Raw genomic sequence first — 56,664 nt, forward strand, 5'->3', positions numbered from 1 at the left:
AGCACTTCGATGAAGAGGTGGCGGAATGGACGGGACTCGAACCCGCGACCCCCTGCGTGACAGGCAGGTATTCTAACCAACTGAACTACCACTCCACGTATCAATCACATCTCAGCATTGCCGTTGGCATCTGCTCCGTGAATGAGGTGCGCATTTTAAGCTCTTTGCAGAAGTTGTCAATCACTTATTACAAAAAAATTTCTTTTTATTTCAGCAGCGTACAAAGATTAACCAAGGCAGGACAACAACTTGCACCTGTACGCGGCTTAAGCCACAGTTCTATTCATGCCAACCGATTTGCAGACAGACATCATGATGGATACTCCACAAGCGCTGGATCAGTTGATCCAGCGCTTCACAGACCTTTTTGAGCAGCGCTCTTACCCTTCCACACCCTACGACCCCGACTGGCCCAGCCTTTGCTATCACCATGAGGCCAAGCTCGGCGAGGAGGTTCCCTGGCAGCCGGTCTTCAGTCAAAGGCGCTCTGACATGTTTCAGCGCCTGGGAAATGCCCTGGATGTCACCATCCACCCGGCTATTGCCGCCTATTATACCCGTTACTGGTCTGACCCCTTGCCCTGCCGAATGCAGGATGGACGCCTGATCAGTCTTTTGTTTGCCTGGAACGAACAGGATATGGAGCGCCTGCGCGCCAACCTGATCGGCCATGCCATGAGCAAACAGAAACAGAAACGGCCGTTAACACTGTTTTTCGCAACACTGGAACCGGATACCGACTACATGATCAGCCTCGACAATCAGGATGGCAGCATCTGGCTGGAACGGCCCGGACGCAAGCCGGAACAGCAACTGGCCCAGGATATGGCAGCCTTCCTGAAGACTCTGGAGCCCGTACGGTTTTCGTCTTAACCGACATCACTCCAGCTCATCACGCTACCTGTTGCATTTCCTGCTCCAATAGTGCGCACCAGGTAGCGATTCGCTCATCCGTCAAGTCGCGCTGGCAATCCTCATCCAGCGCCAGGCCCACAAAATGCCGCCGATCTGCCGTTAGCGCCTTGGATGCATCAAACTCATACCCATCAACCGGCCAGTACCCCATCGGGATTGCCCCCGCGTTCACGGCCTTATCATGCAACATGCCCATTGCATCCAAAAACCACTCTGCATATCCATACTGATCGCCCAAACCGACCAGGGCGACACGCTTGCCTGACAGATCCAAATGATCCAAGGCATCCCAAACGTCCAACCAGTCATCCTGAACTTCGCCATAGTCCCAAGTCGGGATCGCAAAAATCAGACGATCATACCCCAGCATCACATCCAGCCCCGTGCTCTGGACATCAAACACTTCGCCCTCACCCAACTGCTGCTGAATTTTCACGGCTATATCTTGCGTATTCCCTGTTGTAGAACCAAAAAAAATCGCCAACATCCGCCCATCCTCACAAAGTCATAATTACGCTCATCAGGTGTCATGCACCCACCACTGCAAAGTCATCCGAACAACCTTCATAACGAGACACTTGCTTTACAGAGCATAATATTTAATGATTGTGAGAATCAATATCATTAAGATTAGTGAGTATGAATGTCTATCCATCATTCGCTGTACAGTCTTGAAAGCCGCGTGCGCAATGGAACCGCACCCGACTCTCCCGCTCACTTGCAGACCTACCTGGAAGTCAGTCAGGAAAGCGCCAGCAGCCTGCCTCTCACAGCACGGCGCTACCTATACATTCACGTTTTCAACGTTCTGACTGCTGCGGTGGCTGACCATCGTGTTGCACGCCAATGGCGTCAACTGTGCCTCGACCACGCCTGCTTTCCCCTTCACAGGCTACGTCCACTGTGTAAAACACCGCAGCAGCAACACGAACTGTTATTGATGAAATACCACCTGGCCCATATCGGTCCTCACATGAACTGACCACCCTTCCATAAGGAGACAAGCATGCCGAACACCCGTATTGAACAGGATAGTCTGGGTGAATTGGAAGTACCCGAAAATGCGCTTTACGGCGCTCAGACCCAGAGAGCAATCAACAACTTCCCGATCAGTGGGCAAGCCATGCCGGAAGCGTTCATTCGCTCACTGCTGTTGATCAAAAAAGCGGCCGCACAGGCCAATGCCAACCTGGGCTGCCTGACTCAATCTGTTGCCAATGCCATTAGTGACGCCTGCGACAGTCTGCTCGACAGCAATACGTTACAGCTGCATTTCCCCGTAGACGTGTACCAAACAGGCTCGGGCACCAGCTCCAACATGAATGCCAACGAGGTGATTGCGACTCTGGCCAGCCGCGCTTTGGGTGATCATGTTAACCCCAACGACCATGTCAATTTTGGCCAAAGCAGCAATGACGTAATTCCGACCGCCATTCACGTCAGCGCGGTGCTCCAGCTGGAAGAAGCGCTGTTTCCGGCACTTAATCATTTGATCGAGGCCCTGGAAACCAAGGCCCTTGAGGTTGGCCATCACTGTAAAACCGGACGTACGCACTTGATGGATGCCATGCCCGTCACCCTGAAACAAGTACTGGATGGCTGGCGTGACCAGCTTGAACAGGATCTGGAGCGCCTGCGTCACGCCAAAACTCAACTCGGCCAACTGCCGCTGGGCGGTACGGCGGTAGGCACAGGTATCAACACCCACCCGGACTTTGCCGACGCCTTTAGTCTGCAGTTGAACAGTCTGACCGGACAGGGTTTCACGCGCGCCAGTAATTTTTTCTCGCGCATTGGTGCCCAAGACAATGCCGTTGCGCTTTCCGGGCAACTACGTACTACCGCCGTCAGCATCATGAAAATTGCGAACGACCTGCGCTGGATGAACTCCGGCCCCTTGGCCGGCCTGGGCGAAATCACGCTGGAAGCTCTTCAGCCCGGCTCTTCTATCATGCCGGGCAAAGTCAACCCGGTCATCCCTGAAGCCGCTGCCATGGTGAGCGCGAAAGTTATCGGCAATGACACCACCATCACCCTGGGCGGCCAGTCCGGCAATTTTGAACTCAACGTAATGCTTCCGGTCATCGCCGACAGCCTGCTCGACAGCATCAAATTGCTTGCCAATGTCAGCACCCTGCTGGCCGACAGAGCCATTGCAACCTTCACCATCAACGCCGAACAGCTGGAAAAACCTTTGGCTATTAACCCCATCCTGGTAACAGCGCTCAACCCCGTCATCGGTTATACCAAAGCCGCCGAAATTGCCAAAGCAGCCTACCGTGAACAGCGCCCGATCATCGATGTTGCCAGCGAACATACAGACCTGCCACGAGAAGAACTCAAGGCGCTGCTGGACCCGGCGAAATTGACTCGAGGCGGTTTTTAACATCTTGCTCGACAGGCTGCACACTCACTGCTGCCCGACCTGAACCATCGGCTCCGTCTGGTTGATTGGCATCACCGACTCAGCGCCCTCACCCGAAGCACACTTCGGGTGAACCTCCCCCCACAGACACTCCAGAACGGCACGGATTGGCGCGACAGCGCTGTCCACAAACGACATTCAGCGCCTTATTTCATGGTGATGACGCAACCGCCCGTCACGACACGTTCTGAATAGCACCGGCCAAGGCCGCTCAGCCGATACTGTGCGCCAGCAGGCGGCTGATCTGGCATAGCGACTGACCGGATTGCTGTCGCCACGTATTGAAAGCCGACTGCACCTGCTTGAGATCTCGCTGCGCAGTCGGCGCTTTGTCGATGATAGCCTGCGCTTTCAGCGCAACCACCACATCATCGGTCAGAATAAAGGTGTCCTTACCCAGCATGCGCAGAAAATAGGCACCCGAGTTGCCGCCCAACTGCCTGCCTCGCTTTTTCAGTAGCGTCCACAACCCGATAATATCGTCCTCAGGCCACTCCGCTATCATCTTCGCAACGCTGCCATATTCTTGTGCAAGCGCTATCATCAGCATGGCGTTGTCACGGGTCGCCTTGATTTTGCCGAAATGGCGAATGATCCGGTCATTGTGCATCAGACTTTCCAGCATTTCGTCACTCATTTCCTGAACGGCAGCCGGATTGAAATAATAAAACGCCTTTTCAAATTCAGGCCACTTGGCATCAACCAGCGAATGCTTGAGCCCCGCTCTGAATACCCTGCGCGTCAACACCGAGAATATTTCACTGTCAGAATAGCCCTGCAACGTTTCCCGCGCCGCTGCCGGCTTACCCTGCATAGCATCAAGACTCATGCCAGGGTGCAAGCTCAATGCCTGCTCGCAAAGACCTGACCAGTTCTTCATGGGACGTTTACCTCTCTCAATATGATGCGTACCGACACATACGCACATTTCTCAGTTGCCGGTCGACAGTAGCGCTGCCATTGTCACGGCTACTGCCGTACGCGTATCATTAGGCACCTAAATTTTGCTGTCCAGTCGATGCCACGCCCGGCCAGTCAAGTACGCCCGTCCGTCGCGCCTGGAGCTCAGGAACGAGAAGATGTCTGTTATTCGCAAATCAAACAAGCTGATCAACGTCTGCTACGATATCCGTGGCCCCGTGTTGCAGGAAGCCAAGCGCCTCGAAGAAGAAGGCCACCGCATCCTGAAACTGAATATTGGCAACCCTGCTCCCTGGGGTTTCGATGCCCCGGAAGAAATTGTACAGGATGTCATCCTGAATCTGCCCAGCGCACAGGGCTATTGCGATTCCAAGGGACTGTTTTCGGCACGCAAGGCCGTTATGCAAGAGTGCCAGCGCAATAATATTCGCAATGTCGGCATCGAAGACATTTATATCGGCAACGGTGTATCCGAACTGATCGTCATGGCCATGCAAGGCTTGCTTAACGACAACGACGAAATGCTGATCCCGGCTCCCGACTACCCACTATGGACCGCCGCCGTCAGTCTGGCGGGCGGCAACCCGGTTCACTACGTCTGCGATGAGCAGCAGGACTGGTTCCCGGACATCGACGATATCCGCAGCAAAATCACGCCCAACACGCGCGGCATCGTGATCATCAACCCGAACAACCCCACCGGCGCACTCTACCCCGAGTCACTGCTGCTGGAAATTCTGGAAGTGGCACGCGAACACAAGCTGATCGTATTTGCTGACGAAATCTACGACAAGATTCTGTATGACGGCGCCGAACATACATCGCTAGCCTCACTGGCCGACGACGTACTCTGCATCACCTTCAACGGCCTGTCCAAGGCCTACCGTGCAGCCGGTTTCCGCTCTGGCTGGATGATCATCAGCGGGCCCAAACACAAGGCCCGCGATTTGATCGAAGGCTACGAAATGCTGTCCAACATGCGCCTGTGTTCAAACGTACCGTCACAGCACGCCATCCAGACCGCTTTGGGCGGTTATCAGAGCATCAACGAACTGATCATCCCCGGTGGCCGCCTGTATGATCAGCGTACCCTGGCCTGGGAGATGCTGAACGCTATTCCCGGCGTATCCTGCGTGAAGCCCAAGGGGGCCATGTACCTGTTCCCGAAACTGGACCCGGAACGCTACCCGATTCGCAATGATGAAAAATTCGCCCTCGACCTGCTGCAGCAGCAAAAGGTTCTGATTGTGCAGGGCAGTGGCTTCAACCATCCGGATACTCAGCATTTCCGTCTGGTTTTCCTGCCATCCAAAGAACTGCTGGCAGAGTCTATCGAACGTATCGCCACCTTCCTGCGCACCTACGAGCAGTAACCGCTGCAGCCAGCTGACAGCTGCCCGACACATGGCAGTTGTCAGCAAAACGTCACAGCACTGACATATACTTCCGCCTGTCCTTCCCCTGACCGAGACTTATCATGTTTATTAAGATCAAGAAAAATTGCGGCATCCAGATGGAACACAACGGCCTTGAAAAGCGCCGCCTGGTGCCTGTCACCTCCAACTTTCTGTTGAACCTTGACCAGGTTGCCGAAATTTCCTTCTATACCATCAAAGAGCGCAAAACCCGCTTCGATCTGGAAGGGCATGAGTTTGAGTTGCCGCTACAGACACGCGTAATTCACCTGCAGATGAGCTATCTTTACGCCACCTACAAGGAAACCATCAACGGCAACAAGGGACGCCTGGTTGAACGCCAGTATTACAAACTCTACTTTTCACCGGAAAATGTGGACACCTACGAAGAACTGCGCAACCTGATCGCACAGCAGGTCGGTAATATCTGATCGAGCCCGATTCAAAGCAGCACAGACAGGGCCAGGCCGGGCTCTTGAGCAAAACCGCCCGCACTCGGCCCATCCGCCTCAAGCAAGACGCTCTTCTCGCTGATACACCGTCACCTTCAACCCTTGCTGCTCACCCGGCTCGGGAAAATCTTCACCTGCACCAAAGCCTTCAAGGCGTACAAAGCCCGGCAGATTCTCGCCCATCAACCCTTCCAGAAAATCACGCGTTTCCTTTGGATCGTTATGGCACAAGACTACTCGACTCCCGGGACTGGTCAGTTCAGGCAGACGACGCAGCACCTTGAGATAATCATTAACCGCCACAAAGCTGCCCGGCTGAAAGCTCGGCGGGTCTATAATCACCAAATCATACGGCCCGGGCTTGCGCACTCGGCTCCATGACTTGAGCACGTTAACCGCCAGATAGCGCACATCTGCCTCATCCTGATCATTCAACCGATGATTCTGACGGCCCTGTGACAACGAGCGAGAGCTCATATCCACATTAACGACCCGGCGTGCCCCTCCGGCTATCGCCGCCACCGAAAAAGCACAGGTATAGGCAAACAGGTTCAATACATTCAGACCCTCGGCATGCTCACGTACCCACTGCCGCCCTGGACGCATATCCAGAAACAGGCCCGAGTTCTGCACGGCCAGTGCATTGACCCGATAACGCAGTCCCGACTCGACCACCTCATGTGCCTGAGCAACATCACCCCGCAGCACGGCCACTTCGGCATCGCCACCCTGACCACGGGGTTGCCAGACGATGCCCTCAACTTCAGGCTGCTGTCCCAGCCAGTCGACCAGTGCATCAACATCACCGGGTGTGGCGGGCTTATAGGCACGCACAATCGCCACCGGTGGCAACCAGTCAATGACCAGCCACTCGTATCCCGGCACCATTCCTCCGCGCCCATGAAACAGCCGTCGGCATTCTCCATTCGCGGCACTCAGCTGCTGTGCCATCCAGTCGATGATCGCCTGCATTTACATGTCCTTCACAAAAAGGGCGCAGTATACCTATAGGGATAAAATGCGGCCAAGTACGTTGAAACTTTACTCAAGTGCCCATATCTAACTAGCAAATCCAACTTAAGGAACGATGTCCTCCATGATGCGAATCATCCTTTTTCTGGCCACTAACCTGGCTGTCATACTGGTTGCCAGCGCAACGCTAAGTCTGCTGGGCGTTGATCACTACCTCAGCGGCTCGGGCCTTAATCTGACGTCGCTGCTGATATTCTGTGCCGTTTTCGGCTTTGCCGGCTCCATCGTGTCACTGCTGCTGTCCAAAACCATGGCCAAGATGTCAACCGGCACCCAGCTGATCGAGCAGCCCCGCAGCGAGGAAGAACGCTGGCTGATGGATACCGTAGCCGACTTATCCCAGAAAGCCGGTATCAAAATGCCGCAGGTGGGTATTTTCCCGGCCCAGCAGGCCAATGCCTTTGCGACCGGCTGGAATAAAAATGATGCGCTGGTTGCCGTCAGTGCGGGGCTGCTGCAGCGCTTCCGCCCTGAAGAAATCCGTGCGGTTCTGGCCCACGAAATCGGCCATGTAGCCAACGGTGACATGGTCACCCTGGCCCTGATTCAGGGTGTCGTCAACACCTTTGTCATGTTCTTTGCCCGTATCGTCGGCTACGCCGTGGACTCATTCCTGCGCCGCGACGATGACTCCGGCAGCGTGGGCATCGGCTTTTACATCACGACCTTTGTGTTCGAGATCATCTTCGGTGTGATTGCATCCATGATTGTGGCCTGGTTCTCCCGTCTTCGCGAATACCGCGCTGACGAAGCCGGTGCCAACCTGTCCAGCCCTCATGCCATGGCGGGCGCCCTGTCACGCCTGAAAGCGGAATCCGGCATCCCGGACCAGATGCCGGCGCAAATGACTGCGTTCGGTATCAGCAGCCATATGAAGCAGGGTTTCATGGCGCTGTTTGCCAGCCACCCGCCCCTGGATGACCGTATTGAAGCCTTGAAGCGACTCCGCTGATTCAGGCATTCCAGGAAAAAGGCACCTCTGGTGCCTTTTTTCGGTTTCCGTGCCGTGCTTCAAGCCGCTTTCCTTACGTCTCCTCAAACGCTCCCAGGCTATTGAGCTGCTGCTCATACACAAAGCCCGCCAGCACCAGCCGGGTTTCTTCCTCAAGATCCACAAATTCGACACCGTGCGTAAATGTGCTCAGCAGGCCGGTTTCACTCTGATGAAGATTACGCACGACGGCCGGCAGTAACAGCAGATGATCCATGCCCGCAACACTGACTCGCGCCGTTACGAACAAGCGCTCTCCGGACCCCGCCACGGGCCGAGCACTTTCCAGTTGCGCGCCCTGCAGACTGATATCCCGGCAAATGGCCGTCTGTGACTCGGCCGCCAGCAACCCGCCCAGCTCATCCCGCTCAACACGTACACTCAGTACCACCGGCACTCGCGTATGTGCGCGCACACGCTGTATCTCGACATGCTCCGGATATTCCAAGTGCCAGTACGCGAAGGGGCGTATCTGCACCTGCAGCACACGGGTCTCGAAGGAACAAAGACTATTGCCTATCATCAGGCGCGCCATGAAACGCATCCCCTCATGCCCGCTTGTACCCGGTTGCCGCAGCAGGCTCACCAACACGCTTTGAGACTCCTTGTACCCCAGCAGTTGCGCCGTCAGGCGCTGACCGGGCGTACGGGGCTGCAACTGTATTCGCTCCCCGATAGCAGGCGCAGCCTCCGCCAACGTCCTGCCCACCTCATCTTTTTGCGGCACTGGTCTGTGCATCATGGTTCATTTTCCGTCATGCTAAACCCCATGGCCCGCAACCGAGTCCCTGCTGCGGCTCCAGCCATTTCGACCCGCAAAGTGCCATACTCCCTGCGCTCCGGATATTCACGCCGCAAACGGTCGAATGCCAAGCGGCGTGCGTTTTCCGGCAGTTTCAGCATCTGCCGAAAAGCCCGATCATCCCGGTACGGGTCATAAACAAGACGGGCGGGGGTCAACAGGTCGTGTTCATCCGACATTTCCAGCGCCCTGACCTGTGCCGGTGGCAAGACCTCTTCCAACACCGTTTCAACAGGCAATCCCAAGTGATCACACAAAGCACAGTACAACATCCAGGTGCCACGAATCTTGCCGTCCAGGGAATACCCTGCAATATGCGGCGTTGCTATGGCACAGCGCGCCGCCAGCTGAGGATCGACCTCCGGCTCGTGTTCCCACACATCCAGCACCAAGGTCAAATCTGCACGCATCCGCGCGATATCCAGTAACGCCCGGTTATCAATTACCGGGCCTCGCCCTGCATTGAGCACTATTGCGTTGGGCTTCAATTGGTTCAGGTTATGCCGGCCAAGCAGATGATACGTTGGCCACGGACCGTCCTGGATCAATGGGGTGTGCAATGCAACGATGTCAGCATCAGCCAACACTCGGTCCAGTGACACGAAGCCCCCCCCTTCGGCCTGCTGCCGCGGCGGATCACACAGCAATACCTGAATACCTAACGCCTGCAAACGTTGCTGCAAACGCCCCCCGACATTTCCCACGCCAACAATACCCACCACTTTGTCGTAGAGGCTGAAGCGCTGCTCAAAGGCCAGCTGCAACAAACTCCCGAGCACATACTCCACCACTGAATCCGCGTTGCAGCCCGGTGCGCTGCTAAAGCCTACGCCCTGCTGTCGCAGCCAGGCCTGATCAATATGATCCATCCCGATCGTGGCAGTCCCGACAAAACGCACAGCAGAATCAGACAACAGTTTCGCATCCACCCGGGTGACCGAGCGTACCAGCAGTACATCGGCATCCTCCAGGTCTTCCGCACCCATTGTACGCCCGGCACAGGTGCGCAATGTTCCGAAGCGTTGAAAAAGCGGCTCCAAAGCGGGAATATTCTCATCAGCCACAATGGTCAAACGGGGGTATGCTGTCACGTGAGTCATCCTTTATTCATGCTCAGGGCTTTACAAATGGCGGGGATTCAGGCTCAATCACGCGCCACATTATAGAGACATACTCCCTCCGGGTCATTGAACGGTAACGCTTCCTTGGTTGTGCGCTGGCAAAAACATAACGACTACTTGGTCGTACGGATTTACCGTGACCTGGTAGGCGACTGGGTGCTCACCCAATGCTGGGGCAGCCATCAGGGCTCCAGCGCTTACACTCACACGCTGGTGGGCTCCTACAGCAACGCCTTGGAAATGTTACGCGAGATTGGCCGCGAGCAGCGTCAGCGCGGTTTCCGACGCAAGCAGGGACGAGAAGAACAGCTCGGTTTTGACTTCAGCTGAGTTTTTTGTCCCTTCCGCTTGGCTCCTCCCCTGCGGCCCTTTATAGTCACTACCCCCGAGCAATGGTTGCTGTTGTATGGTGCCACCGGTTCGCCTGGTGCCGAGCGCTGGCAGCGGCCCGTATATGTGGAGTGAGCATGAGCAAATTCGATTTTTCCCCAATGCCCGACGTCAACGGCTATTTTGGTGAGTATGGCGGCCAGATTATTCCCCCCGAACTGAAAACCGTCATGGACGAAATCAACACGGCCTACGAAGAGATCCGTCAGAAACCTGAATTTCAGCAGGAACTGGCTGATCTGTTTGCCAACTATGTCGGTCGTCCCAGCCCGATTTTCTTTGCCCGACGCTTGAGCGAACAGCTCGGTGGCGCACGTATCTTTCTTAAACGTGAAGATCTGAATCACACCGGCGCTCACAAGATCAACCATTGCCTGGGCGAAGCGTTGTTGGCCAAATACATGGGTAAAACCAAGGTTATTGCAGAAACCGGTGCTGGCCAGCACGGCGTTGCGCTGGCGACGGCCTGCGCTCTGGTCGGTATCCCCTGCGAGATACACATGGGCCAGGTGGATATTGAGAAAGAGCACCCTAACGTCGTCAAGATGAAGATTCTGGGTTGTACGCTGGTACCGGTCACACGCGGCACCGCGACCCTGAAAGATGCGGTCGACAGCGCGTTTGAAGAATATCTGAAAGACCCGAACAACTTTATCTATGCCATTGGGTCTGTCGTAGGTCCTCACCCCTTCCCGAAAATGGTACGGGACTTCCAGAGCATCATCGGCACCGAATCGCGCCAGCAATTTCAGCAAGGCGAAGGCAAGCTGCCGGATTATGTCACCGCTTGCGTGGGCGGCGGCTCTAACGCCATTGGCATGTTCACCGCCTTCCTGAACGATGACGACGTCAATCTGGTTGGTGTCGAGCCCGCTGGCCATGGCCTCGAAACGGACAAGCATTCAGCCACCATGACGCTGGGTAAACCGAGCGAAATTCACGGCATGAAATGTTACGTATTGGAACAAGAAGACGGCACCCCGATGCCCGTACACTCTATTGCATCCGGCCTGGACTACCCGGGCGTCGGCCCGCAGCACAGTTACCTTAAGGACCTGGGGCGCGTACAATACGAAACCGCTTCTGATGACGAATGCCTGAATGCCTTCATGACACTGTCACGCGTGGAAGGCATCATCCCTGCGCTGGAAAGCTCCCACGCCGTTGCCTGGGCAATGCGTAAGGCACCGACACTGAGTGCCGAGCAGTGCATTCTGGTTAACCTGTCCGGACGCGGCGACAAAGACGCCGATTACGTGGCGCAGAAGCTGGGGCTGTAATTTAGAACGCTATAGAAAGGATTAGATATATAAAAACAACGAGTTACAAAATTCATCATTTCTAATCCTTTCTGCCATATTGCTAAAATTTTCACACTTTTCACACGTACATCGCACGCACATCACTCCGAGCTTGCTACCGAAGAGTCGCAATCCCCTGCTTAATCGCTTCGACATTGACATTCAGTCTTTTCAGCAAGCGGTTGAAGTTCCCCGGATCAACGCCCAGCTCTCGGGCGGCAGCCGTCCGATTACAGGCATTACGGTGCAACACACGTGATATCAGCTCAACCTGAAAACGATCGGTCGCCTCCCTCAGACTCGCGTTATCGACGTATTGCGGTACGCTCAACACCACCTCACTATCCATTTCCGATGTTCCCGGCACCCCGCGCTTGCTCGGCAGCGCCAGCAGCTCCGCATCCAGCGTGAGAACGCGTACTGACGACTTTCTGGACGCCGACAGACGCAGTACCGCCCGACTCATCAAATGCTCAAGCTCTCGCACATTGCCCGGCCAGTTGTATGCCATGAGTGCGGCACAGGCATTTCTGGAAAGCCTCAATGAGCCAAGCCCCAATTTGCGGCGATTAAGCTCAAGAAAATGCCCGGCCAGGAGCAACACGTCTCGCCCACGTTCACGCAGGGGCGGAACCGTCACGGGATAAACGCTGAGTCGATGATAGAGATCAGCACGAAAGCGCCCCGCCAGTATTTCATGCTTGAGGTTACGATTTGTGGCAGCGATGACACGCACATCCGCTCGATGCGTATGATCACTGCCTAACCGCTGCATCTCACCGGTTTGCAGGGCCCGAAGCAATTTCGGCTGCATCGCCAGAGGCAACTCACCGATTTCATCCAGAAAAAGCGTACCGCCATCCGCCAGCTCAAACTTCCCTCTGCGCGCACTCGTCGCGCCGGAGAAAGCTCCTTTGGTATGGCCGAAGAGTTCACTCTCCATCAGGCTTTCCGGCAAGGCCGCACAATTGACATAGACCAGAGGGGCTTCAACCCGTGCCGACCTCATGTGCAGGTGACGCGCCACCAATTCCTTGCCGACACCGGTTTCCCCTCCGATCAACACCGACAGGTCTGACCCCGCCACCAGATCCAGCTCATCGATCAATGACCTGATGCAGGGACTGTCTCCCATTAGCTCGCTACGCCCCACATCCTGCAACAGTACCCTGGCAACCTCATGCTCCTTATTGACCCGAAGCTCCAGCGACTGAATCAGTACGGCAACTTTTATTGATGCCTCGGCCAAACGTATAAACGCCCTCAGCTCAACCGGATCGATCTGATCAAAGGCTTTCGGGACCAGAGCATCAAGCGTCAGAACGCCCCAGGGCTGGTCATCGATATAGAGAGCAATGCCCATGCAATCATGTACATGAAGCGCCGTATCAAGCGAAGCAATCAGGCCGTCATAAGGATCCGGCAGGTCTGAGTCAGCCGCAAAACGCACTGGCTCACGACTGAGCAGGATACGCGCCAGCCGTGGGTGGTCATCAACCCTGAAGGCTCTGCCCAACGTATCATCTGACAAGCCACAAGCCGCCAAAGGGTGCAACGTTGAATCACGTAAACGAAGAAGAGCAACGGCATCACAGGGAAAATGCCGTTGTATCGATTCCAGCAGGCGCTGATAGCGCTCACCAGCCGGAATTGGACGAGACAGATCAGATACGACCGATATCATCGAGTCGGCAATGCCAAAGGAAGTCATTTAAACAATACCAATGTGGTTTATACAAACATTATCCATTGTCATTAAGACACAACAAGAGAAAACATGTAAACGATATCAATCTTATAGGGGTTGGCACGATTTGCGCATGCCCTTTCAATAAATACTCTCGGCTTTTAGCCGCCAAACTAGGAGAACACCATGCTCTCAAGCCAATCCCGTGCGCTTATCGACGCAACCCTGCCTGCCGTAAAAGACAATGCACGTGCAATTACCGAAGTTTTCTACCCACTCATGTTCAAACGTTACCCCCAGGTCAAGGCCTACTTCAATCAGGCCCACCAGGCTCAAGGTACACAAAGACAAGCCCTGGCAAACGCCGTGGTTGCCTACGCCAGCAACCTGGACAGGCTGGAGTTGCTGGGTGATGCCGTATCATTGATCGTGCAGAAACATGCGTCACTGAACATCCAGCCTGAGCACTACCCTATCGTCGGCGAGTGCCTGCTGGCGGCAATCAAGGAAGTGTTTGGGGAGACGGCAACCGATGAGGTCCTGAATGCCTGGGGTGAGGCGTACCAGCAGCTGGCTGACATACTCATCACCGCAGAAGAAGGCCTCTACCGTGAGAATGAACAGAAACTCGGTGGCTGGCGCGGCGAACGTGAATTTCACTTGATCGCCAAAGAGCGCGAAAGTGACCTCATCACCTCTTTTTACTTTGTGCCAACTGACGGTAGACCGCTGGCGAAGTTCAAGCCGGGACAGTTCATCACAATCATCCTTGAAGTTGATGGCACAATCACACGCCGCAACTATTCGCTGTCTGACAGCCCTGATCAGCCACACTACCGAATCAGTGTCAAACGCGAACCGAACGGCCTGGTTTCCAATCACCTCCATGACACACTGAATATTGGAGACCGGGTCAAGCTGACGGCGCCCTGCGGGGACTTTGTGTTGCAAGACAGTGCGCGCCCTCTGGTCCTGCTCTCGGGAGGCGTTGGCCTGACTCCGACCATCAGCATGCTGCGCCCGGCACTGGAATCCGGACGCGAAGTGCACTTTGTACATGGTGCCTTGAACAGCGCGACACACGCCTTCAAGGATACGGTTGACCGGCTCGGCTCAGAATACGAAAACCTGCATATTCGCTATTGCTACAGCGAGCCAATGCCCGGGGACGAAGCGATCCCGGCCGGCTTTATCGACCGCGCACGCCTGGAGTCCTTTCTGCCACTGAGCCAACAACCCGATGTCTACTTTCTGGGGCCAAAAGCGTTTATGCAGAACTGCTATCGCGATCTCAAGGCGTTGAATGTGCCGGTAGAGCACATCCGTTTTGAATTCTTCGGCCCTCTGGAGGCACTGGAGAGTCCGGCCGCATAACATCCCGGCACTATGCCAAGACAAGCCCCCGCAGAGGGGCTTGTCGGAGTGGGCCGGTTGGCGACACGATCAACGCACGGTCGGGCAGCCTCAAGCAGAGAGCAAGCTGTCGCCGCCCTTAATAGCGCAAGAGAAAGTCAGCCCTTATCTGAAGCAACCGCACCACTCAATTCATGAATAGCAGATGGTTTCATCTTCCATAATGGCACGCTGCAGCGCCTGTTGAGCACGATCCATCAGCTCCAACGGCTCATATCCATCATCCGGGCTGATAGCCACACCGATATTAACCATCAATGCGGGCTGATCTGCCATCTGGTTTTCATTCAGTACAACCGAGAGCTTATCCACCACTGCCGCAATCGCTTCCGGGCAATCAACTTGCTCCAGCACCAGCAAATAGGCCCCTGAATCCAGCCGAGCCAGCGTATCACCCTGTCTGATCTTGTGCTGCAATGCATTGGCAACACGCTCCAGAGATGCGCCATAACTGTCTGTGGCTGCAACCGGCCCCGTGCCACTGATTTGCAACGCAAGAAACACGACATATTCCTCGGCACGCACGGAGCGCTGCAATGCATGCTCGATGCGTGCCAGAGTTTGCGGTGCCGTGACAGGCAACAGTTCTTCGCCATGACTCATGAAGTGCAAGGGATTCTGCAACCGATGCATGGGTGTCATGTCACGACCAATGATCAGTAATGACTCAATGCACCCTTCTGCATCCTGCCCGGAAACGGCGCTCAAGCGCAACAGACGTGCGCCTTTATCGCTTGCCACCCAAACCTCAACGGTCTGTTGCGGCTCGGCCACCATCAACTCTCGCAACTCCGGCAAGGGATAGGCCTTACCCGACAAGGCTTCGCGTGTTTTGCCCAACAGTTCGGCAAAAGCTCGATTGCACCAGGTGCAGGTACCATCCAGGCTCAATACCATGACCAGCTCGTCAAGCCCATCCATCAATTGCATCAGATGTTGGTTGGATACCGCATTTTTCCATTCCGCCTGCATTGTGCTGTTCTCACTCATCGGTCCTGATCTCTTCCATTGCCTTTTGCCGAACCCTCACGATATCGAATCCGGCCACCACACGCCAGCAAACTCGACTCCTTCCCGCCTCTGGTGCGACAATCTGTCACTTCCACCCTGAAACAACTCCCCATAGACTGAGACGACCATGACAACGCCCAGCCAGTCCAGCCAGGCGCCCGGAACAGCCGGACACCTGATCAAGTTTGCAACCCTCGGCCTGCTGCTGGTCGCCATGCTGACCGGTGCCCGCTGGTACCAACAGCAGTGGGCACCTCAAACCGGCGTCATTCATCATGATTGCGACCTGCAGCGAGGCATCTGTCAGATAGAGCTTAACAACGGCAGATTACAGCTGGAAGCCGGCCCCTTGCCGATGCGCTCTTTGAGTCCACTACGCCTGACCTTGAGAGCGGATGGCATAGAGGCCACAAGCATTCTGGCCGACCTGCAGGGCAAGGACATGTACATGGGAGTCAACCAGTTCGAACTAACGCCCTCTGCCGAGAGCCTATGGCACGGACAAACCGAGCTGGCCGTATGCACGACCGGCAGCATGCAATGGCAGCTGACCTTGACCATTGCGACACCCGACACAACACAGCAGCATGTATTCGAGTTTGAGGCACGATAATGAACACTCAATTGAAAACCCTCAAAATCCTGCTTCTACTAACCGCGTTTCTACTGGCAGGGCTGGCCCTGGCCTTTATGCTACGCCCCCAACCGATCGACACAAGAATCGCCATGGGAGACACGCAACTGGGCGGTGACTTCACACTGACCTCGTTGCACGGCCCGGTCTCTCTGTCCGATTTCCGCGGCCAGGTGAGCGTTATTTACATCGGTTACGCGTCCTGTCCCGACGTCTGCCCAACGGCCTTGGCCGTGCTCACCCAATCACTCAAGCAACTACCGGCTGAACAGCGCGAACAGGTACAGGGGATTTTCATCAGCGTTGACCCTGACCGGGACACGCCGCAAAAACTGGCCGATTATACCGCGTTCTTTTCGCCCCGCATTCTGGGCGTAACCGGCAGCCGCCAGCAGATCGATCAGGTAGTCCGCCAGTACGGCGCTTTCTATCGCAAAGTCACCCTGGAAGACTCTGCCATGGGGTATGCTGTCGACCACTCATCACGCCTGTATCTGGTTAACCAGGAAGGTCAACTGGTCAAAACTCTCTTGCATAACAGCTCACCTCAAGAGCTGACCGACAGCTTGCAGGCACTTCTCATCAATCACGGATAGTCATATGAAAAAAACGCTCTCGCTTATCGCCACCGGCCTGCTGTTCAGCAGCGTAATCCTGGCCGCCGAAGTAGATGTCAATGCACCTTATGTCCGAGCAACCGCGCCCGGCCAGCCCAACAGTGCCGCCTTCATGCAGCTGGGCAACAAGGGCGACGTCACTCGACTGGTCGGCGCCAGCAGCCCCGCCGCTCAAGTCGTGGAACTACATACGCATACCCATGACCAGGGCGTAATGCGCATGCGCAAGATTGACTTCATTGAACTGCCGTCCCGAAGCCAGGTAGAGCTGGCTCCCGGCGGCCTGCATATCATGCTGATCGGCCTTGAGGCTCCCCTGCAGGCCGGCAGCCACATCGATTTGACATTGAAATTTGACGATGGCTCTTCCGAACAGCTAAGCGTTCCTGTACAAATGGTAATGCCGGCAGGCATGCAGCACGGCCAGCCGGCACCCCAGGGCAAGCACTAAAACGCCCGCTCCTTCAGCTTCAACACATTTTGCAGCCACGAAGACGACCGTCGAAGTGGCTGTATATTTTCAGACACGCTTCTTTTTCCGGCAGAACGCCCAGCCCCTGACTGTTGTAGCGTTCCACATACAGCAACGTCCGCAAGCCCGCATCTACCTGGTCAACGGCCACCTGATAGGACTTGAAACCGACACGATAGAGTCCTTCATATCGCGGATAGCACAGTTTCCCTTGTTCAACGCGCACGGCATCCCCTGCCAGTACCGGCTGCAACAGGGCCGGGACCATCAGCGGATCCTCGTTATGCAAGGCAAGAAAAAAATCGGCCTGTCCGGGTGTGTCGAACACCCCCAGCACCCACACACCTTCCTCCGACATCGCGTAGAGATAATAGAATGTCTCATCACCACGCTGTAGCGCCAGACGCTGATAGCGCCAGCCTTCATAGCGGCAGCATTCCAGCGTCAACAGCTGCTCATCAACGGCAAGCTCAAAGGATTCGTCCGGCAGACAAACACACCACTGACTGGCCAACACTTCAAGGTTACGCATAAGACCCCCACTCGACTTCCAAAGAGAACTGCTCAGGATGCAGAATCTCGGTGCCATAGTATTCCCGCAAGGCATCCACCAGCATTTGGACTCTGGGCGGCAACCCCTCCGCCAACAGCCGATGTACGCGCGTGAGCACATTCCGCTTGAACGCTTCACTCGCCCCCAGCCCGGCCGAAAGGTTGTCAGCACTGAAGTGAAAACGTCGCCCGGCAGCCTGATTGAGAATCCATTCATAGGCCTGGGGACGCTCTTCAACCCGCTCGAACTCGGCCTGCTCCGCCGCCGTGCGCCCATCCGGCTTGTACCAGTAACCAAAGTCCTCCAGGCGTCTCCGCTCCGGTCCGGCCACACACCAGTGTGAAATTTCATGCAGTGCACTGGCATAAAAGCCATGCGCAAAGATGATACGGTGATGGACATGTTCGGCATCTGCTGGCAGATAAATCGGCTCATCATCACCGGCAACCAGCTCCGTGTTGTAGAGCGGGAGAAACAAGCGGTTAAACAGTTCAATCAGATCCTGATAATCCGGCGTACTCATTGCGCGTATTCCTGCCAGCGATCGCCATTCAACCACCAGCTCATGCCGCCCTGTTCATCGATACGGACCGCCACGTAGCCTTTGCTATCCTGATCTGCGCGGTGTACCAACACGCGATAGGATGATGTATTAAGATAGTCCACATCCGCCAGGGGAAGCCAGCGTCCGGCCTTGGCCTGCCAGGTTTCACCTGTATGCCGATCATAGCGTAACAGCACCCAATCCCCCTGACGGGTATAGGTTGTTGTCACTGCGAACTGCCCGCCAGCGCCTGCCGCCATATCCATTTGGTTCAACATCTGCATCAGCTGCCCAATGGCCGCATCAAGCTGCTCGGAGGCGGCACCAGCACTGACGACCCTCTCCCCTTCATCTTCACTTTCAGGGGCACTCGGCGCTGTCAGCAACTGCAGTCGATTGAGCAGCATCTGGTTCTGCTCCAGCAGAGTCTGGTTATCCGAACGCAGCTGAAGCACTTGCTCCTGCAGCAGGGTCAGTCGACCACTGATCTGGTCGAAGCCACTTTGAATGGCACTACCGGCAGACGACCGCTCATGGGAAGCAGCGCCCGCCCCACCCGCATCGCGCGGTTCGGTCGTTGAAGCATTTTCAGAATGGGGGGAAGGAGGTGATGCTGCAGCCTCGGCAGGTTGAGTGGGTGCAGCCGCATTACAGCCTGCCAGCAGCAACGCGAGCATGGCAACACAGGGTCGTATAACGTACATGCACGGGCCTTTTATCGGTCGGAAAAGGCCCTATTCTATCGAAACCGGTGCCCGTCGCCTAACCGACAATCTCGCCCTGATAGTCTGTCAGGCCCGCATTATTCGTCACACCCTTGAGAATTGGCGTATTGAGCCTGTCAACATGCACTTCCTTCTGGTCACGCAGATACTCGGCCACCACATCCCAAATCGCCGGCCCCGGCGAGCGGGTTCCAACCGTAGCCCAGCCCGTGACCTTGTAGGTCTTGTCGGCCTCGATCCGCTCGCCACTATCCAGCGTCATCTCACTGATCCGCTCGCCCATGCCCCGGCCTGGCTCACAAACGTAATCAAAGCCACCCACCCGCACCATGTCGCCGCCAGACTGCAGGTAGGGCTCGGGATTGAACAGGTTGTCGGCCACATCTTCCATAATCAGTTTCAGCTCCGACCCCTTCATTTCGCGGATATAGGTTTCCGGATAGGTCAGGCAGGTCTGATCCAGCACACGCTCCATCGTGATCATCTGCCCCTCCAAAACCGTAGTGCCCCAACGAAAACCGGGCGACAGGGATATCTGCGCATCACCGACTTCCCGCAAGGCATCACAGATTACCTGATCAAAGGTGCCGTTGAAGTTGCCACGGCGGAACATGAGATCTCCCGCCAGCGCCAACTCTTCATTCAGCCAGCTTAAGTGAGGGCTGCGAATGTCATCAATCATGGCTTGCATGGCCGCATCGGCCGGGATCAGTTCCGAGAACACCGGCAGCAGACGATAACGATAGTCCCGAATTTTGCCATCACGAATATCCAGATCCAGCGTGCCCAAAAACTTTCCATTGGAGCCGGCGTTGAATACCAGCGTCTGGCCGCCGCCGTTTTTAACTACGGTCGGGGCCGGCATGCCGTCATGGGTATGACCGCCCAAAATCAGATCAACCCCTGTCACCCGGCCCGCCATTGCCAAATCCACATCCATGCCGTTGTGTGACAGCACGATAACGGCATCCACCCGCTCTTCGGCACGCACCTGATCGACAATCTCCTGCAACCGGCTGTCATGAATATCAAAACTCCAGTCCGGGATAAAACGTGCCGGATTGGCAATCTTGGTGCGTGGAAAAGCCTGCCCGATAATTGCGACCCGCGCCCCACCCAGATCACGAATCGTATACGGCTTGAATACACGGCCAGAGAAATCGTCGTGCAAATAGTCAGTGTCAGTCGAGAACAGCGCATCTTCAGTGATAAATACGTTCTGCGCCAAAAACTCGCCCTGAAAGGCTTCAATGTTGTGCAGGATTTCAGCCTGGTTATAGGTAAACTCCCAGTGGCCGGTCATGATATCGACCCCCAGCGCATTACACGCCTTAACCATATCCATGCCACGTGTTTTGTAAGCCGTTCCCGACCCCTGCCAGGTATCCCCGCCATCGAGCAACAATGTTTTTTCACGTCCAAAGCTGTCACGCAAGCGGTCGGCCAACGTTTTCAGGTGCGCGAATCCACCGACCTTGCCGTATTGTTGAGCCGCATCGGTATAGTTCAAACACGTAAAGGCGTGCGCCTCCAGACTTCCGGGAGCAATACCGAAATGCTGCAGCAGCCTGTCACCCACCAGATGAGGCGCACGACCCGATGCGCCGGCCAGTCCCAGATTGACATTCGGCTCACGGAAATACACCGGCAGCAGCTGCGCATGGCAATCGGTCATGTGCAACAGGCGCACATTGCCGAAATTTGGCACATCGTACGGATCGGAGGAGGAGGTATCGGCTGCCCGGCCCTGCAGAGGCAGCATTCCCGCCACCCCGGCCATTCCCAATAGTCGAGCAAACTCACGGCGTGACATGGACATGATATTTACCTTGTATGATCTGCAGCCACTCCCGACCGCAGATGGAGGGAACTCAAATAAAACCGAGCCTATTCCGGCACGGCCTGCTGCCAACTGGCGTTGACGCTCTCATACTGTGCTATCGACATGCGTGCCTGATATTTGGCCCGCGCAGCCAAATCCATCGCCCGCTGATACTCATTTTCGCTCAGCGCCGTACGCGCCTGCTTGAGAAAACGCGCCGGATCACGCCATTCATACCCCAGTGACTCGGATTCCTGACGCATCGCTTCGGCACTGGTAATCAGAGCCTCTGCGTTCGCCCGCGTCGGCTCAGCCATGGCCTCGATCTCTTCCGGGTGGTCCGTAGTATACGGCTGACCGGCATAGGTAAAGGCATGGCCCTTGCCATACAAAGCCCGCTGCTGGTTGAACACCTGCTCAAAGGTATCTTCCTGCGCAAATGCCACAGGCACCATCAGGCTCGCGGCCAAAGTCAGAGCGATCATCTTCATTGCAGCCTCCGTTATTTACGCGCACCCGGTCCGTTGACGACCAGTCCGTTGCTCATGTACGTCTGAAAATATTCCAGCTTGCGGAACTCATCAGCCTGCGGCGGCAAGGGGACCGACCGGGTATCTCTGTAGCACCCTTCATAGCGCCGGTGCAACGTGCCAATCTCGCCCCATTTGGAACGTACAACCGGGAAGTGCGTCGGATGCCCCAGCGCTGGCCCTGGCAGGTCCGCACGCACGTGAATACGCGATCCCTTCAAATGACAGTTGGCGCAGGACAGGTTCAACTGCCCCCGCTTCGAGTAAAAGAATTCCTTGCCATCCAGATACGCCTGTAATGCTCGCGAATCATCAGCGGGAATCTCGATTTCGAAGACCTTACCGCGTGAAGTGAATGCCATGTAGGCGGAAACCTTGGCCAGATCACCCTTTTTCCAGGGCAAGGGCTCTTCACCGTTTTTGACCCGGCATTCATTGATTTCCTGCTCCAGCGTTTTTACGCTGCCCTCTTCCCGGTTCCAGTACGGGTATTTCTGGCGGATACCAATGCCGCCATTCTCGAAGCAATCCGCATACCCCTGGCCATTGGCAAAAGGTGTATTGAACAGTTCTTCGCCTTCCTCGAGGTCAAACTCGTAAGGCGGAAATTCCATCAAGGCATCCCACTGCTTGCGCGAATCGGGATCAATGGCATAGATACCGTTGACATACTCTTCCAGCGGCACACCGGGAAAGCGTTGCTGATAAAACGCCTGCAGCGCCAGACGGTCGGCATCAGGGTCAACCGTCTCCAGGGTGAAACCGCTTTCAGCCGCCACCGCCGCATGCGATAGCACTGCAAAACCCACGCTTAACAGAGAATGTTTTGTTTTTTGCATACGCTTACCCCGGTTATTCTGCTTAGCGAATTTCGGCCGTTTCCGTGCCGGATGTGCCCGTATTTTCCTTCCAGCTCACTTCCAGGGTGTCACCGGAAGCACCACCGGCAAAGCTGAACGAGAAATACGGATTTTTCGATACGGCTGGCCCCAGGTTAGCGGCGAACACCACCTTACCGGCATGCCGAACCTCAAGTTCTGCCAGGAACTGTGCCGGAATGATATTGCCGGACTTATCCTTCCTCTGGCCGGTTTCCATAATGTGCTTGGCCATCATTTTGACTTCGGTGGTAGCGCCACGGGCCTTGGCCTTTACTCGCATGATACTCATGAATGCTTCTCCTCGATTTCAGTCGCTGTCAGCCGCCGCAGCCACCGATGGTGACTTTCACTTCTTTGGTCGCGCTATAGAGCTTGCCGTCGGCCTTGACCACTGCTGTCACATTGGTCGTTTTGCCCATGCGCACACGCGTGGATACATCTGCCGCTGTACCTTCCGGAATCACGAACTGGGCCGCCAGCGGTGCGGGATTGCTTTCGATGAAAATACTGATCGACTCAACATGGGCCATATCCGTGCTGACAGAAACCGGCACCACGGCTCCATTTTCAGCGATATCCGGTGCATCCAGAATAACCTGAGCACTGATTTCCGGTGTTTCGCCACCATACAGAGCGTTCAATGCCGCGCCCTGTTCATTGGACTCAAAGGCTTCCCTGGCCCAGGCCGCCATGGCCAAACGCGGCAGCAACGCTCCCAGTCCCAGCAACGCTCCACCCGTGGCAACAGCCTTGATCAGAACCCGACGACTCATACTCATACACTCATCCTCTTGTTGTACCCATCAGGGCTCAGTACTGGTAGATGTATTCCACCACGGCATCGATTTCATCTTCCGACAAGATCCAGTGTTTGCCGACCGGGGGCATGATACTGAGCGGATTGGCCACTGTAGCATCCCATACCTGCGCTCTGAGCAGGCGTTTGTCCGGGAAACGTTGTTTCATGGCTATCATCATGGGCCCCTGGTTGCCCGGCAAATTGGCAACAGGATCATCAATATTGTGACAAGAGATGCAGTTACCTCGCGTCTTGTCATGATAGATGGCGCGCCCCTCATCAATCAGCTCCTGTGGTGGCGTTGCCACGGCCGAACTGCTCAATGCAAGGGCTGCAGTCGCGACACTCAAAACAGTGGTCAGTTTGCGCATGTAACGCCTCCAAAGGGCCTTGTGAGACTCTATAGATATAACTATATGATATATATCTATTCTTCTAAATTACTATTAGCTATATAAGAGGCCGCTATTCTACTGATTTTTGCCCGTCATGAAAGACCATCTTGCAATAATTTCATCTTCTCGCCAGTCTGACCCGGCTACCCCGGCCTTTCAGGCCTTCAGACGGCGGTATAAGGTACGTTCACTGAGCCCCAATGCTTTCGCCAAAGCCGGGCGATCTCCCTCGAACCGCTCCGAAATCGATGCCAGATAGCGCGATTCCAACTGGTGCAGCGGCATCAAAGGCAAGATATCAACGGGATCATCCACAACATCACTTTCGCCACTCTTTTCTGGAGCGGGCTCCTGCAGCTCGGGCGGCAAGTGGTCCAACCGGATCACGCCGTCATCCGCCAACAGAATGCCTCGCTCCAGCAGGTTTCTCAGCTCGCGAATATTGCCTGGGAAGCTGTACCTGCACAGCCGTGCCAAAACCCCTTCCGACACTCGCACGGCATGTCCGCCCGACAAGCGCTGTAACAACGCCAATATCAACAGCGGCAAGTCCTCCCGGCGCTCACGCAGAGGAGGTAAAGGAACCGGGAACGCCGATATTCGGTAGTACAGATCCTGTCGAAAATGCCCCTCACGCACCATTTCTCTCAGATTCCTGTGAGTGGCACATACCAGACGAAAGTCGGCATGCTGAGGCTCAACGCTACCTACCGGCCGAAAAACGCCGGTTTCGATCAGGCGCAGCAGCTTGACCTGCAGGCTTAACGGAATCTCGCCAATCTCATCCAGAAACAGGGTGCCGCCGCGTGCGGATTCCACCAACCCCTTCTTGCGACTGACAGCCCCTGTAAATGCACCACGCTCATGGCCAAACAACTCGCTTTCAAACAACCCTTCGCTCAAACCGGAACATTCAACCGTTACAAAAGGCGCTCGCGAACGCGGGCTGCTGTCATGCAGCGCACGTGCAACCAGTTCCTTGCCGGTTCCCGATTCCCCCAGCAGCAATACGGTAATTTCGCTGGGTGCAGCCCGATGCACCAGCGACAGCATGTGCGAAAAAGCAGGCCCCTGCCCCACTAAACCCTCATATTCCGTGACCTGAGCACGCGCCTCCCTGACTTGATGCATGATCTCCAAAAAACCGATCAGTATCTTTTGCTCACTTTCCAGAGGAATCATCTCGACATCGACATGCTCTTTTCCATTCGGGGTGTTGTGCAGATGGAGTACCCGCTGACGCTGACCTGTTTTCCGACATGCCTTCAGTGGACAGGCTTCCCCCTCCTGGTCGCAAGGCGTGCGATAGCCGTGTGAAACGTCATAACACTTGCGTCCCACAACGACTCCCGTCGGCTGATAGTACTGACGATACGCCTCATTGCTGGCCAGAATGTCATATCCGATCGACAGGATGGCGGCGGGCTCCGGAATAGCTTCCAGAATCACGGCCGGATCAATGACTTGATGTTCCATTTTGCCTATTGGTTTGCCTCGTATTTCCTTCATGACGACATCTCACATAGCCTGACAATAATGACAGAACAAAGTGTCAAAAATGACAGTCTGCGACACTATGCCACTGGCCGCAATTCTAAATTGAGCGTATAACCATGCATTCAATATGCGCTATCCTGCATATTGCTTGTCTTATGCCAAAAGATATTCATTTAAAATCAAAATGGAATATGTGGCACGAATACTGCTTAACCCTAGTGGATGTAACACGCAGTCGCGTTCAACCCGTACAGGAGACTGGTAGTGATCACCGAGGATATTGTTGATCTTTCCCGGCTACAGTTCGCCATCACGGCGATGTACCACTTCCTTTTCGTCCCGCTCACGCTGGGGCTGTCATTCATGCTGGCCATTATGGAATCCGTCTATGTAATGACCGGCAAGCAGATCTACAAGGACATGACCCAATTCTGGGGCAAGCTTTTTGGGATCAACTTTGCTCTGGGCGTTACCACCGGTCTGACCATGGAATTCGAGTTCGGGACCAACTGGGCATACTACTCCCACTATGTGGGCGATATCTTCGGCGCTCCGCTGGCGATTGAGGGCCTGATGGCCTTTTTCCTCGAGTCGACCTTTGTTGGCCTGTTCTTCTTCGGCTGGGACCGACTGTCCAAAGTCAAACACCTGATGGTGACCTGGCTGGTTGCACTGGGTTCCAACTTCTCGGCACTGTGGATACTGATTGCCAACGGATGGATGCAGAACCCGGTCGGTTCGGAGTTCAACTACGAAACCATGCGCATGGAGATGACCAGTTTTGCTGAGGTCTTCTTCAACCCCGTTGCTCAAGTCAAGTTCGTGCATACGGTATCAGCCGGCTACACCACCGCCGCCATGTTCGTACTGGGCATCAGTGCCTATTACCTGCTGAAGGGACGTGATCTGGCTTTTGCGCGCCGCTCTTTTGCCATTGCTTCGGCCTTCGGTCTGGCCGCATCGCTGTCCGTCATCCTGCTGGGTGACGAGTCCGGCTATGAACTCGGTGACGTACAGCGTACCAAGTTGGCCGTTATTGAGGCCGAGTGGGAAACCGAAGAAGCGCCAGCGGCCTTCACACTGTTCGGCATGCCCAACGACGAAACCATGGAAACCGATTACGCACTCAAGATTCCCTATGTCATGGGTATCATCGCGACACGCTCCATTGATGAAGAAGTGACCGGCATCAAGGACCTGATTGTTGAACATGAGGCGCGCATTCGCAACGGCATGATTGCATACGGGCTGCTGGAACGCTTGCGCAGCGGCGACGACAGTGAGACCGTCAAAGCCGAATTTGACCAAGTCAAAGACGACCTCGGCTTTGGCCTTCTGCTGAAGAAATACACCGACAATGTTGTTGATGCGAGCGATGAACAGATCGCCATGGCCGCACGCGATACCATCCCCAGCGTCGCTCCCATGTTTTGGGCATTCCGCATCATGGTCGCCTGTGGCTTCTGGATGCTGATGATCTTTGCGCTGTCGTTCTACTTCACCGCTCGCCGCACATCCTTCAACAAACCCTGGCTGCTGCGCTTGGCACTGTTCTCGATCCCGGCTCCCTGGCTTGCATCTGAAATGGGCTGGTTTGTTGCCGAGTTCGGCCGTCAACCCTGGGCCATCGGTGAAATTCTGCCAACGTATGTAGCTCCATCGGTCCTGACCAAGGCCGACCTGCTCGGCAGCCTGTTTGCCTTCATCGCGCTGTATACATTACTGGCGGTGGTGGAGATCTACCTGATGCAGAAATTTGCCCGCAAGGGCCCCAGCAGCCTGCATACCGGGCGCTACCATTTCGAGCAGCAGGAGACCCCGGCTGAAACAGTCGCCAAGGCCTGATAGCGGTATAGGAGAAAGATGATGTTGTTCGATTACGAAACATTAAAGCTACTGTGGTGGGTGCTGGTCGGCGTATTACTGATCGGCTTTGCCATCACCGACGGGTTCGACATGGGCGCCTGCGCCCTGCTACCCCTGATCGGCAAGACCGATGATGAACGCCGGGTGGTGATCAACACGGTAGGCCCACACTGGGAAGGCAACCAGGTCTGGTTCATCACTGCAGGCGGGGCCCTGTTTGCTGCCTGGCCCGCCGTCTACGCTGCAGCCTTTTCCGGATTTTACTGGGCCATGCTGCTGGTGCTCTTCGCCTTGTTCTTCCGCCCGGTCGGTTTCGACTACCGATCCAAGCTGAGCAATCCCAAATGGCGCCGCGCCTGGGATTGGGGCCTGATTGCAGGCGGCGTTGTGCCTCCTCTGATATTCGGTGTTGCCTTTGGCAACCTGCTGCTGGGCGTTCCCTTCGAACACGACCAGTTCATGCGGCCCAGCTATGACGGCAACCTGTTCGGCCTGCTGAATCCATTCGGCCTGCTGTGCGGTGTCGTCAGCCTGGGCATGCTGTCCATGCACGGAGCCATCTGGATCAACCTGCGCAGCCATGGCGATGTTGAACGTCGCGCCAAGAGCTACGCACAGTTGCTGGCACTGATCACATTGGCAGCCTTTGCCCTGGCGGGCATCTGGTTAAGCCTGGGCATTGATGGCTACAAAATCATCAGTCAACCCGAGCTGGGCGCTCTGCCCAACCCGTTGGCAAAAGAAGTCATCGCGGCCGAGGGTGCCTGGCTGGCCAATTACAGCCTCTACCCCCTGAGCATGCTGGCCCCCGTTACCGGCTTCATCGGCCTGATCGGTGTGTTCTTCCTGGCTCGTCTGGGCCGTCCGGGCTGGGCCTTCCTGTTCAGCTCCCTGGCTCTGGCCGGCATTATTGCCACTGCCGGCGTGTCCATGTTCCCGTTTGTCATGCCGTCCAGCTTGAGCCCGAACTCCAGCCTGACGCTTTGGGATGCAGCCTCCAGTCATCTGACACTGAACGTGATGGCCATTGCCGCCTTTATTTTCGTGCCGATCATCTTGGGTTATACCCTGTGGTGCTACCGCGCCCTCTGGTCCAAGATTTCGGTGGATTATATTCAGGACAACGACTATTCAGCTTATTGATCAAGGAGATACAAGCATGTGGTACTTCGCCTGGATTCTCGGTGTACTCCTGGCGTGTTCATTCGGCATCATCAACGCGATGTGGCTGGAACACGAAGACATCGATCAAGCTTGACGGGCACCCGCCCGTCCTCTCTCCCCCAAAGGCGCTTCGGCGCCTTTTTTCTGTTTTCAGACTTACACGGGGGTCCTTACCTTGACGATGATTCGCTATAATCGGAATCTTTATGTAATTTGATCTTTTCTTCAGCCCGAACAAGCAGCACCTGGAACCTCATGACTCGACTGACACTTTTTATCACGCTTCTGTTTGCTTCTTCCTTAGCGCAAGCCAGTCTGCTGGCTCCCTTCCGCTACGAAGATGGCAGTACTCGCTGGCAATATGTTGCCAACTTCTCCAGCGGGGTTTTAATCATCCTGCTGACGATTGTCGCCATCGTGCTGTTCATTACCTGGCGTCGCGCCCGGCGCTATAACATTGCGCTGGAAGAGATCCGCGGCCACCTGGAAGACCGTGTTCAGGACCGCACTGCCAAACTCGAGAAGGAAGTCAACGAACATGTGGTGACCACACAGCGCTTGCAGGCTTCCGAGTCCTATATTCAGAACATTCTCAGCTCCATGCCTCTGGTACTGGTCGGCTTGAATAGCGAAGGCCTGATTACACACTGGAACCGCCGCGCGGAGCAGGTATCCGGCACCAAGGCCGATGCCGCCATTGGCCGCAACCTCTGGTCGATCTACCCTGACATCACGGTCACGCCCCAGCATATCGAGCAGGCTCTGGAAAAACGCCAGCCTCTGACGCTGCGCTACAGCCAGCCAGGCAGCTACCACATGGATATCACGGTCTACCCGCTGGAGAACTATATCGAACCGGGTGTAGTGGTACTGGTCGATGACGTAACCCGCCGCGTCATCACCGAAAACATGTTGATCCAGCATGACAAGCTGTCATCCATGGGCGAGCTGGCTACGGCTATGGCCAACGATATTCACAAACCCCTGCAGGCAATCCTGTTTGATCTGCGCAGCTTCCAGAACATACTTGAAGCCGGTCACCTGATGCCCAGCGACAGCAAACAAAGTGGTGAGTTTGAACGCCTGCAAGGTCTGCTGGAACATGCCTCCGATAACGGCCGTCAGGTCGAATCGGTCATCCGTAACCTGCTTCAGTTTGCCCGCGGTCGCAACGCCCAGGCCGAGCCGGCCAACGTAGTCGACATTCTGGAACACTCATTGACCCAGGCCAGCGAGGCCCTGTCACTGCCGGACGCCATTCCGTTCGGCAAGGTACGGGTTGAACGTCACTTTGAAACCGATATACCTCAAGCACCCTGCCATATTACGGAGTTGCAGCAGGTTTTCCTGAGCCTGTTCCGCCACGCATATCAATCGCTGGCCGAGAAAGCGGAAGCCAAAGGGCTGGACTTCATCCCGACTCTGAAGCTCTATGTTGGCCAGTCCTATGACGCGCTGTCCATCCGCATTCAGCACAATGGCAACGGCCTGAGCAATGAAGAGCAGATGCACCTGTTCGAGCCGTATGTGCATAGTGCAAATGTGGAACAACCATCCGCAGCGGCTGACAAGCGACTTTCATTTGCCTACTTTGTCATCACCGAACAGCACCAGGGTCACATGGCCGTCACCTCCGACCCCGAGGTTGGCACTACGTTCCACATTCAGCTGGAATTGCACTGATAACACCCACGAGCGAGGCGGCTGTGCCGCCTCAGTTCGCCTCCAACTGATCGTCAGTTATGACGCCACTCCGGCTTGCGCTTGTGTATGAAGGCGTCGATCCCCTCCTGTGCATCATCAATCAGCATGTTGCCCACCATCACCTCACTGCAGTAGTCATAAGCTTCTGACAACGGCAGTTCCTTCTGACGGTAAAAGGCCTGCTTGCCGATCTGCAGCGTTTTGCGGGATTTGGATGCTATTTTTTTGGCCATAGCCTGCACGCTACCGTCCAGCTCGGACTCAGACACACAGTAATTGACCAGCCCGATCTCGGCTGCCCGCGAGGCACTGACCAGCTCTCCGGTCAACAGCAACTCCATCGCATGCTTGGGTTGAACAGCTCGACTCAGCGCCACCATCGGGGTTGAGCAGAACAGTCCGATATTGACACCCGGCGTCGCAAAACGGGCCGTATCGGCGGCAACAGCCAGATCGGCGCTGGCTACCAGCTGACATCCCGCTGCCGTCGCCACGCCATGCACCTGTGCAATAACCGGAATCGGCAAACTGACAACGCGTTGCATCAGTCGTGAGCAGGTTTCAAACGTGCAGCGATAGTAGGCCTCCTCGCCCTCTCCCAGCATCTGCTTGAGGTCGTGTCCGGCACAGAACCCCTTCCCGGAACCACGCAGGACCACACACCGCACGCTCAAATCATCGGCGATACGATCCAATTCGGCGTGGAGGGCCTGCATGAGTTCCAGCGACAGGCTGTTATACGCCTCTGGACGAGACAAGGTGAGCGTGGCCACACCCTCGTGGTCATAACGCTCAAGAAGTGATTGCGACATGCGAACTCCCTTTTGTTTTTATACGGCTTACCTATTAGGGTAAGCCCGAATATCCGCAAAAGGGAGCGGCAGGTCAAGCCGAATCAAACAGAGAGGATATCGATCTTTTCCATAACCTGAACGCCCGAACCATTGGCACCGGTCTCTTCATCATCACTCAAGGGCCCCAGTGCACTGCCGGTATCCGGAGCTATCCCGTGCGGGAATCCCAGTTGAAGTCCCTTGAAGTCGAACAGCTGATGGTCGGCCAGATGCGAAGGCACCACATTGCACAGCGCCCGAAACATGGTTTCTATCCGGCCCGGATGGGATTTGTCCCAGCCCTGCAGCATCTCTTTGATGACCTGACGCTGCAGGTTTTCCTGGGAGCCACAAAGATTGCACGGGATAATGGGGAACTCACGCAGCTCCGCATATTCGGCAATATCCTTTTCACGGGCATAGGCCAACGGTCGAATGACCATATTCTTGCCGTCATCGGACACCAGCTTGGGCGGCATGGATTTCAACTTGCCGCCATAGAACATATTCAGGAAAAAGGTTTCCAGAATATCATCACGGTGATGGCCCAGCGCAATCTTGTTGGCGCCGATTTCATCGGCAAACCCGTACAGAGTGCCCCGACGCAGGCGCGAACACAATGCACAGGTCGTTTTACCCTCGGGTACCACTTCCTTGACGATGGAATAGGTATCACGCTCGACAATATGGAACGGCACCCCGATCGACTCCAGGTAGGTCGGCAATACCTCTTCCGGAAAACCGGGCTGCTTCTGATCCAGGTTTACGGCAACCAGTTCGAAACGGATAGGCGCACTTTTCTGCAGATTCAGCAGAATATCCAGCATTGCATAGGAATCCTTGCCACCGGACAGGCAGACCATCACCTTGTCACCCTCTTCAATCATATTGAAGGCTTCAATGGCTTGTCCCATTTCGCGGCGCAGGCGTTTCTGCAGCTTGTTCAGACGGGTTTTGGCGTGTTTATCGAGGCTGTCGGTGTGCATAAGGCGCTTCGTGAATCATTGGTTGCAATTCGAGCGCGGAGTATACAGCAAAGCGCTGCCCGCCATAAGGTGCTGCCGCCTGTCCCCAAGACGGCAGCACCCGGCTGCATTCAGATCAGAGTCCCTGCTCCCGTGCCATTGTGTATGCGATGCGTGGCGCAACCCATAACGACGGCAGCAAGACCAGCGATACGGGCACGGCTGTTACTACAATGAAGGATTGCAGTGCCGAAATTCCGCCCGATCCGATCGAAATCAGGATTGCCGCCGTTACCCCCATCATCACACCCCAGAAGACCCGCACCCCCGTTTGAGGATGATCCGTTCCGGTCATCACCATGGACACGGCATAGGTCATGGAATCACCGGTGGTCGCTACAAAAATCACGGTCAGGATCAGAAACAGGGCCGACACCCACTGCCCCAAAGGCAATGCCGAGGTTGTCGCCATGAGCGCTGCCGGCAGGTTCATGCCACTGAACGGCTCAGAGATCACGCCCGGATCGTTCAACTCAAACGCAATACCCGCACCACCGACAATGGTGAACCAGAAACAGGTAATCACGGGGGCGACAATGGAAATCAGCGTAACCATTTGACGAATGGTGCGACCACGCGAAATGCGCGCCACAAACATGGCCATCAAGGGTCCATACCCCAAAAACCAGCCCCAGAAGAATACGGTCCACCAATCCAGCCAGCCAGGATCGGCTCGGAAGGTAGCCATCGGCATGAATTCATGCAGATAAATGCCAAAGCTCTGTAGAAAGCCATCGATGATGAAACCGGTCGGTCCCGCCAGCAGAATAAACAGCATCAGCAACAACGCCAGCATCACATTGGTACGGCTCAAAATCTGAATGCCACGGGTCACACCACTGACAGCCGACAGGGTATATACCAGTATCAGGCCGAACAGAACGCTGGCCTGAGTCGCATAGGTATCGGGAATACCAAACAAAAACTCGAGCCCGAAGCTGATCTGCAACCCCAGAAACCCGATGGGACCAACGGTACCGGCAACGACCGCCAACACACAGCAGGCATCCACAATTGCACCCAGCGGCCCTGTCATGACACGCTCGCCCAGCACGGGGTACAGCAATGTGCGAGGCTTGAGCGGCAACCCTTTCTCATAATGCAGGTACATGAAAATGATACCGGTCAGGCTGCCCAGAATCGCCCAGGCCAGGAATCCCCAGTGCATGAAGCTTTGTGCCAAAGCGTGGTAGGCAGCCTGAGCGGTTCCCGTTTCGGTCCCCTGAGCCGCGTACAGAGGAGAGGGGGAAAGAAAATGCGCCATTGGCTCGGCTGCTGCCCAAAAGACGCCGCCACCGGCCAACAGGGTGCACATGATGATTGAGGTCCACTGGAACGTCGAAATGACAGGTGTATCCGTGCCGCCCATCACCACCCGCCCTGTGCGCCCCACTGCCAGAGCCAGACCGATAAAAAAGGTCGCCAGCAGCAAAATTTGCCAGTAGGCACCAAAGTATTTTGTGGAAAAGGCAAATGCCGTATTAACCCCGCTGGAGACCCAGTCCAGATCATAGAGCGCCAGCACGACAAACAGGGCCAGAGCCCCGCCGCTGATCAGAAAAACGGGAAGATCGACACCTGACAGGAGTGATCGGTTGCTTGCTTCCATCTCCCGGCCGCGAGTCGCCGCCTGAGTGGTTGTGGTCATAATGGCCTCCCGGCCGATTTGGAGCATTGACACCGGGGAGAACACCATCGCCCCCGGTAGCGAGGGGCGAATTGTACGCATACTTGCAACAAAAGACCCTGTTGACACTCGAATTCTGCATTAAATTTATGTAAAACCGAGAGCAGGTCTTTCCGATCCGCTGCTTTAGAACTCAAAACGCCGGGCACTCCGGCCCGGCGTTTGTTATGTCATAACTGAATTGTTCGATTCAATGCAGTTCGCGGAACGACTCCAGCAAGGGCGGCAATCCCGGGAACATGCCGATGCCAGCCATCAGAGCACACAGAACAACGAACACGATACCGGGCACCACCCAGCGCCCGACATGGCCCAGTTCTTTGCCGCGTTCTTTACAACCGATCAGCCCCAGGTTGTCCAGCAACACCGTCAACGACCAGCCAAACACCGGGTTTACCAGCGCCGACGAGAAAATTACTACCGCTGCCGACTGGGTCGTTTTGCCCTCGCGCGTCATCTGCATGCCGGCTTCCAGCAACGGCAGATAAACACCCACTATCAATGCCACACTCAAGACCGGCTGCCAAATGGCAAGGTCCATCGGGTAACCCCAGAGCGCAGCAACGATACACAGCAGACCAGTCAAGATAGCACCGCCGGCAATAGGACGACGTGCAATGGCAGCCGGTACAATATATGTTCCCCAAGAGGATGCGATGTTACCGCCCCCCAGCAGGCTCCCGGTTACCTGACGGGCCGATGCTGAAACCATTGTATCGTCAATATCCATCAAGACCTTTTCAGTCTTCGGCGGATAGTTGATCTGCTGAAACACGCGATGCCCCAGAAAATCCGGTGACCACATGGCCACGGCCAGAATGGCGAAAGGTGCCACGGCAATAAAGTGGTGCAGCTCCGGCAAACCCAGCTGCCAGCCTGTGTCTTCCCCCCACCAATACATGGGGTTCAAGTTGGGCATGCCCGGCTCGGTCGTGAACTCGAACGGCGCTCCCAGCGCAAATGCCACACCCGCCGCCAGTACGGACCCCAAAGGAACCGCCAGCCATCGTTTCTGGATATGTTCCAGATAGGCATACAGAATAATGGTGCCCAAGATAACGATAAAGGCCAGATAAGCCATATCAAAACCTTCGGCCCAGGCAAACAGCTTTTTGATCTGGCCTGTCACGCCGATGAAACCCAGATACAACAGCAGGCCGCCACACACCCCGTTACTGGTGAGCTTGGCCAGCAGACTTCCACCCTTGGTAATCCCCAGAATAAAGCCGAACACCCCGATCAACAATCCCAGTGCCATCGGGTGGCCACCGGATGCCACTATCAACGGAATCAACGGAATCAGCGGGCCATGCGTCCCCGCCAGGTTGGCAGTGGGGTTCAACAGCCCGGACACCAAAATGACAAACAATACGGCTGCAATCAGCAACTCGTACCGCACGTTTTCAATGACAAACTCGTTGGACAATCCCAACTGTGTTGCAAATGCAGCGACAATCGCCGCCACCATCACGATCTTGCCGATGGTGGCGGCCATGGCCGGTACCCAATCCTCGATTTCAAAACCGTAATCACGAAATGGCACGTTCAGGCGCCAGCGCTTGGGCTCCATGATCTGCAGTTCGTGATCCAGATAATCAGCACGCGTGGCAAAGTCCGCGCGTGGCTTTCGCCGTCCTTGGTAACTTGATGTGTGTGCCTTAGACATAAACGCTCTATGTTGATCTATGGAAAAGGGCGCGATTTTATGGGGCAGCTGCTCCAATAACAATGAACATTTAGGCTAATATGGCTACATTCTTTTGCAATTAACAGGATATTTCGCTCAAAGCCCCGCCAGCAACAAGAAATCCGGCCTGATCAGGCCCAGCAATACCTGCACCCTGGCCGGTGCATGATAAAAAAACAGGCCGGCATTTAGCCGCTATACCAAGAACCGACTCTTTATCGATACTGTAATTACTGTTACCCTCCGAGCGGCATATATTGATGCAACGGCTCTATGGCCCTAATGGATGATCCACCTTCCCGACCGCTCCCTGCGGTACCGTGAAGCGCCCCCAAGCAGTTCAGGGATAGTGTGCAACGTGTTTATAAAACAGTTCTTCCGCCTTGACCTCAGGCGTTTGATTCTATTGCTTGCCTTCAGTACGGCGGCCATCACTCTGATCAATGGCCTCAACGCCAGCTATCAGGTACAACGTCAGCTTCTGATTGATCAGACACTGGAAAGCAACCAGGTATATGCCAGTAAGCTGGCCACATCGACCGAAAATTTCCTGCGCTCTGCCCAGCAGCAATTTGCCTTTGGCGCCGCCGAACTCTCTCCTCTAATGGACAACCAGGAACTGCTGAGCCATACCGCCGACCGTTTACGCCGACAGACCGACAGCTTCAATTCAATCATCATTGTCGATCATACCGGACATGTGCTCGCTACCTCCCCGGAAACTCTTAAGATTCTGGGGGAGCAACTGGCCTCCCCCGGCGCACAACAAGCTCTTGAGCTGAAAAAGCCCTTGATCAGTGCGCCCTATATATCGGTTTCCAATAACCTGCTGGTTTTTATCTCTCATCCTATCTTTTCTCCAACCGGAGAATACCTGGGATACTTGGGAGGCTCGCTCTACCTTAAAGAACGCAGCATCCTGAACGAGCTGCTCGGCATCCATTATTACGAAGACGGCTCCTACCTGTATGCGGTCGACCAGAACCGGCGACTGTTGTATCACCCCGATGCGACACGTATCGGCCAACAGGTTGACAACAACCCTGTCATTGAAGACGTCATTTCCGGCCATGAAGGCACACAGCTCGTCAAGAACAGCGCGGGCATCGATATGCTGGCGGGGTACGCACCCATCAAAATTGCCAACTGGGGTGTGGTGGCGCAGCGCCCTCTGGAAGCCACTCTGGCACCGTTGGACAGCCAGATGCGGGCGGTCATCGACCATATTCTTCCTTTGGGACTGATTACGCTGCTCTTGATCTGGTGGCTGGCCCGACTGATTTCGCGCCCTCTTTGGCAACTGGCAGACAATGCCCAGAACATGGACGAGCCCCTGACCCCTGCCCGTATTCAAGGCATCCGCTCCTGGTATTTTGAAAGCGCCGAACTCAAGCAGGCCATGCTGGTCGGCGTTAACCTGCTACACACCCGACTGGGGCAGCTAAAAACCGAGGCGCAAACCGATGCCCTGACCGGGCTGCTCAACCGGCGCGGAACCGAGATGGCACTTCAACTCCTGCAACGCAATGCAACGCCTTTCAGCATCCTGGCCCTTGATATCGACCATTTCAAACGGGTCAACGATACTTATGGGCATGACTGCGGAGATCGAGTCCTGCAATCACTTGCACGTCTGATGCAGACTTCCACACGCAAAAGCGACTACCACTGCAGAGTTGGTGGCGAAGAATTCCTTATTCTGTTGCCCGAAACCCCCTTGTACACGGCCAGAGAAATGGCCGAGCGCTTGCGCCTGTGCGTTGCAGGAGCTCAAATGCCTGAAGCTGGGCACATCCAAATATCCATCGGTATCGCCGAGTGGAGTACACCAGAGGACGACCCAACGGACTCGCTCAAACACGCAGACCAGGCGCTGTACCAAGCCAAAAGAAACGGGCGCAATCGCTGCGAGGTCTATGACACCTCACCCTGACGCCTTAAGCAGTGCCGGCATGCTCGGTTATATGCGGATTTATTCCCGTGGACCATACGTGTTGCCCAGGTTTCGCAGCAGCCTCAGCGGGTGGGCATTATTGATTCCTGGCATGGCACCACAGTGTCCCCAAACTCACGCAGGACTAAGCCTGGCTTCGAAAAATCGAATTATCGCCGACTCATTCCGCTACTGCGCCCTGTAACCCGGGCTCGCGACCAATGTACTCCTGCATGAAGTCCCGCAAGCAACGAGCGCGGGCACTCAGCAGCTTGCCATCAGGCCAGACCGCAAAGATATCACGCTGCGGGCCAAACCATTCCGGCAAGACAAGCTGCAACTGACCGGACAGCAGGGGCTGCTGAATCTCATTCATCGGCAGCAGAGCAACACCCAAGCCATCACAGGCAAACTGCAATACCAGCGCCAGATCATCGACAAGAGCGGCAGGCGTCAGATGCACATCCACCTGCTTACCAGTGTCGGCATTGTTTAGACGCCAAGGTGAAAACTGTTTAAACATCAGCGTTTGATGGTGCTGCAATAGTTCCAGCCGCTCAGGCCTTCCTGCCCGTTGCAGATACTCAGGCGCCGCCACCAGGCGCGTTGCCACCCAGCCCAGTCGTTTCTGATACAGCCCCGAATCTGCCTGCGGACCAATGCGCAACGCAATATCAATGCGCTTTTCCAGCATGTCCTCGGTGCGGTTACTCAACATCAGCTCCAGACGCACTTGGGGATAGCGGCGCATAAAGGCCGTCCACATTGGACTTAACGGTCCTGTTGCCAGATTGGTCGGCGCCGAAACTTTAAGCAGGCCGCTCATCTCCTGACTGTCGCGACTTAACCGGGCACCGGTCTGCTCCAGCTCATCGAGCAACCCGGCGTAATGTTCGTAGCACACCTCTCCTTCATTGGTCAGACTGAAATGTCGCGCCGATCGCCTTACCAGCTGGTAGCCCAGAGCGGCTTCCAGCCGTTTCAGCCTGCGCGTCACCGTGGCTGGTGGCAGTTGCAGATAGTCGGCAGCAGCCGCCAGGCTGCGCCGACGTGCTATTTGAATAAACAGCGCCAAGTCATCGAAAGAAGGTTTCATATATGAAATCAAAGATTACCAATAGCCGGATATTGAAAACATTAGCAATTATATACACTGCCCCTTCTATCCACATACAGGGACTCGATATGAAACAGAGGCTATGGTTTACCTTCTTGATGTCATTTGTACTCAGCTTTTTCATGACCGGTTACGTGACCTGGCTGAACCTGGGCTTCACGGACCTCTACTTTGCCCAGTGGATGCGTGCTTTCGGCATGGCCTGGCCGGCGGCTGGTGTGATCTCCTTCACTTTCGGCCCGATCGTGCAGCAATTATCCCGGCGCCTGGCCGGACAGGCCTGAGCATGCTTAACTGACGGCTGGCACCACATAACATCAATAAGAGGCCGATATGAAACTGCATGAAAAAGCAGGTACCCCAAGCGCCGAGCGCGTCAACATTTTTCTGCGCGAACTGGGAATAGAGCTGGAGCGAGTCGACGTTGATATCCGGGCTGCAGAAAATCGCACCGATGCTTTTATCGACAAGGCTCCGAACGGGCTGATCCCGGTCCTGGAGCTGGATAATGGCACCCACATTTGCGAAAGCGTAGCGATCTGCCGTTACCTGGACGCAATTACGCCCAACGATAAAGCGCTGTTCGGACGCACGCCTCTGGAACAGGCGCAGGTGGAGATGTGGGTGAGAATTCTGGAATTTCAGGGCGTGGTCCCCGCTTTTCAGGCATTTCGCAACCTCTCTGGATTTTTCAGTGACCGTGAAACCTGCATTAAGGAATGGGGCGAAGAATCACGCAAGCGACTGCTCACTTTCCTGCCGATACTGGATAAGCAACTGAGCAAACAGCCCTGGGTGGCCGGCGAGCATTTCTCGATTGCCGATATAACCGCCTGGGTACTCTGTGGTTTCCTGGGACGTCTTGATATCGAGCTGGACGAACACCTGCCCAATCTGCAGCGCTGGCATATGAAGATGTCGGAACGTGCCCCTTCTCTACACCACTGATTTACTCATTACAGCCGGGGCGGGATCACGGAAAGCCCGTCCTATTCTAAAGGTGTCATAATCGATTGCTAAACTGGCTCGGTAATTACCGTAACACTCGAGTCAACATGCCCAGAACCAACCTTTCCCTGGCCCAGATCGAGGCTTTCTGCGCACTGGCGCAGTACAAGAGTTTCAAGGACGCGGCCCAGTATCTCGACATCGCCCAGCCGACACTGGTGAACCGGATCGCCAGCATCGAGGAAAGCTACAACGCCAAGCTGTTCCTGCGCCAGCGCGGCAACAACCGGCTGACCGATCTGGGTCTGGCGCTGCTGCCCCGGTTTCGCAGCTGCCTCAACAGCCTGCGGGAAGCGGAGTTCCTGCTGCTGGCTCACAGCAAGGTGGAAACCGGCGAGATTCATATCGCGGCCGTATCGCCCTACCGGGTCTCCCTGCTGATTAAGCACTTCAACTCACTCTACCCCAATATCCGCGTCAAGGTGAGCTTTGCCGCGTCCGAGCTGGTTGGGCAGATGATTACCCGCGGTGAGGTAGATGCCGGTTTCTATGTACCTGAGGGCAACACCCCCGGCCAGCAGGCGTTTTTCTTCTACGAGTATGAGCTGGTCGCCATCCTGCCTGCGGGCCATCCGCTGGCCCAGCGCGAGCGACTGTACCTGCGTGACTTCGAGAACCAGAGTGTGATTCGCCGCGAGCCGGGCTCGCTGACCCGCCAGCTGTTCGAACATGCGGTGGCACGGGAAGGTGTCAGCGTCAATGTGGTCTATGAGCTGGGCAGCCGGGAGTCGATCCGCGAGGCGGTAGCTCAGGGGCTGGGCATTTCGGTGGTGGCTGATGACGAGCATGTACCGCACGACAACATCGTCACGCGGCGCATTGTCGGTGAAGGACTGACCGCACGCAGCAGTCTGGTGGTGCGTAACGATCGGGTGTCGGCACCGCTGACACAGGCATTAATCGGGGTAGTGAGGCAGCCGCTGGAAGCTTGAACCTCCAGCAGCTGACAGGTAATTGCGGATTTACGGGCGCTCGCCGTTGGCGATGCGTTGCTGGATCGCCGCCACTACCTCTGGCAGGTCGGCAATGGTGTCGATGATGTAGTGCGCACCGACCGCTGCCAGATTGACCGACGCCTTGCCACGCGCATCAGCCTTGGCAGCTTCATCCGCCGCTAGAAACTGCTCCAGCGTCAAACCGGACTCGTTGCCGGACAGGCTCAGACCCACCGTCCACATGCCGGCGTTATGGCCTTCGTAGATACCCGGCGCGGAATCATCCACCTTGATACAGCGGGACACAGCATTCACGCCCAGCTCCTGTACGTTCTGCAGCGCCATCCAGGGACCCGGGCGGCTGCCCGCTTTGAGATCTCCTGTGGCGATCACACAATCAGGCATGTAACCGCGTTCGGCAGCGGCCTGCTGCAGCACTTCCATCACCGGGCGCGGATAGCCTGAGCAGGAACCGATCTTGATGCCCTGATCACGCAGCCAGGCGATCGTTTCCAGTGTCCTCGGAATCAGGTCGGCATGTTCACCCACTTTGGCGATCTGCAGCGGCATAAAGGTGTCATAAATCAGGTCCACATCCCCGTCGCTCATGGCACGGCCAAACTGCGCCTGCCAGCGGGCCGCAATCACCGGATCATCACCCAGGGCACGGATATGATCCCACTTGCCCATGCCCATGGGGCCCCGCGCCTCTTCCAGGCTGATGTCGAAGTCGTAGGCCTTGCGAAAGGCTTCAACAAAGATGGTGGTCGGCGCGAAGGAGCCGAAATCCACGGTGGTACCGGCCCAGTCGAAAATGACCGCTTCTACAGATGACATAGTTGTTCTCCTCAGGGGCGGCGCTCAGGCCGCCTCGGCTTCAATTGCAATTCGATTAGCGTCACGCTTGCGGTTCAGCCGGTGACGCGCCCAGGCAGAGATCAGTTCGGAGATCACCACCAGCACCACGATCGACAGCAGGATGGCGGCGACGCGTTCTGTTTCCAGCTGCTGCACATTGCGCTTCAGGTACCAGCCCATGCCGCCGGCGCCGAAGAATCCCACCACGGTAGCGGCGCGGAAAGCCACGTCCCAGGTGTAGATGGCGATACCGGTCCAGGCCGTCTGGATCTGTGGCCAGACGGCGTAGCAGAAGGTCTGCAGCGGGTTGGCCCCGGCCGAGCGCATGGCCTCGACCGGCCCCATGTCGATCACCTCGATTTCTTCGGCGAACAGCTTGCCGGCGAAACCGATGCAGAACATCACCAACGCACAGACACCGGGCAGCATGCCGAAGCCGAGGACGGTGACGAACAGGATGGTCCAGATCATCTCGTGTACCGAACGGCTGGCCATGATGAACAGGCGCGCCAGCGGATAGAGCACCCGGCGTGACAGTGTGACGTTCCAAGAGGCAAACCAGGCCAGAGGCGCGGCAATCAGCATGCCAATCAGGGCACCCAGGTAGGCCATCTGCACCGTTTCCACGACCGAGGCCAGGTAGTCACCCTGCATCACGTAGTCCACATCCGGTGGGAAATAGCGCTCGCTCAACACCTCACCGACGCGACCAAACAGGGTCAGCAACCGGGCCAGGTCGATGCCGAGAAAATCGATGGCAAACATCAGTCCCAGCAGGCACGCCAGCAAAGCGGTGAAGCGGAACAGGTCACGCGGAAAGCGGTAGCGGCTCCACTCGCGCGCCGGTGCCTTGGACTGAATCGAGTTGTATGCATTCATGACAGGCTCCTAGACAATCGCCTTGCGGGTGTAGTGTGACAGGATCTCGCCGAGCAGAATCAGGCTCAGGATCGCCAGAATCACCACGGTCACGCCGCCGTAGTTGTACATCGCCATCTGGCGGAAGAAGGTCAGGCCCAGACCACCGGCACCAACCAGTCCCATGATCGCCGAGCGGCGAATATTGATATCCCACTCGAAGATAATGGTGCCCAGCACCACGGTCTTGATCTGCGGCAGGATGCCGTAGTACATGACCTGAAAGTTGTTGCCGCCGACCGCACGGATCGCTTCCACCGGCTTGGGGTCGATGTTTTCGATCGCCTCGGCGGTGATCTTGGAGATGAAGCCCACCGAGCGCATGGCAATGGCCAGAATGCCCGGCAGTGCGCCCAGGCCCACGGCCGCGACAAAAATCAACGCCCAGACCATCTCGTGGATGGAGCGACTCAGGGTCATCAGAAAGCGCCCGAAGGGATACAAAATACGCTTCGACGGCGTCACGTTGAGGGCACCAAACCAGGCCACCGGCAACGAGAAGAACAGCCCCAGGAGGGTTCCCAGACAGGCCATCAGGAAGGTTTCCAGCATCGGGATGCCCAGATGCGGAATCAGGCTCAAGTCCAGCGCCATGAAGCGCCCGACCGACTCCATGATCTGACCGAAACTGCCCACGCGGTCCCAGTCGGTGTCTTCGATGATGATCACCTGGATGCTGCCCAGTACCGTGACCAGCACCAGTGCCAGCATGAGCAGCTGCACCCACTGGCGGCGTCGCCGGCTGCGCTCCAGCTCGGCCTGTAAACTAACAAGATGCGTCATGGAGTCCTCAGAGCACTTCCAGTTCATAGATGCGTTCGAGGTCGCTGTCCGCCAGATCGGCGGTTTTGCCATCGAACATCATGCGGCCGCTCTGCAGCCCCAGAATGCGGTTGCAGAACTCCTTGGCCAGCGCCACGTCATGGATGTTGCACAACACCGGAATGCCCAAGTCACGCGCGGTATCGCGGATCAGCTGCATCACGTCACGGGAGATCTTCGGGTCCAGGCTGGCCGTCGGCTCGTCGAGCAACAGCAGCTGAGGGTCCTGCATCAGGGCACGGGCGATACCGACGCGCTGACGCTGACCGCCACTGAGCTGGTCGGCACGCTTGTCGACATGGTCGATCAGGCTCACCCGGTCCAGCAGTTCCAGTGCGCGCTGGATATCACTGCGCGGGAACAGCTTGAACAGGCTGCGTGTCGTACCCACATAACCGAGACGGCCTGACAACACGTTGTCCATCACCGACATCCGGTTCACCAGGTTGAACTCCTGGAAGATCATGCCGATATGGCGACGGGTTTTGCGCAGCTCACGGGCCGACAGGCGGGTCAGCTCCTGACCGAACAGAGAGACACTGCCCTCACTGGGTTCGACCAGTCGGTTGATGCAACGGATCAGGGTGGATTTGCCCGCCCCGCTGGGGCCGATGATGGCGTAGAAATCCCCTTCCGCCACATTGAAGCTGATCCCCTTGAGGATATCGTCGCCGGTCTGGGCATAGCGGGCTTTCAGGTTCTGCACTTGGAGAATGGACATGCGGTTCTCGCTTTCATTGTTCTAACGACCGGACCGGAGCCGCCCCGCAGCTCCGGTCTCGGCTATTACTGCTGGGCTTTTTTTCGTGCTTCGCGCAGTTCACGCACGATGTCGTAGTCGGCATCGGTCATGGCAACGAAGCGGTTGGAGTTCACGTTATCGAGGAACTGCTTCATCTCCGGCTTTTCGTGCAGTGTGAGGAAGGTGTGACGGATCTTCTCTTTAAGATCGTCACAGAGTGCGCCACGATAGGTGAACGGGTCCTGCGGGATGGGTGGAGAGCGCCAGAGTACGTTGAAGTCTTCCAGCTTGACCATGCCGCGATCAACCACGTTGTCGAAACGGTGGCTGGCCACGAAGCCGGCATCGACCTTGCCTTCGTAGACTGCCATGGTGGTCAGGTCATGACCGCCGGTGTAGACCACCTTGGAGAAATGATCATCCAGTTTTTCGCCCAGCACCTTAGTGAAGGCGACACGCGGCACCAGATTGCCGGAGGTGCTAGCCGGATCGCCCAGCCCCAGCACGGAGTTGTCCAGCGTATCAATAGAATCGAACTTGCCGCCCTTGCGGCTGATCAGTACCGCTTCGTACCCCGGACCTTCAGGCTGCAGGTGACCCGGACGCTTGGCGTAGGTGGCGAATACCTGGATGGACGGATCCTTTTCATGGGCGATCACATAGGAGTTGGCACCCTGTACACTGATGTCGACCCAACCGCCGATCATCGCTTCCATCACCGACGCATAAGAGGTCGGCATGTAGAATTCGATCTCCTTGCCCGTGGTTTCCGACAGGTAGTCGATCACCGGCTTGTACAGCGTCAGCTCCTGCACGCTCTCCTCGGTCGGAATGATGGAGAATCTCAGCGTGTCAGGGTTGTCGCACTCCGCCGCATGCAGCTGAGTGCTTCCCACAACGGCGGCTGCCGTCATGGCCAGGGTGGTGGCATGGCGTTGCAGGGACTTGCAGCCCTTGCTCAGCCGGGTACGCAGTTGCTTGTTCATGATCAGACCTCGGGTCGATTCACAGTGGGTTGTGGGCGGATGCCCCGGTTTTGGTTTGGGTTTCGGTATTGCTGAGTTGAGCGTTGTTGCTGACCGCCAAAAAGCGATCTTTTTTGCCAATGAAGTTGGCGCCACGTTCACCCGCGAAGGCAGCGTCGACAATCTCGTGCCACTCTCTGTTGCTGATGCCGTAATCCTGATAGGCGGTCGACACACCCAGCCGGTGCAGCATCTGCTCCAGCTGTTCGATACCGACCTCTACCGGGGTGCCGAAAACCTGCGCCAGCAGTGCATCCAGTTCAGCACTTTCACCACTCACGGCACGCAAAATGGTGGGCAGCGTGAACGAGCAGGCCTCGCCATGTGCCGTGCCGTGTCGCAGCGTGATCGGGTAGGAGATGTTGTGCGCAATCGCCGTTTTGGTATTGGAGAAGGCCACGCCCGCCATCAGTGCGGCCCGGGCAATACGGCTGCGCAGCATCAGGTTCCGGGGCTCTTCTACCAATGCCGGCAGCCAGTCGATAATCTCGCGTGCGGCACTGACCGCGGCCGCACTGGAAACCGGATTACGGTTCACGTTCCAGAGACTTTCCAACGCATGGCTGAGTGCATCCAGCGCTGTGCTCACTGTGAGCGACAGCGGCAGCTCCAACGTCAGTTCCGGGTCGACCAACGCCACTTCCGGATAGAGTTCGGGCAGCGCCAGCGAATACTTGCGCTCGGCCTCGCTGTGCCAGACCGTGGCCCAGCAGGTCACTTCACTGCCGGTACCGGCGGTGGTCGGCACGGCAATGATCGGCACCACTGCCAGCTCATCGCGGCCGGTACCCTGTTGCAGGAAACGGCGCACCCGATGAAAATTGCCATCGGCCGCGGCCAGCACCTTGGCGGTGTCGATGACCGAACCGCCACCCAGCGCCACAATCACCTCAGGGGGTTGCTCCACTGACATCCAGCGCGCACAGGAGATTTCCAGTTCAGTGAAATCGGGGTTAGGTTTGATATTATCGATCACCAACGCAGGTTGCCCTGCCAGTGCGGCGACGCGCTCGGACAGCTGCTGAAATACGGGGTCGCTGTAAGTGACCAACGCATAGGGACGCCCCTGCAGCGAGTCCGCCAGCGTTTCCAGAACGCCCGCACCAAATTGGATCCTGACCGGATTATGAAAAGCCCACATTCAAATTAGCCTTAGCTGTATTAACCGATTGCAAAAGGCACTCAATCACGGTCGGGCCCGAACTGCCGGAGGCCACTGGATCAGTGCTTCAATGGGTAAGCATTATTGAATTCGGGCGTGACACCTGGGTGTCGCGGGGCTCAACCACGGCTAAGCGTAGTTTCGGAAAGTTGAATTACGATTGCGTTACGGCGGGGGTAAGCGGCTGTACTTGATGTCGCTTGTACACTCAAAGCGACACCAGCACCAATCCCAACAGCATCACACTCAGCCCCTGCAAGCGCGGCGGGCTGACCGACTCGCGCAGCCAGAAAACACCGATCAGCACCCCCAGCGGAATGCTCACCTGACGCAGGGCCACCACGTAGCTGACTTCACTTACCATCGACATGCTGACCAGAATCAACAGGTAGGTAGCGATGATGAAACTGCCTGCCAGCAGCGTCCAGCCAAAGTCCGGCACGCCTCTGAGCGATTCGCCAAAGCCCCACCGGACCAGTGGCAACATCCACAACAGACAGGCCGCCGCCTGGAGTACGACAAAACTGCTGCCAGCGTCGAAGGCGCTCATACCCTGCTGCTTCATGATCTGAATGGCGGCGCTGTCAAGCACCGAGTACCCCGCCGTTGCACAGGCCGCCAGCAGTACCCAGCCGATGGCCGGGGTACAGTAGTCACGCCAGTGCCAGTCCCGCCAGCGCACCAGCGGCAGGGCCAGCGAACCCAGCATGATCAGGCCCATACCCAACAGGTCCTGAGCGCTCAACTGGCTCTGGCCATAGCTGATCAGCACCACCAGCGGCACGATCAGCACCGGCAATGCCCGTGCCAGCGGGTAGACGACATTGAGATTGCCCTGGCCATAGGCCTTGGCCAGCCCGCTCATATAGAGGGTCTGGCACAACCCTGACGCCAGCAGAAGCCACCAGAAATCGGCAGGTAAGGCCGCGACACTCGACCAGCTTCGTACCAGCAAAGGACTGAACACCAGCATGCCCAACCCCATGGCCCAGGCATAAAAACGCACCGTCTGAGCGGTGCGCTTGCCGATCAGGTTCCAGCCCGCATGCATCAGGGCCGAAACCAGGATCAAACCGATCGCCGTGGGTGTCACGGCTTCTCGCCAACGGCCAGGCGAGCCGAGATCTCTTCCAGACAGGGAATCACATCAGCGATGCTGTCGATGACGTAATGAGCGCCACTGGCGGTCATGCGCTGGTAGGCGGCAGCACGACGGAGTTCCTGCTCCGCTTCGCTCAGCACCTGCCAGTCTTCCAAGCTCATGCCCACTTCGTTGCCGCTGACGGCAACGCCGATGGTCCACATACCAGCGTTAAGGCCTTCCTCGATACCGGTCAGGGTGTCATCGATCTTGACGCAGGCACAGAGGTGCTGCACGCCCAGATCCATGGCATTTTTCAGGCTCATGTGCGGATAGGGACGGCCCTTTGGCACTTCGGTGGCGCAGACGTTACTGTCCGGGGTATAGCCCTGCTCGGCGGCACGCGCCAGCAGCCCCTCGATCATCGTAGACGCATAACCGGTGTTGCCACCGATGCGGATATCATTGGCACGCATCCACTCCAGCGCATCGGTCAGACCCGGGATCAGCTCGGCGGTCTGGGCAATCGCATCGATCTGCAAGGGCACGAAGTCGTCGTACATGCGATCGATATCCGCCTCGGTCGGATATTCGCCCTTCACTTCGTGCCAGGCATCGCGGATACGCGGATGGGCACACAGCTGGCGGATATGTTCACGCTTTTCGGTGCCCATGGGGCCTCGGGCTTCGGCTTCACTGATCGGCAGGCCTTCTTCGGCGAAGAGGCGCTGGAAGGCGCAGATCGGCGCCATGGAACCGAAGTCCACGGTGGTGCCGGCCCAGTCCATGATCACGGCCTCAATGGGACCGACGTAGCGGCGTTCAAACTGATATTTCGGGGTCATAGCGTTACTCCAGTCGTCAATTCAAGCGGTCAAGTCAACCAAGTGTCGGGTCAGGCGCTGGCCGCCGCTTCCAGCACATGGGCCGGAGCGCCATCGGGGATACCCATCTCTTCCAGCACGGCCGCCACGGCCTCCAATACGGCATCAATCTGCTCGTCGTAAAGCTGGCCGATACAACCCAGACGGAAGCTTTCCGCTTCGGTCAGCTTGCCCGGATAGATGATGAAACCGCGTGCCTTCATGCGGTCGTAGAAGGTCTGGAAGTCGAAGCTATCGTGGCCCGGCGAGAAGAAGGTGATGATGATCGGGGACAGCCACTCATCGCTGAGCAGGGTCTCGAAACCGAGCTGGCGCATGCCGGCGACCAGACGCTGCTGGTTGCGCTGATAGCGCGCATGACGCCCTGCAATACCGCCCTCTTCCGCATGCTCCTTCAATGCCTGCAGGAAAGCCGCCACCACGTGAGTCGGCGGGGTGTAGCGCCACTGACCGGTTTTGGCCAGGTACTGCCACTGATCCAGCAGATCCATGCTCAGCGAGTGGGCGTTGCCTTTGGACGCTTCCAGCGCGCTCTGGCGGATCAGTACGAAACCGAAGCCCGGCACACCCTCGAAGCACTTGTTGGCCGAGGAAATCAGCGCATCGAACGCTACCTCTTTGGCGCTGATCGCCACGGCACCAAAGGCGCTCATGGAATCGATGATCAGGCGACGGCCCTGACGCGCTACCACCTCGGCGATCTCTTCCACCGGGTTGAGGATGCCGGAGCTGGTTTCACAGTGGACCAGGGCCACATGGGTGATCGCCGGGTCGGCGGCCAGCATCGCCTCCACCTCATCAGCGCGCGGCGGCGCGTAGTCGCCCTTGTCCAGCGCCACATAATCACGACCCAGGTAGTCCATGATCTTGCCCATGCGCTGACCATAGGCGCCGTTCATCAGGATCAACAGCTTGCCCTCTTTCGGCACCAGCGTGGCCAGCGTGGCTTCCACGGCAAAAGTGCCGGAGCCCTGCATCGGCACGCAGACATGACTGCCTTCACCGTCGATCAGTTCGACCAAACGCTGGCACAGCCGGGCGGTCATGGCGCGGAAGTCAGCGTCCCAGGAACCCCAGTCCTGCAACATCGCCTGCTTGACGCTCTGGGTAGTGGTGATTGGTCCGGGAGTCAGCAGATAGGGCTGTTCAGTTTTCATCTCGCTCTCTCTTTCTGGTCTATACCAGTATTTTCAGGCAAATTTTTTTCAGGCGGGGGACATCCGCAGATGCCCCCTTCCCTTTAGCGCTGACGCCAGCGCTGAGTGCGCTGCAGAATCTGGTGGCTGATCAGCCAGTGCAGCCCCTTGGCGACCAGGGATGTCATCATCAACAGAACTGCCATGGCAGCCGCCGGGGCAATATCACCCGCCTCATCCATGTGCATCACCGCCACTGATGCCAGCGTGGTCTCGGCCGAGTACAAAAACACCACCGCCGATACCGTGGTCATGGCGTTGACGAACAGGTACACCGAGATATCCAGTACCGACGGCAGTGCCAGCGGCAGAGTGACGCGGCGCAGCGTGGTGTAGAACGGCACCTTCAGTGACGCCGATACCGCTTCGAACTCGCCGTCGATCTGTTTCAGGCTGGTCACGGCGGTCAGGTGACACACGGTGTAGAAGTGCACCAGGGTATTCAGCACCAGGATCGTCATGGTGCCGTAGATCCCGTTAAGCGGATTCTGCGGATGGTTGAAGAAAAAGATATAGGCCAGACCCAGCACGATGCCCGGCACCGCCATCGGCAACATCGCCAGCAGCTGCAGCAGCTTGCGTGCGGTCGGCATCGGCTTGATCTTCTCGCTCATGTAGGCGACCAGGAACACCACGGTGGTACCGATCACGGCCGTCCAGGCCGACATCTGCAGCGAGTTGAAATAGGATGCCCAGCCACCCCCGTCCATCATGTCGAAACGGTAGTTGTTGAGTGACAAATCCATGTTGTACGGCCAGAAGGTGATGAAGGAGGCGTACACCGCCATGCCGATCACCAGCAGCAGAAAGCCGCAAGTCAGGGTACAGAACAGGGCCAGCAGGCCATCACGCAGCGGGGATTTCTGCGGCTGCATCGGCACGGCGCGGGAGGACAGCTGGGCCGACTGGTGGCGCTGAACGCGACGCTCAACGACAAAGGAGATCAATGCCGGCAACAGCAGGATCACGCTGACCACCGCACCCATCTGGAAGTTCTGCTGCCCCACAACCTGCTTATAAATATCGGTCGCCAACACGTTGTACTGTCCGCCGATCACCTTGGCGACGCCAAAGTCAGTGATGGTCAGGGTGAAGATCACGAAGATGGTGTTGATCAGGCCGTAGCGCACCGACGGCAGGGTTACGGTCAGGAACACGCGCCAGGGCGGTGTCTTCATCGACTTGGCCGCTTCGTACAGGCGCGCATCGCTGTTGCTGAACGCGGTAATCAGGATCATCAGCGCGTGCGGGAAGGCCCAGAAGCTCAGCCCCATGACGATGCCCACCGGACCATAGATGCTGTCCACCGGCAGCCAGTCCTTGAGAATGCCCTGGTTGCCGAACAGGTAGATCATGCTCAGCGCCGGCAGCAGCGAAGGTGCGAACAGCGGCAGCATGCTGAGCAGGCGGAAGCCCTTTTTGGCCACCATGCCACTGCGCGTCAGAGCATAGGCAAACACGAAGGCGGTCGACACCACGATCAGAGTGGTCCAGGTCGCGATATTCAATGAGTGAAGTATCGATCGAGTCAGTGCCGGGTTGCCGAAGTAGTCGACGAAGTTGCTCAGACCGATAAATTCACCGGCGCCGTTTTGCACGCTTTTGACCAGCATGGTCAGCAGCGGCATCAACAGTGCCACCAGCAGGAAAAGCACCCCGGCCGCAACGACCAGTCGCTGCAGCCAGGTTTCGTAATCCAGATCGGATCGACCACCGGTCCGAGTCAATGTTGCAGACATCATCAGGCTCCTGCCACCTGCATGGCGGCTACGTCCATGCGCATGCCGGCCCCCATGTCACGTGCGCCCAAAGTGCCGGAACTCGACTGCTCGGCAGGATAAAATTTCAAGGCCTCACGCGGTACACTCAGCCACAGCCACTCTCCCACTGCCGGTTGCTGGCTGTGCATCTGCTCCAGCGGCATATCGACATGCAGCGGCGGCAATTCCTGATCCAGCATCATTTCCAGGCGCACAAAGGCCCCCATAAAATGCACCTGCTCCAGGCGGGTTTGAAATACCAGATTATCATCGCGATTCAAACCAAAAGGAGCCGCCTGCAAGCGTGCGCTCTCCGGACGGAAACCCAGGGTGCCCTGATCACACACCGGCAATATCATCGGCACCTGAACCTCTTTACTGCCCAGCATCAGATGGCGGCGATCCAGTACCTCCGCCGGCAACAGGTTCATGCTGCCGACAAAACGGGCTACAAACTCAGTGGCCGGATGCTGGTAAATCTCTTCCGGTGTTCCCACCTGAGCAATACGACCATGATCCATGACGACAATGCGATCAGCCATGGTCAGCGCCTCGTCCTGGTCATGCGTCACCATGATGGTGGTAATGCCCAACTTGCGCTGCAACGTACAGATTTCGTTACGCAGATGCAGACGTACACGGGCATCCAGTGCCGACAGCGGCTCATCAAGCAGCAGCAGACCCGGCTCGGTTGCCAACGCTCGTGCCAGTGCGACGCGCTGCTGCTGCCCACCCGACAACTGCCCCGGGAATTTGTCACCAATATCGGGCAAGTGAATCTGTTCAAGCAACGCATCCACTCGTTGCTGGCGCTCACGGCGCGGCATTTTCACGTTCGTCAGGCCATAGGCAATGTTCTCGCTCACGGTCAGATTGGGAAACAGGGCATAAGACTGAAACACGATGCCGAAGTCACGCTTCTGTGGCGGCAATGTCGACACGTCACGACCGGCTTGTACAATACGGCCCTCTTCCTGCTGTTCCAAACCGGCAATCGCTCTCAACAGTGTGGTTTTGCCACAGCCGGACGGGCCCAGAAAGCAGATGAACTCGCCTTCCTTGATCTCCAGAGAAATGTCATCCAGTGCGGTAAAGCTGCCAAAGGATTTACACAGATGCTGTATCTGCAGGTAGGGGGTGGAATTGCTCATGTTCTGTCTCCGTAAAAATACCGAGAGGAGTGCCCTCGCACTCCTCCGAATATTGCGGTCGCGCAGGCTTATTTTTTCGCTTCGCTCTTGCCGTCGTAGCGCTGCTGCCATTCCTTGAGGATGCGCTCGCGGTTCACGGCCGCCCACTCAAAGTCGTTGTCGATCATGCGGTCGGCGATGTCGGCCGGGTAGTTGGGCACCGGCTTGGCTACTCCCGGCATGGCGACGACGGCATAGCTGTCGTTGTAGATGACGTTGGCGTCACGCGTCACGCTCCAGTCGAGCAGTTTTTGTGCCGCGTCCAGGTTCTCTGTGCCCTTGACGATGGCGGCCGCTTCCATGTCCCAACCCAGCCCTTCGGACGGGAAGCCCAGATCGATCGGCGCTCCCTGGTTGATCAGCTTGGCACCACGGTAGGCAAAAGAGATACCGATCGGAGTTTCACCAGCCGCGGCCATCTTGCAAGGCTTGGAACCGGAGTGAGTGTAGCGATCAATGTTTTGATGCAGGCCGTCCATGAATGCCCAGCCCTCTTCTTCACCAAAGGTCTGCAACCAGCTGGCCACATCCAGGTAACCGGTACCGGAAGAGTTCGGGTTCGGCATGACAACATGGCCCTGGTAGACCGGTTTGGTCAGATCCTTCCAGCTGGTCGGCATCGGCAGATCGTGCTTCTTCGCTTCGATGCGGTTATAGCAGATGGAAGCGACCCAGGCGTCCATGCCGATCCAGGATGGCGTTTCATCCTTGTCAACGAACTGACCGCTCAGCGCCTCGACTCCTTTCGGCTTATACGGCTGCAGCATCTGCTGCCCCTTCAGCACCAGCAGACTGGTCGCCGCCAGACCCAGAACTGCATCAGCCTGGGGGTTATCTTTTTCGGCCAGCAGACGCGCCGTGATGATACCGGTGGAATCACGCACCCAACGGATCTTCACGTCCGGGTTGGCCTGCTCGAACGACTTGGAATAGGCTTTCAACTGATCCGCTTCCAGGGCGGTATATACCGTCAGTTCAGTAGCGGCATGGGCGCCCGTAGCGCTCAGAGCAACAGCAGCGGCCAGCAGTGTTTTCTTCAGCTTCAGTGTCATGGTGTAATCCTTGTATCCGTTAGCGTGCATTGGGAAAATTCAGGGAAACCAACTGGTCTATACCAGGCAATTCTTACAGCACTCTGTTGCAAAACGATGAATGAAAGATTGCATGTTTTTTAACCGGATCGTTTCTGACTGCGCGCCAACGCACAGCGCATACGAAACGCTTCATTGAAAGGATCTACGACACCAAAACGGCGCGTGGAAAAAGATGAGGCATCACAGAACAACGTCTGCCCCAGCGCCATTTCGGCAAGCAAACGACCGATACCACCCGACAGGGCAACCCCGCCACCGGAACAGCCCGTCGCCACCAGCAACCCTTGAACATCCACATCGCCCAATAATGGCTTGCCATCCGGGGTATAACTGGAGACACCGGTCATATAGTGCGCAATCCCCAAGCGCTCAAGTGCCGGAAAGACGTTCGCCAAGTCCTGCCAACTGCTTTCAAGACACTCAAGGCCATCCGGATCACGGTTGAACAGGTAACCATGAATATCTTCCGGCAAACACGCCGGGTCCCCGTACACGGCCTGCCTGTCACGCAACCCGAACAGCAGTCCACCCACTTCCGGGCGCGCATAGGCGTTGGCATCAGGCAGAATCACCATCGGAGACTCAGCCGGAAACAGTGCCTGATCGGCTTCAGTAATCCAGTAATGGCTACGGACCGGCGCCATTGCCAAGTGAATCCCCTGCTGCGCCAGCATCTGAATAGCCCAGGGCCCTGCACAGCAAATGACCGTCTCGGCTGACATCGGACCGGACGAAGTCTCCACACCCACAATACGGTCCTGCTGCCGCATCAGAGCATGCACGCGACAATGCTGCACCACCTCGACACCGGCCTGACGCGCAGCCTTGATGTACCCCTGCGCCAACTGCACCGGGTCCATATAGCCATCAGCAGGCACGAACAGCGCTTCGGCATCGCCCTTTATCGAAAGCCAAGGCGCATGCCGACGAACATCCTCCTGCATCAAAGGCTCGGACACCACGCCCAAGTTGCTCGCTGTACGCGCCGTATCCCGCAGATATTGCTGCCCCGGCGCATCGGTCGCCAAATGCAGACTGCCAACCTGGCGCAACGGCAGAGGCACGTCCAGTATCGAGTCAAGCTGCTCAACAGCCGCGAAGGTTTCAGCCACCAGTGCGGCCATGGCGGGGTCGGGACGTACCCGAGTCAGCAGAGCGGCTGCCTGACTGGTTGTGGCTGAGGCCAACATTCCCGCCTCAACCAGCCGAATACCTGTCCCTGCCGGCGCCTGCCGAGCCAGCGACCAGGCTGTTGCGGCACCCAGGATGCCGCCACCGATGATCAGAAAGTCTGTTGAGGGGTACTGCATGTTGCACACTCCAATCTGGTATATACCAGATTATGGCGTGGCAAAATGACAAGCCGGTGACAGTGCCGTTACGGGATTATCAGGGAGTCAGGACGGACGCTCACCGATACGTACGGAAATTTTCAGGGCATCGTGCAGCCAGTATTCCCGGTCCAGCTCAAGAAAATTGCCTCGTTGATCAAAGCTGAGACGCTGAATGTACAGCCCCGCCGTCCCCTGGTTCACGTGCAGCGATTCAGCCTCCAGCCCTTTCAGGGCCAACGGATAAATTTCAATATCGCGATGCTCGGGACACAGGTTGTACTTGTCTCTCAACATTTGCCAGATCGACAGGTCAGTACTTTCACTGAGCAGCCCCGGACAGTGCGCCGGGTTGATATAGTTATGCTCGACCAGCAGTCCACGCTCGTCGACATAGCGACGACGAAACACATGGTAGATCGGCGTCCCAACCTCAAGACCGCTGATCTCGCTCAGCCAGACCGGTGTTTCAGTCAGGGTTTTGAACAATGTTTCGGTTCGCGGAGAAAAACCCTGCTCAATCACATATCGATTGAATCCCAAATCCCGACTGGGATCATAGCGCAAGCGTTCTGGAGTAATGTACCAGCCCCGTCGGTTGGACCGGAAAATCAGGCCCTCGGCCTCCAGCTGAGACAGGGCTTGCCGAATCGTAACGCGAGTCGTCCGAAAACGCTCGGACAGCTCCCGCTCGGACGGCAGACGCTGCTGACTGGACAATTGTTCAGCTTCAATCCAGTCCCAAAGACGGTCACGAAGCTGAAGGTAGACGGGATAATCGGTGCGGGACATCGGTTAACTCTGGTTCAGATAATACGATCATGTGACGATCAGCGCACAAGAATATACACAAAATCGTGCACCTGAATACCGTCACGTCCTATTGGTGATCAAAAGATTGCTCAGCGGCAATACTGGAGTGCTTGCAAGGGGATTGACAACCAAACACGTTGCATCGGCGTGAGCGTGGGGACCGCGCATGCATCCAGATGGTGAGTTGCCTGCAGGGACAGGCCGTCATCAAGCACCAGCTCCAGCCGTCTTCCGGTTTGACGGGCACAACGTCCCGACAAAATAAGATGCATGTCCGGGTCCGGCCCCCAAGGGCCCTGCAGCACACACACATCCTCGGGCGCAAAAACCAGTTCGCCCCGACTACAGGCTGGCAGGAATGCCCGGCAGTCCTGGGCCTTTCCTGCCACCCATACCCTACCCGCAGCATCCACTTTAACCGGTAACCGGTTTGGCGTTTCCAGTGTATCCATCAGCATTGAAGGGAGTGTCGTCAAAGGGGTAACCAGTGCGTTCATTGCGCCGTCCATGCGGTTTTTACGTGTTTACAAGCTTACCCTAACGGCTTTAAGTGACGTTCCAGTGACAACGCTTGCGCTTTACACCCACCCCGCCACTGCTACAATTGCGAACTATCCAAACCTCTTGGACATCGCCCTAATTTGCAGGACTGTGTGAATGAAATTTCGTTTTCCTGTCGTCGTGATCGACGAAGATTATCGCTCCGAAAACATTTCAGGCTCAGGTATTCGGGACCTGGCTGAAGCGATCAGCCGCGAGGGAATGGAGGTCATCGGTTTCACCAGCTATGGTGACCTGACTTCATTCGCACAGCAGGCCAGCCGCGCTTCCAGCTTTATCCTGTCCATCGACGATGAGGAGTTTGGCTCCGGCTCAGATGAGGACGTTAACAAGGCTCTGGAGTCCATTCGCAAATTTATCGGCGAGGTGCGCAAACGCAACGCCGACATTCCGGTCTTTCTGTACGGTGAAACCCGCACTTCACGCCATATTTCCAATGATATCCTGCGCGAGCTGCACGGCTTCATCCACATGTTCGAGGACACGCCGGAGTTCGTGGCACGCCATATTATCCGCGAAGCGACCAAGTACCTGGAAAGTCTCGCGCCGCCCTTTTTCAGTGCACTGATGGACTACGCCAGTGACAGCTCCTACTCCTGGCACTGCCCGGGCCACTCCGGCGGCGTGGCTTTTCTGAAGAGCCCGGTTGGCCAGATGTTCCACCAGTTCTTTGGCGAAAACATGCTGCGTGCCGATGTCTGCAATGCGGTCGAAGAGCTAGGCCAGCTGCTGGACCACACCGGCCCGGTATCGGCCAGCGAAGCCAACGCTGCGCGCATCTTCAACGCCGACCACCTGTTCTTTGTCACCAACGGCACCTCCACTTCCAACAAGGTGGTCTGGCATTCCACGGTGGCGCCGGGCGATATCGTGGTGGTCGACCGTAACTGCCACAAATCGATCTTGCACTCGATCATCATGAC

At 56.6% G+C, this 56,664-nt stretch carries 58 protein-coding genes and 1 tRNA gene (1 of these 59 only partly in view); 21 read left to right on the forward strand and 38 right to left on the reverse strand.

The annotated features are described in order from the left end of the window. Positions 1-18: 18 nt before the first annotated feature. Positions 19-95 (reverse strand) — tRNA-Asp (locus H1S06_RS02125). Between the two features lie 217 nt (positions 96-312). Here H1S06_RS02125 and syd point away from each other — a divergent pair. After that, the gene (gene syd / locus H1S06_RS02130) at positions 313-873 is read left to right on the forward strand and encodes a SecY-interacting protein (RefSeq protein WP_181736748.1); all 561 of its coding nucleotides are present in this window, start codon (positions 313-315) and stop codon (positions 871-873) included. 19 nt (positions 874-892) lie between these two features. Here syd and H1S06_RS02135 read toward each other — a convergent pair whose 3' ends face one another. Beyond that, complete coding sequence (locus tag H1S06_RS02135) at positions 893-1,402, reverse strand: flavodoxin (protein WP_181736750.1); 510 nt, start codon at positions 1,400-1,402, stop codon at positions 893-895. Between the two features lie 156 nt (positions 1,403-1,558). On the opposite strand from H1S06_RS02135, the gene H1S06_RS02140 reads away from it, so the two are divergent. Both H1S06_RS02140 and H1S06_RS02145 read left to right on the forward strand, forming a co-directional pair. After that, positions 1,559-1,897 (forward strand): hypothetical protein, encoded by a 339-nt coding sequence (locus H1S06_RS02140; protein WP_181736752.1) that lies wholly within the window; start codon positions 1,559-1,561, stop codon positions 1,895-1,897. Positions 1,898-1,921: 24 nt separating this feature from the next. Then, positions 1,922-3,301, forward strand: coding sequence for a class II fumarate hydratase (locus H1S06_RS02145; protein WP_181736754.1), 1,380 nt, complete (start codon positions 1,922-1,924; stop codon positions 3,299-3,301). 250 nt (positions 3,302-3,551) lie between these two features. Here the strand turns inward: H1S06_RS02145 and H1S06_RS02150 are convergent, their stop codons facing one another. After that, on the reverse strand, positions 3,552-4,220 hold the full coding sequence (locus H1S06_RS02150) for a DNA-3-methyladenine glycosylase I (protein WP_181736756.1): 669 nt from the start codon (positions 4,218-4,220) through the stop codon (positions 3,552-3,554). A gap of 199 nt (positions 4,221-4,419) precedes the next feature. Between H1S06_RS02150 and H1S06_RS02155 the strand changes: the two genes are divergently transcribed. Both H1S06_RS02155 and H1S06_RS02160 read left to right on the forward strand, forming a co-directional pair. Further along, positions 4,420-5,634 (forward strand): pyridoxal phosphate-dependent aminotransferase, encoded by a 1,215-nt coding sequence (locus tag H1S06_RS02155; RefSeq protein WP_181736758.1) that lies wholly within the window; start codon positions 4,420-4,422, stop codon positions 5,632-5,634. 104 nt (positions 5,635-5,738) lie between these two features. Beyond that, the gene (locus H1S06_RS02160; protein WP_181736760.1) at positions 5,739-6,107 is read left to right on the forward strand and encodes a hypothetical protein; all 369 of its coding nucleotides are present in this window, start codon (positions 5,739-5,741) and stop codon (positions 6,105-6,107) included. A 78-nt stretch (positions 6,108-6,185) separates the two neighbouring features. Here the strand turns inward: H1S06_RS02160 and H1S06_RS02165 are convergent, their stop codons facing one another. Then, positions 6,186-7,100: a class I SAM-dependent methyltransferase gene (locus H1S06_RS02165; RefSeq protein WP_181736763.1), complete on the reverse strand. Its 915-nt coding sequence runs from the start codon at positions 7,098-7,100 to the stop codon at positions 6,186-6,188. 124 nt (positions 7,101-7,224) lie between these two features. Here H1S06_RS02165 and htpX point away from each other — a divergent pair, with 124 nt between their 5' ends. Further along, a complete protein-coding gene (gene htpX / locus H1S06_RS02170; RefSeq protein WP_181736766.1) occupies positions 7,225-8,112 on the forward strand; it encodes a protease HtpX in 888 nt (295 codons plus the stop codon). 73 nt (positions 8,113-8,185) lie between these two features. Here htpX and H1S06_RS02175 read toward each other — a convergent pair whose 3' ends face one another. Continuing rightward, entirely contained in the window at positions 8,186-8,893 is a 708-nt protein-coding gene (locus tag H1S06_RS02175) for a flagellar brake protein (protein ID WP_255482873.1), read from the reverse strand. Then, complete coding sequence (gene pdxB / locus H1S06_RS02180; protein ID WP_328515300.1) at positions 8,890-10,044, reverse strand: 4-phosphoerythronate dehydrogenase PdxB; 1,155 nt, start codon at positions 10,042-10,044, stop codon at positions 8,890-8,892. Before pdxB ends, H1S06_RS02175 begins: the two co-directional genes overlap by 4 nt. A gap of 120 nt (positions 10,045-10,164) precedes the next feature. Here pdxB and H1S06_RS02185 point away from each other — a divergent pair, with 120 nt between their 5' ends. Both H1S06_RS02185 and trpB read left to right on the forward strand, forming a co-directional pair. Beyond that, entirely contained in the window at positions 10,165-10,404 is a 240-nt protein-coding gene (locus H1S06_RS02185; protein ID WP_328515301.1) for a hypothetical protein, read from the forward strand. 137 nt (positions 10,405-10,541) lie between these two features. Beyond that, positions 10,542-11,744 (forward strand): tryptophan synthase subunit beta, encoded by a 1,203-nt coding sequence (trpB, locus tag H1S06_RS02190; RefSeq protein ID WP_181736770.1) that lies wholly within the window; start codon positions 10,542-10,544, stop codon positions 11,742-11,744. Between the two features lie 136 nt (positions 11,745-11,880). Here the strand turns inward: trpB and norR are convergent, their stop codons facing one another. After that, entirely contained in the window at positions 11,881-13,476 is a 1,596-nt protein-coding gene (gene norR / locus H1S06_RS02195; protein WP_181736772.1) for a nitric oxide reductase transcriptional regulator NorR, read from the reverse strand. Positions 13,477-13,638: 162 nt separating this feature from the next. On the opposite strand from norR, the gene hmpA reads away from it, so the two are divergent. Beyond that, the gene (gene hmpA / locus H1S06_RS02200; RefSeq protein WP_181736774.1) at positions 13,639-14,826 is read left to right on the forward strand and encodes an NO-inducible flavohemoprotein; all 1,188 of its coding nucleotides are present in this window, start codon (positions 13,639-13,641) and stop codon (positions 14,824-14,826) included. Positions 14,827-14,997: 171 nt separating this feature from the next. On the opposite strand, the gene H1S06_RS02205 is transcribed toward hmpA, so the two are convergent. Then, positions 14,998-15,855 (reverse strand): diguanylate cyclase domain-containing protein, encoded by an 858-nt coding sequence (locus tag H1S06_RS02205; protein WP_181736775.1) that lies wholly within the window; start codon positions 15,853-15,855, stop codon positions 14,998-15,000. A gap of 148 nt (positions 15,856-16,003) precedes the next feature. Between H1S06_RS02205 and H1S06_RS02210 the strand changes: the two genes are divergently transcribed. From H1S06_RS02210 to H1S06_RS02220, 3 genes are read left to right on the forward strand one after another with little or no spacing between them, the layout of a single operon-like run. Beyond that, on the forward strand, positions 16,004-16,489 hold the full coding sequence (locus H1S06_RS02210; protein WP_181736777.1) for a hypothetical protein: 486 nt from the start codon (positions 16,004-16,006) through the stop codon (positions 16,487-16,489). After that, positions 16,489-17,106 (forward strand): SCO family protein, encoded by a 618-nt coding sequence (locus H1S06_RS02215; protein ID WP_181736779.1) that lies wholly within the window; start codon positions 16,489-16,491, stop codon positions 17,104-17,106. The genes H1S06_RS02210 and H1S06_RS02215 overlap by 1 nt, the downstream gene beginning before the upstream one ends. A 4-nt stretch (positions 17,107-17,110) precedes the next feature. Then, on the forward strand, positions 17,111-17,578 hold the full coding sequence (locus H1S06_RS02220; protein ID WP_181736781.1) for a copper chaperone PCu(A)C: 468 nt from the start codon (positions 17,111-17,113) through the stop codon (positions 17,576-17,578). Between the two features lie 19 nt (positions 17,579-17,597). On the opposite strand, the gene H1S06_RS02225 is transcribed toward H1S06_RS02220, so the two are convergent. The 10 genes from H1S06_RS02225 to H1S06_RS02270 form a co-directional block, all read right to left on the reverse strand. Further along, positions 17,598-18,131 (reverse strand): hypothetical protein, encoded by a 534-nt coding sequence (locus tag H1S06_RS02225; protein ID WP_181736783.1) that lies wholly within the window; start codon positions 18,129-18,131, stop codon positions 17,598-17,600. Further along, positions 18,124-18,675 (reverse strand): elongation factor P hydroxylase, encoded by a 552-nt coding sequence (locus tag H1S06_RS02230; RefSeq protein ID WP_181736785.1) that lies wholly within the window; start codon positions 18,673-18,675, stop codon positions 18,124-18,126. The genes H1S06_RS02225 and H1S06_RS02230 overlap by 8 nt, the downstream gene beginning before the upstream one ends. After that, positions 18,672-19,400, reverse strand: coding sequence for a hypothetical protein (locus tag H1S06_RS02235; RefSeq protein WP_181736787.1), 729 nt, complete (start codon positions 19,398-19,400; stop codon positions 18,672-18,674). The genes H1S06_RS02230 and H1S06_RS02235 overlap by 4 nt, the downstream gene beginning before the upstream one ends. A 58-nt stretch (positions 19,401-19,458) precedes the next feature. Next, positions 19,459-21,240 carry a thiosulfohydrolase SoxB gene (gene soxB / locus H1S06_RS02240; protein WP_181736789.1) on the reverse strand — a complete coding sequence of 594 codons (1,782 nt, stop codon included), beginning with the start codon at positions 21,238-21,240 and terminating at the stop codon, positions 19,459-19,461. A 68-nt stretch (positions 21,241-21,308) separates the two neighbouring features. After that, entirely contained in the window at positions 21,309-21,734 is a 426-nt protein-coding gene (locus tag H1S06_RS02245) for a hypothetical protein (protein ID WP_181736791.1), read from the reverse strand. An 11-nt stretch (positions 21,735-21,745) separates the two neighbouring features. Beyond that, positions 21,746-22,612 (reverse strand): sulfur oxidation c-type cytochrome SoxA, encoded by an 867-nt coding sequence (gene soxA / locus H1S06_RS02250; protein ID WP_181736793.1) that lies wholly within the window; start codon positions 22,610-22,612, stop codon positions 21,746-21,748. A 22-nt stretch (positions 22,613-22,634) separates the two neighbouring features. Further along, a complete protein-coding gene (gene soxZ / locus H1S06_RS02255; protein WP_181736795.1) occupies positions 22,635-22,943 on the reverse strand; it encodes a thiosulfate oxidation carrier complex protein SoxZ in 309 nt (102 codons plus the stop codon). A 28-nt stretch (positions 22,944-22,971) separates the two neighbouring features. After that, positions 22,972-23,433 (reverse strand): thiosulfate oxidation carrier protein SoxY, encoded by a 462-nt coding sequence (gene soxY / locus H1S06_RS02260; protein ID WP_181736796.1) that lies wholly within the window; start codon positions 23,431-23,433, stop codon positions 22,972-22,974. 31 nt (positions 23,434-23,464) lie between these two features. Beyond that, positions 23,465-23,824: a sulfur oxidation c-type cytochrome SoxX gene (gene soxX / locus H1S06_RS02265; protein WP_181736798.1), complete on the reverse strand. Its 360-nt coding sequence runs from the start codon at positions 23,822-23,824 to the stop codon at positions 23,465-23,467. A 180-nt stretch (positions 23,825-24,004) separates the two neighbouring features. Next, a complete protein-coding gene (locus H1S06_RS02270; protein WP_255482874.1) occupies positions 24,005-25,357 on the reverse strand; it encodes a sigma-54 interaction domain-containing protein in 1,353 nt (450 codons plus the stop codon). 252 nt (positions 25,358-25,609) lie between these two features. Between H1S06_RS02270 and H1S06_RS02275 the strand changes: the two genes are divergently transcribed. From H1S06_RS02275 to H1S06_RS02290, 4 genes are all read left to right on the forward strand, one after another. Continuing rightward, on the forward strand, positions 25,610-27,190 hold the full coding sequence (locus H1S06_RS02275) for a cytochrome ubiquinol oxidase subunit I (protein ID WP_328515302.1): 1,581 nt from the start codon (positions 25,610-25,612) through the stop codon (positions 27,188-27,190). A 21-nt stretch (positions 27,191-27,211) separates the two neighbouring features. After that, positions 27,212-28,354 (forward strand): cytochrome d ubiquinol oxidase subunit II, encoded by a 1,143-nt coding sequence (gene cydB / locus H1S06_RS02280; protein WP_181737108.1) that lies wholly within the window; start codon positions 27,212-27,214, stop codon positions 28,352-28,354. A 16-nt stretch (positions 28,355-28,370) separates the two neighbouring features. Next, entirely contained in the window at positions 28,371-28,469 is a 99-nt protein-coding gene (cydX, locus tag H1S06_RS02285; protein ID WP_181736800.1) for a cytochrome bd-I oxidase subunit CydX, read from the forward strand. Positions 28,470-28,630: 161 nt separating this feature from the next. Continuing rightward, positions 28,631-30,058 carry a two-component system sensor histidine kinase NtrB gene (locus H1S06_RS02290; RefSeq protein ID WP_181736802.1) on the forward strand — a complete coding sequence of 476 codons (1,428 nt, stop codon included), beginning with the start codon at positions 28,631-28,633 and terminating at the stop codon, positions 30,056-30,058. Positions 30,059-30,111: 53 nt separating this feature from the next. Here the strand turns inward: H1S06_RS02290 and H1S06_RS02295 are convergent, their stop codons facing one another. The 4 genes from H1S06_RS02295 to H1S06_RS02310 form a co-directional block, all read right to left on the reverse strand. After that, positions 30,112-30,891, reverse strand: a complete 780-nt coding sequence (locus H1S06_RS02295) for an enoyl-CoA hydratase (RefSeq protein WP_181736804.1) — start codon at positions 30,889-30,891, stop codon at positions 30,112-30,114. A gap of 83 nt (positions 30,892-30,974) precedes the next feature. Further along, positions 30,975-31,898 carry a tRNA 2-thiocytidine(32) synthetase TtcA gene (gene ttcA / locus H1S06_RS02300; protein ID WP_181736806.1) on the reverse strand — a complete coding sequence of 308 codons (924 nt, stop codon included), beginning with the start codon at positions 31,896-31,898 and terminating at the stop codon, positions 30,975-30,977. 115 nt (positions 31,899-32,013) lie between these two features. Further along, positions 32,014-33,585 carry a BCCT family transporter gene (locus H1S06_RS02305; RefSeq protein WP_181736808.1) on the reverse strand — a complete coding sequence of 524 codons (1,572 nt, stop codon included), beginning with the start codon at positions 33,583-33,585 and terminating at the stop codon, positions 32,014-32,016. 229 nt (positions 33,586-33,814) lie between these two features. Next, positions 33,815-35,290, reverse strand: a complete 1,476-nt coding sequence (locus H1S06_RS02310) for a DUF3360 family protein (protein ID WP_181736810.1) — start codon at positions 35,288-35,290, stop codon at positions 33,815-33,817. A 379-nt stretch (positions 35,291-35,669) separates the two neighbouring features. Here H1S06_RS02310 and H1S06_RS02315 point away from each other — a divergent pair, with 379 nt between their 5' ends. After that, positions 35,670-37,244, forward strand: coding sequence for a sensor domain-containing diguanylate cyclase (locus H1S06_RS02315; RefSeq protein ID WP_328515303.1), 1,575 nt, complete (start codon positions 35,670-35,672; stop codon positions 37,242-37,244). A 181-nt stretch (positions 37,245-37,425) separates the two neighbouring features. Here H1S06_RS02315 and H1S06_RS02320 read toward each other — a convergent pair whose 3' ends face one another. Next, complete coding sequence (locus tag H1S06_RS02320; protein ID WP_181736814.1) at positions 37,426-38,340, reverse strand: LysR family transcriptional regulator; 915 nt, start codon at positions 38,338-38,340, stop codon at positions 37,426-37,428. Between the two features lie 89 nt (positions 38,341-38,429). On the opposite strand from H1S06_RS02320, the gene H1S06_RS02325 reads away from it, so the two are divergent. The 3 genes from H1S06_RS02325 to H1S06_RS02335 all read left to right on the forward strand — a co-directional run bounded on the left by H1S06_RS02325 (position 38,430) and on the right by H1S06_RS02335 (position 40,301). After that, the gene (locus H1S06_RS02325; protein WP_181736816.1) at positions 38,430-38,645 is read left to right on the forward strand and encodes a DUF2798 domain-containing protein; all 216 of its coding nucleotides are present in this window, start codon (positions 38,430-38,432) and stop codon (positions 38,643-38,645) included. 49 nt (positions 38,646-38,694) lie between these two features. Continuing rightward, positions 38,695-39,309, forward strand: coding sequence for a glutathione S-transferase family protein (locus H1S06_RS02330; protein ID WP_181736818.1), 615 nt, complete (start codon positions 38,695-38,697; stop codon positions 39,307-39,309). A 107-nt stretch (positions 39,310-39,416) separates the two neighbouring features. Continuing rightward, complete coding sequence (locus H1S06_RS02335) at positions 39,417-40,301, forward strand: LysR substrate-binding domain-containing protein (protein WP_181736820.1); 885 nt, start codon at positions 39,417-39,419, stop codon at positions 40,299-40,301. Positions 40,302-40,331: 30 nt separating this feature from the next. Here the strand turns inward: H1S06_RS02335 and phnX (H1S06_RS02340) are convergent, their stop codons facing one another. The 15 genes from phnX (H1S06_RS02340) to H1S06_RS02410 form a co-directional block, all read right to left on the reverse strand. After that, positions 40,332-41,141 (reverse strand): phosphonoacetaldehyde hydrolase, encoded by an 810-nt coding sequence (gene phnX, locus H1S06_RS02340; RefSeq protein WP_181736822.1) that lies wholly within the window; start codon positions 41,139-41,141, stop codon positions 40,332-40,334. A gap of 24 nt (positions 41,142-41,165) precedes the next feature. After that, positions 41,166-42,041: a phosphonate ABC transporter, permease protein PhnE gene (gene phnE / locus H1S06_RS02345; protein WP_181736824.1), complete on the reverse strand. Its 876-nt coding sequence runs from the start codon at positions 42,039-42,041 to the stop codon at positions 41,166-41,168. Between the two features lie 9 nt (positions 42,042-42,050). Continuing rightward, positions 42,051-42,863 carry a phosphonate ABC transporter, permease protein PhnE gene (gene phnE / locus H1S06_RS02350; RefSeq protein ID WP_181736827.1) on the reverse strand — a complete coding sequence of 271 codons (813 nt, stop codon included), beginning with the start codon at positions 42,861-42,863 and terminating at the stop codon, positions 42,051-42,053. A gap of 7 nt (positions 42,864-42,870) precedes the next feature. Then, on the reverse strand, positions 42,871-43,623 hold the full coding sequence (gene phnC / locus H1S06_RS02355; RefSeq protein ID WP_181736828.1) for a phosphonate ABC transporter ATP-binding protein: 753 nt from the start codon (positions 43,621-43,623) through the stop codon (positions 42,871-42,873). A 65-nt stretch (positions 43,624-43,688) separates the two neighbouring features. Beyond that, positions 43,689-44,630: a phosphate/phosphite/phosphonate ABC transporter substrate-binding protein gene (locus H1S06_RS02360; RefSeq protein WP_181736830.1), complete on the reverse strand. Its 942-nt coding sequence runs from the start codon at positions 44,628-44,630 to the stop codon at positions 43,689-43,691. 19 nt (positions 44,631-44,649) lie between these two features. Continuing rightward, positions 44,650-45,810 (reverse strand): iron-containing alcohol dehydrogenase PsrA, encoded by a 1,161-nt coding sequence (gene psrA / locus H1S06_RS02365; protein ID WP_220183729.1) that lies wholly within the window; start codon positions 45,808-45,810, stop codon positions 44,650-44,652. 229 nt (positions 45,811-46,039) lie between these two features. Beyond that, on the reverse strand, positions 46,040-46,924 hold the full coding sequence (locus H1S06_RS02370) for an EamA family transporter (protein ID WP_181736832.1): 885 nt from the start codon (positions 46,922-46,924) through the stop codon (positions 46,040-46,042). Next, a complete protein-coding gene (gene phnX / locus H1S06_RS02375; RefSeq protein ID WP_181736834.1) occupies positions 46,921-47,757 on the reverse strand; it encodes a phosphonoacetaldehyde hydrolase in 837 nt (278 codons plus the stop codon). Before phnX (H1S06_RS02375) ends, H1S06_RS02370 begins: the two co-directional genes overlap by 4 nt. 50 nt (positions 47,758-47,807) lie before the next feature. Next, entirely contained in the window at positions 47,808-48,953 is a 1,146-nt protein-coding gene (locus H1S06_RS02380; protein ID WP_181736836.1) for a 2-aminoethylphosphonate--pyruvate transaminase, read from the reverse strand. An 83-nt stretch (positions 48,954-49,036) separates the two neighbouring features. Next, positions 49,037-50,734 carry a putative 2-aminoethylphosphonate ABC transporter permease subunit gene (locus H1S06_RS02385; protein ID WP_181736839.1) on the reverse strand — a complete coding sequence of 566 codons (1,698 nt, stop codon included), beginning with the start codon at positions 50,732-50,734 and terminating at the stop codon, positions 49,037-49,039. Next, complete coding sequence (locus H1S06_RS02390) at positions 50,734-51,903, reverse strand: putative 2-aminoethylphosphonate ABC transporter ATP-binding protein (RefSeq protein WP_181736840.1); 1,170 nt, start codon at positions 51,901-51,903, stop codon at positions 50,734-50,736. Before H1S06_RS02390 ends, H1S06_RS02385 begins: the two co-directional genes overlap by 1 nt. Positions 51,904-51,971: 68 nt before the next feature. Then, positions 51,972-52,994: a putative 2-aminoethylphosphonate ABC transporter substrate-binding protein gene (locus H1S06_RS02395; protein ID WP_181736842.1), complete on the reverse strand. Its 1,023-nt coding sequence runs from the start codon at positions 52,992-52,994 to the stop codon at positions 51,972-51,974. Between the two features lie 119 nt (positions 52,995-53,113). Next, complete coding sequence (locus H1S06_RS02400) at positions 53,114-54,346, reverse strand: NAD(P)/FAD-dependent oxidoreductase (protein WP_181736844.1); 1,233 nt, start codon at positions 54,344-54,346, stop codon at positions 53,114-53,116. A gap of 87 nt (positions 54,347-54,433) precedes the next feature. Next, positions 54,434-55,159 carry a UTRA domain-containing protein gene (locus H1S06_RS02405; protein WP_181736847.1) on the reverse strand — a complete coding sequence of 242 codons (726 nt, stop codon included), beginning with the start codon at positions 55,157-55,159 and terminating at the stop codon, positions 54,434-54,436. A gap of 110 nt (positions 55,160-55,269) precedes the next feature. Continuing rightward, positions 55,270-55,677: a hypothetical protein gene (locus tag H1S06_RS02410; RefSeq protein WP_181736849.1), complete on the reverse strand. Its 408-nt coding sequence runs from the start codon at positions 55,675-55,677 to the stop codon at positions 55,270-55,272. A 160-nt stretch (positions 55,678-55,837) separates the two neighbouring features. On the opposite strand from H1S06_RS02410, the gene H1S06_RS02415 reads away from it, so the two are divergent. Then, positions 55,838-56,664 carry the 5' end (the start) of an arginine/lysine/ornithine decarboxylase gene (locus tag H1S06_RS02415; protein WP_181736852.1) on the forward strand. It continues 1,429 nt past the right edge of the window, so the window shows 827 of its 2,256 coding nt (coding positions 1-827); it begins with the start codon at positions 55,838-55,840; its stop codon lies beyond the right edge, outside the window.

Origin of the sequence: Marinobacterium marinum, from assembly GCF_013868415.1 — a bacterium.
In the GTDB taxonomy this organism is placed as follows: Bacteria; Pseudomonadota; Gammaproteobacteria; order Pseudomonadales; family Balneatricaceae; genus Marinobacterium; species Marinobacterium marinum.

Excerpts from the sequence above, each read along its gene's own strand:
- H1S06_RS02330 (WP_181736818.1), top strand. The coding sequence starts at position 38,695 with ATGAAACTGCATGAAAAAGCAGGTACCCCAAGCGCCGAGCGCGTCAAC.
- H1S06_RS02245 (WP_181736791.1), bottom strand. The coding sequence starts at position 21,734 with ATGAAGATGATCGCTCTGACTTTGGCCGCGAGCCTGATGGTGCCTGTG.
- soxX (WP_181736798.1), bottom strand. The coding sequence starts at position 23,824 with ATGCGCAAACTGACCACTGTTTTGAGTGTCGCGACTGCAGCCCTTGCA.
- htpX (WP_181736766.1), top strand. The coding sequence starts at position 7,225 with ATGATGCGAATCATCCTTTTTCTGGCCACTAACCTGGCTGTCATACTG.
- H1S06_RS02175 (WP_255482873.1), bottom strand. The coding sequence starts at position 8,893 with ATGATGCACAGACCAGTGCCGCAAAAAGATGAGGTGGGCAGGACGTTG.
- phnC (WP_181736828.1), bottom strand. The coding sequence starts at position 43,623 with ATGTCCATTCTCCAAGTGCAGAACCTGAAAGCCCGCTATGCCCAGACC.
- H1S06_RS02210 (WP_181736777.1), top strand. The coding sequence starts at position 16,004 with ATGACAACGCCCAGCCAGTCCAGCCAGGCGCCCGGAACAGCCGGACAC.
- H1S06_RS02305 (WP_181736808.1), bottom strand. The coding sequence starts at position 33,585 with ATGACCACAACCACTCAGGCGGCGACTCGCGGCCGGGAGATGGAAGCA.
- H1S06_RS02320 (WP_181736814.1), bottom strand. The coding sequence starts at position 38,340 with ATGAAACCTTCTTTCGATGACTTGGCGCTGTTTATTCAAATAGCACGT.
- soxA (WP_181736793.1), bottom strand. The coding sequence starts at position 22,612 with ATGCAAAAAACAAAACATTCTCTGTTAAGCGTGGGTTTTGCAGTGCTA.
- H1S06_RS02270 (WP_255482874.1), bottom strand. The coding sequence starts at position 25,357 with ATGAAGGAAATACGAGGCAAACCAATAGGCAAAATGGAACATCAAGTC.
- syd (WP_181736748.1), top strand. The coding sequence starts at position 313 with ATGATGGATACTCCACAAGCGCTGGATCAGTTGATCCAGCGCTTCACA.
- norR (WP_181736772.1), bottom strand. The coding sequence starts at position 13,476 with ATGACTTCCTTTGGCATTGCCGACTCGATGATATCGGTCGTATCTGAT.
- phnE (WP_181736827.1), bottom strand. The coding sequence starts at position 42,863 with ATGACGCATCTTGTTAGTTTACAGGCCGAGCTGGAGCGCAGCCGGCGA.
- H1S06_RS02215 (WP_181736779.1), top strand. The coding sequence starts at position 16,489 with ATGAACACTCAATTGAAAACCCTCAAAATCCTGCTTCTACTAACCGCG.
- H1S06_RS02410 (WP_181736849.1), bottom strand. The coding sequence starts at position 55,677 with ATGAACGCACTGGTTACCCCTTTGACGACACTCCCTTCAATGCTGATG.
- soxZ (WP_181736795.1), bottom strand. The coding sequence starts at position 22,943 with ATGAGTATCATGCGAGTAAAGGCCAAGGCCCGTGGCGCTACCACCGAA.
- cydX (WP_181736800.1), top strand. The coding sequence starts at position 28,371 with ATGTGGTACTTCGCCTGGATTCTCGGTGTACTCCTGGCGTGTTCATTC.
- phnX (WP_181736834.1), bottom strand. The coding sequence starts at position 47,757 with ATGACCCCGAAATATCAGTTTGAACGCCGCTACGTCGGTCCCATTGAG.
- H1S06_RS02380 (WP_181736836.1), bottom strand. The coding sequence starts at position 48,953 with ATGAAAACTGAACAGCCCTATCTGCTGACTCCCGGACCAATCACCACT.
- cydB (WP_181737108.1), top strand. The coding sequence starts at position 27,212 with ATGTTGTTCGATTACGAAACATTAAAGCTACTGTGGTGGGTGCTGGTC.
- H1S06_RS02145 (WP_181736754.1), top strand. The coding sequence starts at position 1,922 with ATGCCGAACACCCGTATTGAACAGGATAGTCTGGGTGAATTGGAAGTA.
- H1S06_RS02235 (WP_181736787.1), bottom strand. The coding sequence starts at position 19,400 with ATGTACGTTATACGACCCTGTGTTGCCATGCTCGCGTTGCTGCTGGCA.
- H1S06_RS02325 (WP_181736816.1), top strand. The coding sequence starts at position 38,430 with ATGAAACAGAGGCTATGGTTTACCTTCTTGATGTCATTTGTACTCAGC.
- H1S06_RS02165 (WP_181736763.1), bottom strand. The coding sequence starts at position 7,100 with ATGCAGGCGATCATCGACTGGATGGCACAGCAGCTGAGTGCCGCGAAT.
- H1S06_RS02385 (WP_181736839.1), bottom strand. The coding sequence starts at position 50,734 with ATGATGTCTGCAACATTGACTCGGACCGGTGGTCGATCCGATCTGGAT.
- H1S06_RS02135 (WP_181736750.1), bottom strand. The coding sequence starts at position 1,402 with ATGTTGGCGATTTTTTTTGGTTCTACAACAGGGAATACGCAAGATATA.
- H1S06_RS02160 (WP_181736760.1), top strand. The coding sequence starts at position 5,739 with ATGTTTATTAAGATCAAGAAAAATTGCGGCATCCAGATGGAACACAAC.
- H1S06_RS02150 (WP_181736756.1), bottom strand. The coding sequence starts at position 4,220 with ATGAAGAACTGGTCAGGTCTTTGCGAGCAGGCATTGAGCTTGCACCCT.
- H1S06_RS02155 (WP_181736758.1), top strand. The coding sequence starts at position 4,420 with ATGTCTGTTATTCGCAAATCAAACAAGCTGATCAACGTCTGCTACGAT.
- H1S06_RS02360 (WP_181736830.1), bottom strand. The coding sequence starts at position 44,630 with ATGAACAAGCAACTGCGTACCCGGCTGAGCAAGGGCTGCAAGTCCCTG.
- soxB (WP_181736789.1), bottom strand. The coding sequence starts at position 21,240 with ATGTCCATGTCACGCCGTGAGTTTGCTCGACTATTGGGAATGGCCGGG.
- H1S06_RS02335 (WP_181736820.1), top strand. The coding sequence starts at position 39,417 with ATGCCCAGAACCAACCTTTCCCTGGCCCAGATCGAGGCTTTCTGCGCA.
- H1S06_RS02220 (WP_181736781.1), top strand. The coding sequence starts at position 17,111 with ATGAAAAAAACGCTCTCGCTTATCGCCACCGGCCTGCTGTTCAGCAGC.
- hmpA (WP_181736774.1), top strand. The coding sequence starts at position 13,639 with ATGCTCTCAAGCCAATCCCGTGCGCTTATCGACGCAACCCTGCCTGCC.
- H1S06_RS02405 (WP_181736847.1), bottom strand. The coding sequence starts at position 55,159 with ATGTCCCGCACCGATTATCCCGTCTACCTTCAGCTTCGTGACCGTCTT.
- H1S06_RS02290 (WP_181736802.1), top strand. The coding sequence starts at position 28,631 with ATGACTCGACTGACACTTTTTATCACGCTTCTGTTTGCTTCTTCCTTA.
- H1S06_RS02400 (WP_181736844.1), bottom strand. The coding sequence starts at position 54,346 with ATGCAGTACCCCTCAACAGACTTTCTGATCATCGGTGGCGGCATCCTG.
- H1S06_RS02140 (WP_181736752.1), top strand. The coding sequence starts at position 1,559 with ATGTCTATCCATCATTCGCTGTACAGTCTTGAAAGCCGCGTGCGCAAT.
- ttcA (WP_181736806.1), bottom strand. The coding sequence starts at position 31,898 with ATGCACACCGACAGCCTCGATAAACACGCCAAAACCCGTCTGAACAAG.
- H1S06_RS02225 (WP_181736783.1), bottom strand. The coding sequence starts at position 18,131 with ATGCGTAACCTTGAAGTGTTGGCCAGTCAGTGGTGTGTTTGTCTGCCG.
- H1S06_RS02395 (WP_181736842.1), bottom strand. The coding sequence starts at position 52,994 with ATGACACTGAAGCTGAAGAAAACACTGCTGGCCGCTGCTGTTGCTCTG.
- H1S06_RS02390 (WP_181736840.1), bottom strand. The coding sequence starts at position 51,903 with ATGAGCAATTCCACCCCCTACCTGCAGATACAGCATCTGTGTAAATCC.
- H1S06_RS02310 (WP_181736810.1), bottom strand. The coding sequence starts at position 35,290 with ATGTCTAAGGCACACACATCAAGTTACCAAGGACGGCGAAAGCCACGC.
- H1S06_RS02205 (WP_181736775.1), bottom strand. The coding sequence starts at position 15,855 with ATGAGTGAGAACAGCACAATGCAGGCGGAATGGAAAAATGCGGTATCC.
- phnX (WP_181736822.1), bottom strand. The coding sequence starts at position 41,141 with ATGTCATCTGTAGAAGCGGTCATTTTCGACTGGGCCGGTACCACCGTG.
- psrA (WP_220183729.1), bottom strand. The coding sequence starts at position 45,810 with ATGTGGGCTTTTCATAATCCGGTCAGGATCCAATTTGGTGCGGGCGTT.
- H1S06_RS02295 (WP_181736804.1), bottom strand. The coding sequence starts at position 30,891 with ATGTCGCAATCACTTCTTGAGCGTTATGACCACGAGGGTGTGGCCACG.
- phnE (WP_181736824.1), bottom strand. The coding sequence starts at position 42,041 with ATGAATGCATACAACTCGATTCAGTCCAAGGCACCGGCGCGCGAGTGG.
- H1S06_RS02230 (WP_181736785.1), bottom strand. The coding sequence starts at position 18,675 with ATGAGTACGCCGGATTATCAGGATCTGATTGAACTGTTTAACCGCTTG.
- soxY (WP_181736796.1), bottom strand. The coding sequence starts at position 23,433 with ATGAGTATGAGTCGTCGGGTTCTGATCAAGGCTGTTGCCACGGGTGGA.
- trpB (WP_181736770.1), top strand. The coding sequence starts at position 10,542 with ATGAGCAAATTCGATTTTTCCCCAATGCCCGACGTCAACGGCTATTTT.